The sequence below is a fragment of the Microcoleus sp. AT9b-C3 genome (assembly GCF_036705485.1).
GTDB lineage: Bacteria > Cyanobacteriota > Cyanobacteriia > Cyanobacteriales > Microcoleaceae > Microcoleus.
Genome location: NZ_JAUBUR010000005.1, coordinates 147365 through 191990 on the forward strand (window position 1 = coordinate 147365; position 44626 = coordinate 191990).

Sequence of the window (44626 nt, forward strand, 5' to 3'; positions counted from 1 at the left end):
TCGCAATCGAATTAACCCCATCTTCCCGCTGACAAATCAGTTTATTGTTCCAAAATTTCAACTAAATCTTCGATCGCAATATCGAACGCACGGGCCATCTTGTCCAATGCTGTGTAGTCTACAGTCGCCATGCCTGAAGAATTGGCATAGGTGGCGATCGTGGTATATGGAATACCCGTTCTGTTGGAGACTTCCCTGAGAGTCCAACCCTTCTCTTGAGTAAATTCTCGAACTCGCAGTCTAATTCGTCCCATATTCCCAGCAAAAAATCAGCCTACTCTTCCAAAATCTCCACTAAATCTTCGATCGCAATATCAAACACGCGAGCCATCTTATTCAAAGCTGTATAGTCTACAGTTGCGAGTTTGGGAGAATGGGCATAACTTCTAACCGTACTGTAAGGAATTCCCGATCGCTCAGAAACTTTTTTAATGTCCAACCCTTGTCTTCGGCTAGTTCTCGAACCCGCAATCGAATTAGACCCATCTTCCGGCTGACAAATTAGTTTACCGTTCCAAAACCTCAACCAAATCTTCCACCATCACATCGAAGACTTCAGCAAGTTTCTGCAAAGCCGTATAGTCCACCGTTGCCATTTTGGGAGCTTGGGCGTATTTTTTAACCGTGCTGTAGGGAATTCCCGTTCTGTCAGAGACTTCTTTCAGCGTCCAACCCTTTTCCTCAGCTAGTTCTCGAACTCGCAACCGAATTAATCCCATCTTCCCACTGATAAATCAGTTTACTGTTCCAGAATTTCCACTAAATCCTCGATCGCAATCTCAAAAGCACGAGCCATCTTGTCCAAAGCCGTGTAGTCAACAGTTGCCATACCTGGAGAACTGGCATAGGTGGCGATCGTAGTGTATGGAATACCCGTTCTGTTGGAGACTTCCCTGAGAGTCCAACCCTTCTCTTGAGCAAGTTCTCGAACTCGCAGTCTAATTCGTCCCATTCCGCCCTTGACAATTACGACTACTCGTAATTTAATGAATATACAGTTAACAGCGATCGCCCTCCGACCTGAGAAATCTAGAGCGATCGCCTTTCATTCACCACCCACAAAAGTGGGAAGGATTTTCCTATGATACCAAAACAACCGACATATCGCGATCGACTTCAACCTTGGTGCATAATTCGCCACCTCCCCAACTGTCAGCGGTTAACAGTCGCCCGTTTCAGCCGCCGCCCCGATGCCGAATCTTACCTCAAAGCACTGCCCCGCTTAATGCCCGCAGTCCCGCATACAATTGTTTTCGTAAATGCGCTGTCTGTCTTAGATGAAAACAGCGTTCCAATTCAAACACAATTGTCGATCGAAGTGTAACCGTTAACAAGTGCGATCGCCCTTCCACAAATAGGAATTATTCTATTTCACAGGAAGTGCGATCGACCTTAATTTTCCCAAAACAACATTGCTAAACTGTAAATAGACTTAAGTCAAGGAGTCAAATCAATGCCATCTCCCTTTCCCGGTATGGACCCGTATTTAGAGCATCCTGAACTCTGGCCTGCCCTACACCACTGGCTAATTATTGAAATTGCCAGATTATTATCTCCGCAACTACGTCCTAAGTATTTAGTGTCTGTTGAAGTGAGAATGTATGAAACCTCTGACGACAATTTATCAATTGGCATTCCTGATGTAAACGTAATTCAGCCAAGAACCACAACCGAATTAATCACATCAAACGTAGCCGTTGCAGCGCCACCAACACAACCCTTGACAGTAAATATTCCCATGCCCTACCAGGTTCGGGAAGGCTATTTAGAAATTAGAGAAAGAGGAAACCAAGAATTAATCACCCTGATTGAAATCCTCTCACCTAGCAATAAGCGCACAGGAAAAGGACGACAAATGTACGAAGAAAAGCGAGAAGAAATTTTATCCAGTCGCACTCATTTAATTGAAATAGATTTATTGCGGCGCGGTCAAAAAATGCCAGTTATTGGCAATGACATTGAAAGCCACTATAGCGTTTTGGTATGTCGGGGAAATCGCCGTCCCAGAGCAGATTTGTATGCTTTTAACCTGCAAAACCCGCTGCCTGCCTTTCCTTTGCCACTGCGAGCGGGCGATACCGAACCTATAATCAATTTGCAGGAATTATTCACTCAAATTTACGACATAGCAAGTTACGACCTGAAGATAGATTATCGCAACTGGGAAGTCATACCACCGCTGTCAGAAGCCGATACAATTTGGGCAGATGCTTGGTTGCGCGATCGAGGATTGCGAGATTGATTTGGCGTGCAGCCATTCTCTTCGTCTGCGGAGGCAGACTTCGTTTTTGTAGAAGCGATTTCAATCGCCGAATGACTTAATTCAAGCATTGCTTGAGGGCTAAACATCTTGGCTTTGCATCAACCGCTGCTTCAAACGCGCCGGATCTCCCCGATCGACAACTTGGCCCTTTTCCAACAAAAAAGCCCCATCACAATAATTCAACTCATCCAAACGGTGAGTCACCCACAAAGCCGTAATCCCGCGATTTTTCACCAACCGCTGCACCGCCGCCACCAAATCCAACTGAGAATCAGGATCTAACAAAGCCGTCGGTTCATCCAACAGCAGAATTTCGCAGTGACGGGCGATCGCCCCAGCCAGGGCAATTCGCTGCTTCTGCCCCCCACTCAAAGCATAAATCGGCCGCCGCTGCAAATCCAGCAAATTCACAGCCTCCAAAGCCTCCGCCACCCTCTCCCGCACCTGAACGTTAGAAAGCTTTTCCTCCACCAAACCAAAAGCCACATCCGCACCCACCGTCGGCATCACCAACTGGTGATCCGGGTTTTGGAACACAAAACCCACCCGCCCGCCGAGGTCAATTTCCCCCGACTGGGGGTGCAGCAGCCCAGCCATCAGCCTCAACAGCGTAGACTTGCCGCTGCCGTTAGTGCCCAAAAGCATCCAAAACTCGCCCTTCGGTACATCCAGAGAGCAACCTTGCAACACTCGATCGCCCGACGGCCAGCAAAAACCCAAATCCCGCACAGCAACGGCTGACTGGCTCATATCGGCACCAACACCCCCAGCCCTCATTCTGCTGTCATCGAGACAAAACCAGGGGATCTGCCTGTAGATGACGCCCCCGATTTCTGAGAAACCACCACCCCAGAAATCTCGCTGCTGAGTACAGCCACCTTTTTCTCAGGATTTTTCTCGCAGGTGAGTTCCAAAATTTGCGGTTGGGAGTTGCGAATCGCCGCCAGTACCTGCTGGTAAACAGTCTCAGCGTCCTCCTCCAACTTCCGCTGCACCGACAGCGAGACGGGCGTATTTTTCACAATGATGTCAATGCTGAACATATAGTCTTAAAAACCTAAGTTTGGAGCTCTATCCTCAGTATATATATAGGACTTACCCACGGAAACCCAGTTTCTTAGAAAAATAAGAGGTTGAGGCCGATATATCTACCAAGCCACCGGGCTTCTGACGCAAAGCGCAGAGACTCCTATATAGTAGAAGTTCCCAAATGCAGGGCAAAGACTTCGGGGACTTCAAGGGCTTCGGGGACTTCGCACAAGTCAAAAGTCAAAAGTCGGAAGTTTTTTAATAAAAACTTGCTCTTGTAAAGAATTACCTCTATAATCGTCAATACGGTAAAGAAAAGTAAACTCTGTTCATAATCCAACTTGTTTTCTGCTAAGCAGAGGCAACGGTTAGAGACTAATGACTAGAGACAGATCCGTTGTAATTATATCCATTTGGAGATTTGCGTAAATGACAATCGCAGTCGGACGCGCCCAGACCGAAAGAGGCATATTTGATGTCCTCGACGACTGGCTCAAACGCGATCGCTTCGTCTTCGTAGGCTGGTCTGGCATCCTGCTATTCCCCTGCGCCTACCTAGCCATCGGTGGCTGGTTAACAGGCACCACCTTCGTCACATCCTGGTACACCCACGGTTTGGCAAGCTCCTACCTCGAAGGAGCCAACTTCCTCACCGTAGCAGTCTCCACCCCAGCCAACAGCCTCGGACACTCCCTACTGTTCCTGTGGGGCCCCGAAGCACAGTGGGACTTCACCCGCTGGTTCCAACTCGGTGGGCTGTGGACATTCGTAGCCCTCCACGGTGCCTTCGCACTGATCGGCTTTTGCCTGCGTCAGATTGAAATCGCCCGTTTGGTAGGCATCCGTCCCTACAACGCCCTAGCATTCACCGGCCCCATCGCCGTGTTTGTGTCGGTGTTCCTGCTTTACCCCTTGGGTCAATCAGGCTGGTTCTTCGCCCCCAGTTTCGGCGTCGCAGCAATTTTCCGCTTTTTGTTATTCCTGCAAGGCTTCCACAACTGGACGCTCAACCCGTTCCACATGATGGGCGTTGCAGGCATCTTGGGCGGCGCGCTGTTGTGCGCCATCCACGGTGCAACCGTAGAAAACACCTTGTTTGAAGACGGCGAAGGCTCAAACACCTTCCGCGCCTTCAACCCAACTCAGTCAGAAGAAACCTACTCGATGGTGACAGCCAACCGTTTTTGGTCGCAAATCTTCGGAATTGCCTTCTCCAACAAACGCTGGTTGCACTTCTTCATGCTGTTCGTACCTGTCACAGGCTTGTGGATGAGCTCCATTGGCATCGTCGGTTTAGCATTAAACCTGCGCGCCTATGACTTCGTATCACAAGAATTACGTGCTGCTGAAGATCCTGAGTTTGAAACGTTCTACACTAAGAACATTCTGCTTAACGAAGGCATTCGTGCTTGGATGGCTCCTACTGACCAACCTCACGAAAACTTCATCTTCCCTGAAGAAGTTCTGCCTCGCGGTAACGCTCTGTAATCATTGCGAAATATCAAAATTTCCAACATTTTAAAAGGGTAAGATAAAGCAGTTTAGGCTTTACCCTTAATGCTTAAAAAGCTCCCGCCACCAGGCAGGAGCTTTTTGTTTCCAGGAGTCGATCGAATTAGCGCCCTAAAAAAAGTTGATTTTTTACAAAAACCAACTCTACCTGTAGCTAGAACAACTTGTGTCTTTATATCTCGTGAACTCTCCTATCGGGCAAGAAATCGAGTGGCCTTTCCCAGCGGCCAGAGTTGCAATGAACCTGATAACCGCACAGCCCGGAGTTTGAAGAAAATAGAGACAAATGGCTAAAACTACAATCGCCCGCTTGCTGTAGAGATCGATCAAAGAGCTTGCAGCAGCAGTAATTTCCCCCACTCTTGCAAAAATCTCAATTTGCATCCCCCCACTTCTAATTCTTTGTGTTATTCTAATAATTGTGACTACTGGAATGATACTCAGAACGCAAGTTCTTCTGGTAACGCTGGCAATGGCTAGCGCACAAATCATCACCTTAAATCTTGTATTTAGGTGATGTGCGTTCAAATATAAAGCCATTTAGCTAAACCTGGAGGTGATGCCCATGATAGAAAGTAGTAAACGCATGGGTCATCAGATTGGAAACTACCGGCTGTGCGCCGGGGCCGCTCACTAGCAGTCAGCCGTCGTCTCCAACGGGAAACGACTTCCACGGGGAACCAGGCTGAGCTAGGGATTCTCCCGGCAGTCAGGTTCTAATCTGAAGACCCGCTAGACCGCTCTCACCTAAAATAGTGTTAAATCTTGAGTATTAAAACTTGAGACTAAACACTATTGGTGAGAGCGGATAGTTTTTGGTAAGGGTTTCTACACGTGGGCAGTTAATCTGCCATTGCTAATCCCAAAGAAAAAAAATTATGGCTGAGCTAATTAACAATACTGAAATTCAAGAGCGCGCCAGTCAATTGTCAGGTTGGACAATTGAAGGTAAACAACTGCGCTCTACCCGTTTATTTAAAGATTTTATCGAAGCGATCGCCTTTGTGAATAAGTTGGTCGCCCCCTCAGAAGCAGCAGCACATCACCCCGATATAGAAATTTCCTACAACAAAGTTACACTTAACTTGACAACTCACGATGCCGGAGGCTTAACTGAGAAAGACTTTGCGCTCGCCCAAGAGATTTCAAGGCTAGATTAAAAGACTTCCCGTTGCAACCAGAGCCACTGCATCTAGCGACAGTCCCCGATCGCGGAAAGCTGGCAAATAAAAAATCGACTCGGGGTTAGAACCAGGTGTCAAAAGTCGAGATGTCAAAAGTCCAATGTATAAAAGGCTATTCCCCATCATCCGACCATGATCGTATTTGAAAAGCCAGAGTTCAAGAACGAGTCTGCTGCCGAAAAAACCGATCTCATAGAAAAGCTTTTAGATATTGGCGCGGCTCTGTCGAGCGCCCAAGATTTGGGCGACTTGTTAAACTTAATTTTATCCAAAAGTAGGGAAATTACATACAGCGATGCTGGCAGCGTTTACTTAGTAGATCACAGCGACGAAAAATCTAAGCTGCTTTTCAAGGTAGCCCAAAACGCTTCTAAACCGAGACTGTCGTTTAAAGAGTTTGCCCTGCCACTGACAGACAAAAGCTTGGCGGGATACGTGGCAATTACAGGTCAAAGTTTGAACCTGTCTGATGCCTACGACTTACCCGTCGGCGTACCCTATCGGCTAGATACCAGTTTTGACAGGGATATTGATTACCGCACTTGCTCGGTAATGGTACTGCCGATGCAAAACCGACAGGGAGAGACAATAGGTGTACTGCAACTGATCAACCGCAAAACAAAGGCAGATACGGTGCTGACAGCAGACAATGCCTGGGAATCGACGCAGCAGTATTCGGAGTGGGAAGAAAGGATAGTTCGATCGCTCGCCTCTCAAGCAGCAATCTCGATCGAGCGAAATCAACTCCAAGACAGCATAGAACACTTGTTCGAGGGCTTCGTCAAAGCCTCGGTGCAAGTCATAGAAGCCAGAGACCCCTGTACCTACGGCCATTCAGAACGAGTAGCAGCCCTGACAGTACGCCTTTCAGAAGAAGTAAACACCGTCAGCAGCGGAGGACTGCGCTCTATTTACTTTAACAACCGCCAAATTCAAGAACTTCGCTACGCCGCCCTGCTGCACGATTTTGGCAAAATTGGAGTGCCCGAAGCAGTTTTGACCAAACAGAAAAAGCTCTACCCCGCACAGCTAGAAATCATTCGCCACCGCTTTGGCTTAGCTCAGCGGACGATGGAAATGGAATGCGTCCAGTCTAAATATAAATACTTGCTGGAGCATTCAGCCTACCGAAAACACCCTAGCCAGGAGCCAGAGTGCGCTCAATGCCGGGAAATCGAACAGCTAGACACTAAGCTAGCAGAGGCGAAAACCAGATTAGCAGAATACTGGGAAGTGCTGCTAGAGGCAAACGAGCCTCACATTTTGGCAGCCGAACCCCTAGCTCAACTGCGAGAGATTTCTCGACAAACTTACAGAGATATAGATGGGGCAAAGAAACCTTTGCTGAACCCAGACGAGATCTTGCAATTGATGGTATCGAGGGGCAACCTGACGCCGGAAGAACGATCGGCAATAGAATTTCACGTAACTCACACTTACGAGTTTCTGAAACAAATTCCTTGGACAAAGGATTTGAAAAATGTTCCAGACATTGCCTACGGGCATCACGAAAAACTCGACGGCACAGGCTATCCGCGAGGTTTAAACAAGTCAGAAATTCCAATTCAAGCACAATTGATGACGATCGCCGATATTTACGACGCCCTGACAGCAGGCGATCGCCCCTATAAGCGAGCTCTGCGAACAGAGGCAGCGATGAAAATTTTGCGGCAAGAAGCAGCTCACAATAAAATCAACGCCGATTTGTTAGAACTGTTCGATCACCGCCAAGTCTTTAGCGTTCTCGGACACAGCTTGGATGTTAAAGTCGAATCAGCCTAGACGAGTCGGGCGTGCTGTGCTAAAAAGTAAATAGGCAATCGGGTGCTGTCTAGTGTCAGCAGTCAAATCAATCCACAGCCCAAGCCGGGTATGGTTTTGACGCCGTTGAGTAAAGGTTTAAAAACAGGCTTTATGCAGCCGTCAGTCACATCTATATACTCGGTCAGCCCAAAAGAATCCAAAGAAAAAGTGAATTTTAGGTCTCTTTTTAGAGTATGCTAGTTGAGCAACGACTGACCACATAGAAGACTAGAAAAGTTTCTCTGTAATCGGTGTGAGGATGAGAGTGAATATGTCGAAATTTTTGTGGAGTTACTTACTAATCAGCCCAGCAGTCTTAGGAGCTACCCTAGTAGTTTCTTCGAGCGCGATGGCAGCAGACGCTCAGCAAGCTGCTGATGCGGTCAATCCCGCTGTCGCAAAAGCTGAAACCGCTGAAACCTCCGAAGCGAAACTAAATGCTTTAGCTGCTGTTTCCGAAACAACTGCCGCCTCCGAGCCAGTAGAAGAAATTTCCCAAGTCGCTGGCAGCGAAACCCAGGCAGCGGTGGCAGATTTGGCCACGGCTGCAACTGAAAGTGCGATCGTCGGAGCCAACACAGCCCCTGCTGAGGCAGAGCCCCAAGCGGCATCACAACCTACAAGTGAATCTTTAGCCGCAGTTGAGCCAACAGTCGCTCAACCAGTAGAAAATTCTGCCCCTGCAGCCCAAGTAGAAATTCCAGCCCCGGCAGCTACCGCTCTCCCAGAGCAAATCGGTGCAGTTCAATTAGAAACTCCAGCCCCGGCAGTGGCAGAGTCGGCAGAACAAAGTTTGCCACAACCGGCTGAATCTTTAGCCCAAACTGCCGCACCACAAGAGCAAAACCCAGCCGCCACATTAGAACAGCTCAACGAGTACAGCAGCGAAGGTGCTGCCAGTGGCGAAACTCAAGGTCAAGTGACCTCAGTATCTCAACTTTCCGACGTGCGGCCCACAGACTGGGCATTCCAAGCACTGCAATCCCTAGTCGAGCGCTACGGCTGTATTGCTGGTTATCCCGACGGCACCTTCCGCGGCAACCGGGCAATGACTCGCTACGAATTCGCAGCCGGTTTAAATGCTTGCTTAGACAAGGTGAGCGAGCTAATTAGAGGCGGCACGGGCAACTTCGCTACGAGAGATGACTTGGCAGCCCTCCAACGGCTCCAAGAAGAATTTGCAGCGGAACTGGCAACCCTGCGCGGTCGCGTCGATGCTCTGGAAGCTCGGACATCCGAACTCGAAGCCAACCAATTCTCCACCACTACCAAGCTGACTGGGGAAGCAATTTTTGCCCTCAGCGATGACTTTGGTGGTAACGTTGGCTTGTTTGGCACAGACGAAAGAAGAATTGGCAGCGACAACAACGAAGCTGTCTTCCAACAGCGGGTGCGTCTGAATTTAAACACTAGCTTCACCGGCAGAGACTTGCTGCTGACCAGGCTTCAAGTCGGCAACGGTGGCAACTTCAACCTTGGGGCTACAAGCGAAGGCACTCAAACTTGGAACGTAGTCGGCAGAACCGACAACGTTGTTGCCCTCGACACCTTGCTATATAAGTTCCCCGTCGGTCAGCGACTGAACGTTACCCTTGCAGCAAACAATGTTGTGTGGGACGACATTATGCCGACTGTCAACCCTTACTTTGAAGACTTTGACGGTGGCAACGGATCACTGAGTGCCTTTGGACAGCGCAACCCCATCTACCGCTTGGGCGGTGGCGCAGGTATTGGCTTTGACTATGCCTTCGGCGGCAGGGGCTTGCTGGGCGGCGTGTTCGGCCCAACTTCTTTGTCCTTTGGCTATTTGGCGTCAAATGCAGCCAGTCCGGCTAGGGGTGCAGGCTTGACGAACGGCGACTACACGGCGATGGGTCAGTTGACTTTTACCCCCGGACGCAACTTGCAAGTTGCTTTCAACTACAACCACGGTTACTTTAACAGAGGTAACTTTGGGTTTGACAACGGTTTCGGGGCCAGCGTCCCCGGCGGTTTCACGGGTACCGGCGTGGCTAATTCTCTCAACGGTTTGAACGAAGGCTTTGATGGCTTCCGCGCTCGCAAAGTTGTCAGCAACTCCTACGGTGCTCAGGCTTCGTTGCGGCTGAGCCCGAGATTTATCCTTGGTGGCTGGGCAGGTTTAACCAATGCCCGCATTCTAGGCATCGGCGATGCGAGAATTTGGAACTACGCTGTCACCTTGGCTTTGCCTGATTTAGGGAAAGAAGGCAACTTGCTAGGGTTCGTGGTAGGTCGTGAGCCTTACTTGGATAAACTTGAAGCTGCAAGCAGTTTGCGGAGCTTCCGCAACGATGATTCCTATCACGTCGAAGGGTTCTACAAGTTTCAGCTCTCGGACAACATTTCTGTAACTCCGGGCGTGATTTGGGTAACTAATCCCAATCAAAATGACCAGAACGACGACATCATTATTGGTACTCTCAGAACTACTTTCACGTTCTAAGAGTGGGTTAGAGGAGGCAGGGGGGTCATATCCTCTCTGCTGGCAACTCTAAAGGCCAAGTTTAGCCCTGTCTGCTGCAGGGCTTTTTTGTTGGCCGGATGAATAGGGCGCCGACAATCTATTAAAAATTTAAAATTATCAGTCATAGACGCAGAAACCAGGTTTCTTGAGGTAATGCGGTCGTGGAAGGGGAGGAAGTCGAAACGAGAAACTGGGTTTCACAGAAGCGAGACTGCGGTGCTTCCCAACGATCAAGTGATGAAAGTCGATTAAGTTCAGTGGAAAACCGGGGTATAATAAAAGGTAAAGTTAGGAGTTAGAATTTGGAACTCAACATTGAGGAGAATTTTAACATCTGACTTCGGAGTTGATAATTCTGGTATTGGAAGCAATTATGGTAGAACTCTCCTGTAAAAGCGAATACGCAATCTTAGCTTTGCTGGAGCTTGCCGATTGCTACGAAGAAGGCGAGCCTCTGCAAATTCGCCAGATAGCGGCTCAGCAAAATATTCCCGATCGATATTTAGAGCAGTTGTTGGCTACCATGAGACGCTGCGGGCTGATTCGCAGCCAGCGAGGAGCTAAGGGAGGTTATATCTTGGCGAGGGAACCCTGGAAAATTACACTCCTAGAAATTATCAACTGTCTCGAAGGCTCAGAGTTCGATCGCTCTGAAAAAGACTCGCCTGCTCAAACTGTAGAAAGTGCGGTGATTTGGGAAGTTTGGCAAGAAGCTCGATCGATTGCCAACTCAGTTTTGCAAAAATATACGCTACAGGATCTGTGCGAAAAGCGCAATGGCAGACGGCAGCTCGATATCATGTATTACATCTAGTTAAAATATTGCCAACTAGGAATTAACATTTACTTTCAACCACAAACTGACAAAGATTATGCGTATTGCTGGCGACATTACAGAATTAGTAGGGCGGACGCCCTTGGTGCAACTCAACCGCATTCCCCAAGCTGAAGGCTGCGTGGCTCGGATTGTGGTAAAACTCGAAGGCATGAATCCGGCAGCATCGGTGAAAGATCGCATCGGTGTCAATATGGTCAATCAAGCAGAGGCCGAAGGGCTGATTAGTCCAGGCAAAACGGTTTTAGTTGAACCGACTTCTGGCAATACTGGAATTGCTCTGGCAATGGTGGCGGCGGCTAAGGGCTACCAGTTGATTTTGACGATGCCGGATACGATGAGCACGGAACGCCGATCGATGCTGCGAGCTTACGGAGCCCAACTAGAACTTACTCCGGGAATTGAGGGCATGAGCGGCTGCATCCGCCGCGCTCAAGAGATTGTGGACAAAACTCCCAATGCGTATATGTTGCAGCAGTTTCGGAATCCAGCGAACCCGCAGGTTCACCGTTCCACAACGGCTGAGGAAATTTGGGAAGATACAGACGGCGAGGTGGATTTCCTGATTTCGGGAGTCGGCACTGGCGGTACGATTACGGGTGTGGCAGAGGTGATTAAGTCCAGGAAACCCGAGTTTAAGGCGATCGCCGTTGAGCCGGCCAATAGTCAGATACTGTCGGGCGGAAAGCCTGGGCCTCACAAAATTCAAGGTATCGGTGCTGGTTTTGTGCCACCCGTGCTGAATGTGGATTCGATCGACGAAATTATAGTTGTTACGGATGACGAGGCGATCGCTTACAGCCGTCGCTTGGCCAGAGAAGAAGGACTTTTGTCCGGTATTTCCAGCGGTGCGGCACTATGTGCGGCTGTGAAAGTCGGCAAGCGCCCCGAAAATGCAGGGAAATTGATTGTGATGATTCAGCCTAGCTTCGGCGAACGCTATCTGAGCACTCCCTTGTTCCAAGATCCAGAACTCAATATGGCGATGACCCTCAACTAGGCTAGCCTCCGGCTCAAGTAGCAGAAACTGATAGCAGGGCGTACATTGTACGCCCTGCTTGGCTTTTGAGTTTAAAGAATTGGCATAGGTTGTAACTCCCTCGATCGCGATCGATGCTGAATTTGTCAAGGGGGTTGTTTTTGAAGTGCTTTGGGCGTGTTAACGAAGCGGGCGCTGAGCGGTCTTGTGGCGAAGGAAGAGAAAAGACAAGAAGCAGCTAAATGTTGGCGGGAGGAGCACTATAGGAGTCCTCAATGTCGATCGGCTTACCACTTCCAAAGCCTCAATGTTTTTCTAAAATAGATTTATGATAAGTTGAAAACTGAGGTTTTTTACTTACAATTTTTGACATTTATATCATATAAATACTTAAAAACTTAGCAAAAAATGATATTTTTGTCAAGCACTTTGTCACAGATTATCCAGATTTCAAGGAAATAACAGCGTGTCTTCCGTTATCAATCACTACAAAACCCTAAAAATTAGCCCAACCGCAACCCAAGCCGAGATTAAACAAGCATACCGCCGTTTAGTCAAATTATTTCACCCAGACAGCCAGAGCGACACAGCGGGTCACGAAGAGATTGTCCGCCTCAATGCAGCCTATGAAATATTAGGAGACGCCCAGCACAGACAATCTTACGATCGCCAACTTTCCCAGGAAACTCAACAGCAATCACCCAGCACACCAAACGTCAGCCGCCAGCAAAAACAAACAGCAAGGGAGGCGGATGAACTAATGGAACAGTGGCTAATTAAAGTATACAAACCAGTCAATAGAATGCTCAACAGCATCTTGAAGCCACTTAAAAAAGAAATAGACGAATTGTCAGCAGATCCGTTTGATGACGAACTGATAGAAAAGTTTCAACTTTATATCGAAACCAGCCGCGAGTTTCTCAAAAAAGCTCATAACTTTCTTACATCAATGCCCAATCCATCTAATGTAGCCGGAGTTGCCGCCCATCTCTACTACTGTATCAATCAAGTCGGAGACGGCATAGAAGAATTGTATTTATTTACCCTCAATTATGACGATCGCCACTTGCACACTGGTCAAGAACTGTTTAGAATTGCCGCTAGACTGCGGCGGGAAGCGCAGGATGAATTAAAAATTAAAAGTTAGCGGATAAGTTGTTTGTTGTTTGTTATTTGTTACATTCCTGAACGCACAGAGACTATCTGTAGGGTGCGCACTGCGCACCTTACCGCCACCGCGTCGGGAAGCACGCGTAGAATTAAAAATTAAATAAAAAAGCCGATTTTCTCCTCTTCCTTCTTCCTTCTTCCTTCCCGTATCAAATCCCAAAAAGAACTTGAATTCGCTTGCGAATTTTAATAAAAGGAGTTTGTCCCAGAGAGTCGCCATCTAACAACCCCAAATCTCTCAAAGCTTGCTGGCGTTCCGACAATTTTTGAGCAATCTGATCGGCTAAATTCGGTTGTTCTCTTAAAAGTTTTTGTAAATCGTGGCGTTCCACTACAAACAAAATTGCATCTTCGCTAGTTTTAACAGTCGCCGTTCTCGGAGTACCCAATAGCAAAGATATTTCCCCAAAAAACTCGCCCTCGTGAAGCGTAGCAATATACTGATCGGCTTTTTGAGAAAGAACTTCTACAGTACCTGAAAGAATAATATAAAAAGAGTCGCCAGGGTCATTTTCTTTACATACCACCTGTCCCGCTGGAAACAGTTGTCGGTAGCCGTATTCAATTAGCTGTCGCAGTTCTAAATCCGTACACTGTTCAAAATAAGTTACTCGCCGCAACAAATCTCGCAGCGTCCAATTATTGGGGGATTTAGGCGCTGGATTTTTAGGTTCCGAAACGGTGGAATTAGATTTTAACTCTGCTGAATGTTTGGCATTCTGCGGAAAAACTTTCCCGTTGGAATTATCGTCTTTGTTATTGGGAAAAAGTTGAGTTAACTCTTGCGGATTTCGCAGCCACAAATCGCGTTGGGGAAAGGGAATTTCGATATTTCGGTGGCGCAATTCGTAATCTATTAAAAAATTTACCGCGCTTTTAATAGCATCGCTTTCCTGTGGCTGGTCAATCCAAACTAAAAGTTCAAAATTTAAAGCATTATCTCCAAAACCGTGAAACCATACTTTAGGAGAAGGATGGGACAGAACATTCGATTCCATCCGCGCCGCAATTAACAGCGCTTCCGTAACTATTACGGGGTCTGATCCGTAAGCAACACCGACGGGGATGTGGATGCGGCATCTGGGGTCTTTGTAACTCCAGTTAATAATGTTAGTTTCGACAAACTTAATATTTGGTATAATTACAAATAGACCGTCAATTGTTTTAATAATTGTAGAGCGGATAGAAATTGTTTCTACTGTTCCTAATAAATTGTCTATTTCAATAAAGTCTCCGACTCTAATTTGGTGCTCAAATAGCAGGGTGAGACCGCTGATAAAGTTGCTGGCGAGATTTTGCAAGCCGAAGCCGAAACCAATGCCGACAACGCCAGCTAAGACCGCGAGAGAAGTGAGGTTGATGCCGGAACCTTGCAGGACGAATATACAGCCAAGCGTTGCTAAAATATAGCTAATGATGGTGGAAATTGCTTCTCGACTGCCGCGATTCAATCCCATCCTAACTAGCAGGCTGCGCTTGATTCCTTCACTGATAATCTTAGCTATAATGAAGGCAAATATAGCTAAGATTATCAGTTTGACGATCGCACTAATGGACAGATGAGTGTCCCCGATATAGAATAGCGGGGTTGTCATCGCACCCGAAAAATGTTCAAAAAAGCGATCGGCTCCTGCAGTAATCGAATTCATTAATATTTGGTAATGGGTAATGGGTGATTAGTTTTGAGCGCAACTGAACTGCCAACGGCTAACTATTGCAGAGCTTAGGCGAAAAACTCGAACTGTGGAGTGTCCTGTGTGGCAAAAAAGTCGCTTCCCTTGGGAATAGCTCAGCTTCACCCACTCTCTCAAAGACTCGTAACTGATGGGTTAGCAACTGATGGCGAAAAAGTATTTTGTAGCGGTATTTTCTGCCAGATATCTGTGTTGTGGCGTAAAATGGGCCCGGCGGCGCGATCGATCGGCGACTTGTGGCCAATATTTGGAAAATTTGTAGAAATTCATTTGCAGCACCCTCAAATAATCGAAAAATTCCAGCAAAAATTAGTTTATCCTTAAGAAGCGAGTCCTTTACAGAACTTAACAAGCTTACCCTACTTGACTTTTATGCAGTGCATCATCAATCGTCGGGCACAGTTTTCGGCGAGTCACCGGTACTGGCTGCCGGAGTTAAGCGAAGCCGAGAACTTTGAGCGGTTTGGCCCAACTGCCCGCGCACCGGGACACGGACACAATTACGTCCTTTACGTTTCCATGATAGGCGAACTCGACGAGTACGGCATGGTGCTCAACCTGTCTGATGTCAAGCACGTCATCAAGCGGGAAGTTATCAAGGATCTCGATTTTTCCTACCTTAACGAAGCGTGGCCGGAATTTGAGCAGACTCTGCCAACTACGGAAAACATAGCACGGCAAATTTGGCTGCGGCTAGCCCCTCATTTGCCTGTGAGCAAAATTCAATTATTTGAACATCCCGAACTTTGGGCTGAATATTTAGGAAACGGAATGGAAGCTTATCTAACTTTGTCCACTCATTTTAGCGCCGCCCATCGGTTGGCTCGTCCCGATTTGAGCTTTGAAGAAAACTCGGAGATTTACGGCAAATGTGCTCGTCCCAACGGTCACGGTCACAACTATCATTTAGAGGTGACTGTTAAAGGGGAAATTGATGCGCGGACTGGCATGATTGCTGATTTGGGAGCTTTGCAAAAAGCCGTTGACGATTATGTTGTTGAACCTTTCGATCACACTTTTTTAAATAAGGATATTGCTTATTTTGAGAACGTTGTGCCGACTGCGGAGAATATTGCTGTTCGGATCGGGCAATTATTGCGATCGCCCGTTCGGGAATTGGGCGCAGAGTTGCACAAGATTAAGCTGATTGAAAGTCCGAATAATAGCTGTGAAATTTTTGGCGCTGATTTAGAGGAAGTGGCGGTTGAACATCAGCAGCCGGAAGCGGTTTTAGCTGGGGTTTAGAGTTAAAAATCGGGTCGGTTGGAGGGGGTTCACCCGGAGAGTTGGCTAATCGTGCAGATTGGTGAACCCCGCCCTACCAGCCTCATGATAATTCCGAGAGTTATCCAACCGCATCAGGCGCGAGAATATATTCTTGCACCAAAGTTCCCCAGCCAGAATTACTGGCAGTTTTCCTGAAAAGTTAGACTCCGCGCGTATTTTGGAGATAGTAAGTCAGCATTCCTCATGTCAGCTATTCTAACTGCTGAGACGATGAGGTCGATCGCCCGATCGCTGACAACCAAGCACTAATTTCTCCTAAATGAGTTGACGTTTATGCGCGTCTCAAATGTAGCTCTCCTGACTCTGGCTGCCCTCGCATCCCACAATTTAACTGCTAATACTAGCGCCAATCCTGCTGCACATCCTATTTCTCCTGAGACACCGCAGGCTAGCAACTTTGTTGATGCGGTAAATAATACTGAATCGCGTCGGCCTGAGTCAATTAGCGAGCCTGAGACGATCGCCCACGAACAATTTTCCCCAAATACTACCGTATCGCGTCGGGCTGAGTCAATTAGTGAGCCTGAGACGATCGCCCACGAACAATTTTTCCCAAATACTACCCTATCCCGTCGGGCTGAGTCAATTAGCGAGCCTGAGACGATCGCCTACGAACAATTTTCCCCGCGAATTGCTGTAAAATCGCCGACAGGTTTGCTGGTAGCGGCCGCTCAACCCGATGTATCTACTGCAAAAACCAAGGCGAATACTCCTGCTGCATCCGGCGATGAACTAACAAAATCTTTACAAGAAACCTGGCTGGCTAAATTAATCGAAACCGGGGTTGAAACCAATCCTCAAGTTCGCGAGGCTTTCGCTTTTATCTCCCCGTCTAGTGGCAGTTCTGAATCTGGATACGGTTTTAATAGTACCATAACTCTGCTCAATATTTTACTAATTCTTGGTACCGTATTTCCACCAGTGACAATTGCCTTTTTTTGGATGATGCGACGGCTGATCATCAAACACTTGGTTGCTGATGCCAATAAACGATTGCAAGGCATTGGTGTACTGGAATCAGAACTCATAAATTCTAGCCAACTGACTCAAAAGTTGAGGAATGAATTAGAAGCGCAAATGAGTGCCGCTAAACAATCTATTGATTTTTTAACTAGAGAAACGGAACTTTCCAAATCTTCCGTCGAGCAAATTGAGACTCTCAAATCGCAATTTATCATGCACCTGCAAGTTTTGCGGACAGAAGTTGACGAGAAAAAATCTCAAATTGTTCAAGAAATTTCCCAAGTTCCCGCAGTTGTTGCCAAAGAAGCTCTCAAAGTCGCACCTCAACCGCCCTTAAACAATTCCCAAAATTCGCCCACGGTACCTGCTAGCAACGAAAATTTGATTGCTGACGATTATATCAAGCAAGCTGAAGGGCTTTATTTTGAAGGCAATTATGATGAAGCATTAGTGTGTTTGGAAAAAGCTGTTTTAGCGAATAAATTTTTGAATGAGGCTTGGTATTGGCGCGGAAATGTGTTAGTAAGATTGCAGCGCCTGGAAGAAGCACTCGCCTGTTACGACCAAGCAATATTAATTAAACCGGATAACTACGAAGCATGGTATAATAAAGCGCATTTGCTGGGAAAATTGCACAGGTACGAAGAGGCGATCGCCTGTTACGAGCGAGCAAGTTCGAGCGAATCTCGAAAATACGGTTGTTGGCACAGTATAGCGGCTTTGTTGGGTCAATTGCAGCATTACGAAGAAGCGATCGCCAGTTACGATCGCGCCCTCGCTATCAAAGCAACCGACAGCGAAATTTGGCACAACCGAGGTGCGATGCTGGCCAAAGTACAGCAGTACGCAGCAGCAGTTGATTCTTACGATCGCGCTCTTGAACTCAATTCCAAGAGATATGAAACTTGGTACAATCGAGGCAATATGCTGTGGAGACTGCTCCGCTACAGTGATGCTATTGATTCTTACGATCGGGCGATCGGCATCCGGCCCGACAAATACGAAGTTTGGTACAATAGAGCCGCTGTGCTCGGAAAAATGCAGCGATATCAAGAATCAATCGAATCCTACGACAAAGCAATAGCCCTTAAACCGCAGGATTTTGAAGTGTGGCACAACAGAGGCGCAGCTTTCGACAAACTGTCGCAGCACGAAGCAGCAATTGCCTCTTACGAATCAGCAATTACCCTTAATTCCGAGTGTTACGAAGCTTGGTTTGGTAAAGGCGAATCTTTGGCAAAATTGCAGCGCCATGAAGAAGCGATCGCAGCATATGAGAAAGTGATTGCTATTAAGCCAGACTCCTACGATGCTTGGCGTCATCTGGGGATAGTCTTGTCTGAATTAAAGCGGTATGAGGAAGCAATGGCAGCTTACGATCGAGCTATTGCCATCAAACCAGAAAATGCCGAAGCTTGGCGCGATAGAGGCGCAATTGTATCAGAATTAAAACAGGATACAGACAAAATTGACTCTGCCGAAAAAGAGACTTAAACTCAGTCAAAATCCGGTTCTTCAAAATTCATAAGTGTCAGGGAATCGGGAGGCAAGCTCTAGTTTTAAGTTGGCAATGGATGAGAATATGTTGCCTGTATATCGAGCTAAACTTTTGCAACCACACTCAAATTCAACTGTATTAATAATTGGCGATGAACCATCCCTACAGTTATTGAGAGTATTTAAACCGACTTGATAGCGGGCATTTAAATGCTTTTTCTCTACGGTTTGTCATCTAAATTTTTCCTCTTTTTTCCGCTCCGTTTGGGGCGGTTTTTTTTATGGTAAATTTAGGTAAGCTGCAAACGAGGAGAATAGTTATATGTCTGTTCAGCTTCAAAAACGGTTATTTACAGTAAAAGAATATCATTTGATGACTGAGGCTGGTATTCTCTCCGAGGGCGATCGGGTAGAACTCATAGAAGGAGAGATTGTTAAAATGGCTGCAATTGGTACTCGTCATGCAAGTTCTGTTAAGCGTCTCACCAGGCGCTTCAGCCTCATTCCAGAAGAGCGTGCCACTCTGGGCGTCCAAGACCCTATCCAGTTGACTGAGCGGACTGAACCTCAACCGGATGTTGTATTGCTGCAACCTCGCGCCGACTACTACGCCACAGCCCATCCAGTACCGTCTGAAGTTTTGCTGTTAGTTGAGGTTTCAGATAGTACGGTTGATTATGACAGAGATGTGAAAGTATCCATTTACGCGCGATCGCTAATTCAAGAAGTTTGGCTGGTAGATTTAGTTGAAAATTGTTTGGAAGTCTACCCTCATCCCGGCCCCAACGGTTATAGTTTAATGCTCAAGTTTTGGCGCGGTCAACAAGTTGCGCCGCTGGCTTTTCCCGATTTAGAAGTGAGCGTTGATTTCATATTGGGTTAGGGCGAGTGCGCCACTCGTAAACCTACTGCTATCTTAACTTACAATATATTTAACAGCCCTAATCAGCGCAAGTTCTATTAGGTGGGTAATCAAGTGCTGTATTGCACTTATATAGAATTTGTGGCTAATTGATAGCGAGAGGTTAGAGCTGAAACACAGGAATCTCTAATCATAATTAACGCTACTTTTATGCAATACTTACTATTCTACATTTTCTAAATAATAGGACGCAATTTCTAACCTCTTCCTAACATTATCTTGGCTAGTAAGATTGCGTACTTTTTGAGCTACTCCAATAAAATTATCATCTTCTGTTAGTGATTTATAGCGTTCCCCCAGTTGTTCAAGATTATTAATTTTGCCTTGTTCTAACCTGCGGGTCGTAACTACCATTACGGCTTCAAAGTAAGTAGGAATCAATAATTTTTGAGGCTTGAAAGCTTTATTGCCAAGACATTTATGGAGCAATTCAATCGTTGGGATAAATGCCTTTATTATTTGTTCTTTTGATTGGCGGGTCAGGTGTCTGTTTTGCCTCATGTATAGATTGAGAAATTCTTTTAGAGAAGGCTTATAATCATTTCCCCCGAAGTAAAAAGCCAGGAATCGTAAAATAAGTTCTTGATCTTTCCCGTTTTTGTCTGGGGGACCAAATATCTCACGCCACGCTATATTTTTATTTAGTTCCCTTAGCAAATTATTGAGTTCGCCGTGATAGATGCAAGCACGAATTTCCTGCGGTTTAAGGATAGTACCTCCGGTATTCAGCCTTTCAAAGATATAGTAAATACTACTCTCGTCGTTTGCATAAAGTGGATCGACAACTGTAGCCGATACAACCGAGTCATCTAACTGGCGTCGGTATGCGTCTTTCAGTGATTTATATGTCTCCTTCTCAAATTCTGTATGAACCCCTTTCAGAGCAAACGAGTGCTTACTGTTGAGAAACTTGCCTTGATAGAAATATAAAAGGCTACGTAATCTTTGCTGACCATCAATCACCAGCAGTTTTTTTGTTTCTCGCTCTTTTGCTAGAAATATGCCGGGAACTGGCAGACCAAGCAAGAGTGATTCTATAAAACGCGATGCTTGTTTTGGTTTCCAGACATAAGCACGCTGGAAGTCGGGAATAAATACGTCTTCGCTTTCCAGGCGTCTAACTAGACCCGCTACATCAAAATCAATTCGAGAAACTGCTATGGAGAATCTGGAGGGAATAATGTCCTCCTCATCTTCCCCGCTATCATCTTCCCCGCTATCCTGAATATCGTTTTCCTGTTCCTCGTCCGCTAGATGGTTGGGAGGAGATGGCTCGCTGTTTGACTCAAATGTACTCATCTTGTAGCCTCCTTTGTGCCTGAGTTATTAGATATTATATAGCGATCGCTCCCCTCATCTATCTCTCAATATTAAGATTTCCTTAGTTGCTGCCGTGGCGCACAGAAATCGGTGATACAATCAACAGCTTAGCTAGGGGTGCCCGAATATCCGGGCTGAGAAAACACCCTTAGAACCTGAGTCTGGGTAATACCAGCGGAGGGAAGCTGTTTATCAAGGAAATTAAATATGCGTACCGAATGGATCGCGAAGCGTCAGGGGCAAAGCAATGTATCTCAAATGCACTACGCCCGTCAAGGTGTAATTACTGAGGAAATGCACTTTGTTGCGAAGCGAGAAAATCTCCCGCCAGAACTTATCCGCGCCGAAGTAGCGCGGGGACGGATGATTATTCCGGCTAATATCAATCACACGAATTTAGAACCGATGGCGATCGGCATTGCGTCTAAATGCAAAGTCAATGCTAATATCGGTGCATCTCCCAACTCTTCCAATATGGAAGAAGAAGTTGACAAGCTTAAACTAGCAGTGAAATACGGCGCTGATACCGTGATGGACTTGTCCACCGGCGGCGGCAATTTAGATGAAATTCGCACTACAATTATCAAAGCTTCACCGGTCCCGATCGGTACTGTACCAATTTACCAAGCACTAGAAAGCGTTCACGGTAATATGGAAAGTCTGACGGCGAATGACTTTCTTCACATCATTGACAAACACGCTCAACAAGGTGTTGATTACCAAACTATTCACGCCGGAATTTTGATCGAGCATTTGCCGTTGGTGAGAAATCGGATTACGGGGATTGTCTCTCGCGGCGGCGGCATTTTGGCGCGGTGGATGCTGCATCACCACAAACAAAATCCTCTCTACACTCACTTTAACGACATCATTGAAATCTTCAAAAAATACGATGTTTCGTTTAGTTTGGGAGATTCTCTGCGCCCCGGTTGCACTCACGATGCGTCGGATGAAGCTCAATTAGCTGAACTCAAAACTTTGGGACAATTAACTCGCAAAGCTTGGGAACATGACGTGCAGGTAATGGTGGAAGGCCCCGGCCACGTGCCGATGGATCAAATTGAGTTTAATGTCAAGAAACAAATGGAGGAATGTTCCGAAGCACCCTTCTATGTTTTGGGTCCCTTGGTGACAGATATTGCGCCTGGGTACGACCACATTACCTCAGCAATTGGGGCCGCGATGGCTGGTTGGTACGGTACTGCAATGCTGTGCTACGTGACGCCGAAGGAACACTTAGGATTGCCGAATGCTGAGGATGTCCGAAACGGGCTGATTGCTTACAAAATTGCGGCTCACGCTGCAGATATTGCGCGGCGGCGTCCGGGTGCGCGCGATCGCGATGACGAACTCTCGAAAGCGCGTTACAATTTCGATTGGAACCGTCAATTTGAGTTGTCATTAGATCCAGAACGAGCAAAGGAATATCACGACGAAACTTTGCCGGCGGATATCTACAAAACTGCTGAATTCTGTTCAATGTGCGGGCCTAAGTTCTGTCCGATGCAGACTAAAGTTGATGCCGATGCTTTGACGGAATTAGAGAAGTTTTTGGCTAAGGAACCTGTAGCCCAAAGCTAATTGGATTAATTCGTAGGGTGCTGATGGCGCACCTTACTTAATCCTAAAGCTGTTTCGTTTCTGGTGGAGCGGGCATCTTGCCCGCCCAAAACTAGGGTGCTGATGGCGCACCTTACTTAAGGTGATATTAAAAGGAGTTTCCGAAAATGAGAATTGCGATGTTCCCTTGCAGGTACTTTTTTGTTACCAAAGAATCGAGAATTTTATCCAGATTGAGATGAGCAAAAAAAGTAGCTATTTGCTCTTTAGTTAATAGCTTATCATCTGGGTCATGCCCAAATTATTTATTTCGCCTTTTCAATATAAAACTCTTCATCAACTCAATTTCGTCTAAACTGCACTCGCCTCGCAAACCCAGTTCCCAAGAAGGAAGAGAATTACCACCGCGATAGCAAATTAGTCGCCTACCCGGTACTGGTAAACTAACTGAGCGTCAGGATTGATTTCGCTGCTTAAGAGGCATTCCGTTTCCAGATTCAAGGAACAGCGGCGGATTCAAACCATCCTCTCATGCCACCTATTCCTGAGAATAAGTCAATAAAACGGATTTTTTTCATTGCCATTAAGCCGGCGGTAAAAGCTTATAGTTGGTACTATTTGTCAGTCGAGGCATAGCCTCTAGATATTCATTACCAGGCTCTGCTTGGTAACTAGAAATTTTCAAGTCGTAGGGTGCGTTAACGCAGTGTAACGCACCGCCAGCCTCATGCACCATTTGAGCTAATTGACACTCCCCTGCCTGAAGGCGAGGGGATTCTTGGTTCTGCGACCTACCTTACAACTATCTATCCTTGCGGCAGTGTTTAAACCAGGTATCCGTTCAAAAGAACCAAATATCGAGCTTAATTTAGATAGCCTCAGAGGGTTTGTCTCCCCAAGCTTTCGAGAATTGCTTCTCTTGTTTCTGTGTGCCCCACAGTACATTTTAGAAATAAAAAGTTTAGTCTCTGATTTGGGCTTACATTAGTTAGCCCAGCTATGTTTTTCGTGGTTTTCGCCACCCACTAACCATTATTGTTTTCCGACCAGTCGTTTGAGCGTGGTGTCTCATGTGTATCGGCGGTTATTCTACCTGTAGTATAGTTATTGTACTCTACAATGAACACAATGCAAGAAAGTTCAAGAAAACAATTAACAAAAGTTGATAATTAATTAAAGCCGTCCTAGAAGGACGGGGCTTTAGACCCAATTTCTTGGTAAAAGATTTACCTGGATATGTTAGCTCGCGCTGTTTCTTGGCACTTTGAAAGAATGCGCCGATCGTTTGAGCTAATTGTGCGAATAGGATGGAGATTGGTTAGCTGAGTATTGATTTCAACTCTTTGAATTTTTCCGGCTGAGATTGCCTTCCCGGAAAGTGTATTTCCCTGAATTTTACCAGTGAAGCACGCAAAGTCGGATCGCGGCGCGTAGATTGCACCAACCACCCGATTGTCCTGGCGTTGAAACACAATGTAGTTTTGAAGAACTTGGTTGGGCTGTGGCGAATCTCCGTACAGGTAAATACCATCTGGCAAAGCAGCAACATTAGTCTTAGATGGATTTTGTTGTGCTTGAAGCGGTTGTTGCTGAATCCCAACACCAATTAGTGTCAGAGGACAAATAAAGGCTGTTGCCAGTAGTTTCCATTTCCTTTTAATAGATGCAGGTAAAATCATTACTGCTTCTCCTTGCGCGTCATCTAACATCTTAAAACAGTCTTCTCTAGTTAATGTCTCACTCAGGTTATAATTTCCCTCTGCTAAAATCAGCCGATTGGTAGAGATTCTGAACCTGAAAGCTTGCGCTTGTTTAGCACCGAAAACTTTATTTTCCCTTGTGATCCAAGTACCAGAGCTGATTTTGATTTAATTAGAGCGAGCAGAGTTTAGCGTTCCACCCCATAAAACACCGATCTAAGGTTGATGCCGATGCTTTGACCAAGAATTTCAAAGGTGGTACCCGGCACGTGATTTATCCGTGGAATCAATCCAAAATCTAAAATCTAAAATCTAAAATCTAAAATCTTCAAGCCCCCGCATTTATCCGTGGAATCAATCCAAAATCTAAAATCTAAAATCTAAAATTTAAAATCGATTGACGGAATTAGAGAAGTTTTTGGCTAACGAACCTGTAGTGTAAAGCTAGTTGCTAGGGTGGGCGGAAACACTCCGCCCACCCTTCCCAATTCACCAGGCGCTAACTTTTTGTTTGGTAGAGGACAAAACATTCTGGAGTACTTCTTGAGCAACAGTTTTAACTACATTGATACTGACACTATTACCCAGTTGATAGTAAGCTTTATCATCATTTGGATGCAGTACAAAAATATCGGAAAAACCTTGTAAACGCGCCGCCTCGCGGGGAGTAATGCGGCGGAGTCTGCGGTTATGATAAACACCTAATTTATTCGCATCGCTGGCAACAAGTGTTACAGAAATCTTCTGCGGATCGAGAATTTTATAGACTTCAAAGGAAAAGTTACCCGATACAGGTTTATACAAATCGTTGTTCCGCTGTAGGTACTTCTTGGCAACCAGTAAATCCAGAATTTCATCGAGATTGGGATGAGAAAAAAAAGTAGCGATTTGCTCTTTAGTTAATAGCTTACCATCTTGTTTATGGCCGAATTCCTTATTGCGTCTTTTCAATATAAAACGATTCATCAACTCAATTTCCTCTAAACTGCACTCGCCTCGCAAACCGAGTTCCCAAGAATGAATCGAATTGCCGCCGCGATAGTCAATTAGCCGCATTCCGTGCAAGCGATTTAAATCATTGTTAACAATTTGTTTCAATGCCTTGACAAATTCTGGCGAACAATCATATTTTTGCCCTGGATTGTCTTCCAAAATATCTGCAACTGTGACAGGTTTACTTAACGGGGAAAATAACGATAGCTGTTGATGGTTACAGGAATGTGAATCTTTTGGACCTAAGTCGGAAACTAACGCAAATTGGGGCGAAGCATTTAAAATTCCTACTAGGTAAACTCGGACGCGGTTCTGAGGTAAGCTAAAGTTAGAGCTGTTGAGCAAAAAATAATCGAAGCTGTAACCTCGGCTTTTGATTTCGCCCTTAATAGTTTCGAGAGTTCTGCCGCCGTCGTGGCTGACAAGTCCCCGCACGTTCTCGAAAATAAATGCTTGAGGCTTAAAGGTATCTATTAACCTTGCCATCTCAAAAAATAGTGTGCCTCTGGTGTCTCCAAAGCCTGCTTTTTTGCCAGCATAGGAGAAAGACTGACAAGGAAATCCCGCTAGTAAAATTTCATGTTCAGGGAGTTTGTCAATTAATCGGATGTCGCCTAAAGGTGTGTCGGCAAAGTTTTTCTGGTAAACTAACTGAGCGTCGGGATTGATTTCGCTGCTCAAGACGCATTCTGTGTCTTGGTTTAAGGCGCGAGCGGCTGACTCAAAAGCTAATCTCATGCCACCTATTCCTGAGAATAAGTCAACAAAACGTATTTTTTTCATAGCCTTAAACTGGCTGGTTAAGATTGATATCTTGCACCATTGTTAACATGAGCCAGAGCGAAAATATCTGCGTATCAGGTAGAAGCTGGTAACGAGGGGAATCGCACAAACTGCTATTTCTGGCTACTAAGCTGTTACGCATCTTGCATTGTATTTGTGGGCGGGCGGGACGCCCACCCCACAAGAATTTGCTCGAATTTGATTGTCAAATTTAGATGCGCCTCAGCTTAATCCATTCTTTAAGATCCTGAATGGTAAAAATGGCTTGAAAATCCAATCCCGCCTCGTGATATAATTCGCCTCCACCTTGCTCTCTGTCAATCAGCGACAAAATACGATCGACTTTATAACCCGCACCCCGCAACCGTTCCACCGCCTGCATCGCCGACTTACCTGTCGTCACCACATCCTCCAAAACCGCCACATTCGTCCCCTCTGGCAACAGCGGCCCCTCAATGTACGCCATTGTCCCGTGTCCCTTCGTCTCCTTTCGGACAATTAGCGCCGGAATTGATCGACCTTCCAAAGCCGAAACCACACTCACCGCAGTTACAATCGGGTCAGCACCCAAAGTCAAACCGCCCACAGCTTGCACATCCGGCGACAGCATCGACAACAGCAAACGTCCCGTTGCCAAAGCACCTTCAGCGTGCAGCGTCACCGGTTTACAGTTAATGTAATAAGAACTTTTCTGCCCCGAAGACAGCAGAAAATCGCCTTCACGATAAGCAAACTCGCACAACAAATCTAGAAGTCGATCGCGCAACACCTTTAAATCCCCAGCATTCATAACTCACACCGTGTAAAAAACACAAATAATCCGTCGATAATCAGTTTATATTGGAATCGGAATTAATTAAGGAGGCCCAAATATATGAGTCAAAAGTTAAAAAGCCTGAGCGGCGCGTTGATTCTCGCTGTCGCCTCTGCCGCACTGGCATCCGTCAAACCAGCTCAAGCACAAACAGAGCGATTTCACCCGATTGCCGACGACTTCAACCGACAATTCTTTGAAGCTTCAGGAGACTTTTACCAAAACGTCAGCTTGCAAGGTTACTTTGGCGACTATTTAGGCATCGGTTCCCCCAGCGGCGTCGTTGCCTTTCCCGAAAAAGAAATCGAGAGGGATGCCAGCCGCGTCAACGGCCTCTACCGACGAGTAATGCAGCGACAAGTTTCCAGCGACCCGATTCTCCGCGTCCCAGATGCAGTTAATCCCTTCGATGCCTCAGTCATGGCACTGCCTGCAGCTTGCCAGCTAGGACCTCAACCAAGCGGCTGTTTCCCTACTCCCGCCGGACTCCAAGATCAGTTTACACTTCCAACACAGCAGCAAGATTCACCAACTGATCCAGGGCCTGTTAGAGGACTTTATCAAGTATCGCCCGCTGGTGGCAAAAATTAGTCGATCGACAGTTGCGAGTTTTGAGGCGAGGCGGGTTTACTCAATCTTGGATTTATTTGTATGATAGAGAAAGCCTCAACCCGCCCCAAAAACTCATGTTTTGGCAATCCTTTCGGTAAACGCGCCACTGACTTTTTTTAACTATGGCGGTTATTTTACAGGACTAAATATTATCCAATATTTATCAAACAATGCTGCCGTCAGGCATGATTGTTCCTTTCAAAATAGCTTCGCCCAGATTAGCTCCCGCCAAGTTCGCTCCCCTGAGATTTGCCCCGGTCAAATTCGCCCCTCTCAAATCAGCTTTGCCCAGGTTTGCCCACCGGAAATCGGCCGCGCTCAACTGTGCAAAACAGAGATTTGCCCGGAAAAGATATGCTCCAGTGAAGTGAGATTCCCCGAGGTTAGCTTTAGAGAAATTAGCTCCATAGCAATGCGCTTCAATCAATTCAGCTTGAGTGAGATTTGCTTGACTGAGATTAGCACAGTTGAGGTTCGCGCCCATCGCATTAACTCGAAACATCACCGCACCGATTAAATTCGCATCACCGAAATCGGTTTGTTGGAGATTAGCAGCGGTGAGGTCAGCCCCAATTAAATTAGCACTGCTCAAATCAGCTCCCCTCATGTCTGCCGCTTGGAGGTTAGTGCCAGTTAAATTAGCTTTAATTAAAGTAGTTTCGAGCAATTGTGCTCCGGCAAGATTTGCTAAACTAAGATTAGATTCAGCGAGGTTGGCCGAAATTAACTTAGCCTTAAACAAATCTGTTTTAAAAAGGTTCGAGCGCCAAAGATGCGCGCCTCTGAGATTTGCTTCGGCGAGGTTAGCTTCGCCCAGATCAGGTTCTATATTTGGGTTGAGACTTCTCCATTCAATCCAACTAACTGCACCTTTTTTTAACAGCGCTAAATGCTGTATATTTGCCATAACTGCATCTCCTTTAACGGCTATTCCTTGCGACCAACAATTGCTGGATTTTCTCGACCCGTCACGTTTTCCACCGCCGCAATTGCTGCCTGGGAACCTGCTATAATATCTCGTTCTGCGCCGCCGAGGTAAAGCCGTCCGAAACTGCCTACAGCCTGAACCTCTAAGATGTTAATAGACGCGCCTTTTTCTGCTTCATTGGCCGCCAGCGCTGCATAGGCCGCCGGTTCTACTTCTAAGACGTAAAGCGTTTGGCCCGCCAGCAGCAACTGTCCGCGGCGGGTGCGGTTGATTAATTGTGTTTGGTGGGGGTCAATGTTGCGAATAATTTGACTGGAAATCACTCGCGGTTTGATACCTTCTTCTCTGCGGAGTCCGATGAATTCTAGAATTGCTTTGCCTGCTGCCCGCGTTTCCCCCTGCTGACTCGAGTGTACTTCCAGAAGGCCGTACAAGCGTTCTACTATCTGCACTCCGGGGCGCACGGAGGCAGATTTGAGGGCGACATCGGTAATTCGGTTAATTTCGATACCGGGCGAGATTTCTATCCACAGCGACGCATCCCCCGGCAGTGGCAAGAATCCGGCGGCGACTGTGCCGATGTATGCTGCGTGCTGTGGCTGCAAGTTGTCTAGAAATACGTAGCTGCGTAACTCTATTCCCAAAAGTTTTGATCTCCGTCGATCGAGTTCCAACACTTGTCTGTGCAATATCTGAGTTTACCTTTTTTTGTAAACAACACCTTGTCTGTTGTCGAGAGTGCCTCGTGCCTGACAACCGAGTGAGGTTCAGATCCGCGTTTTCTAGTGCCGGAGTGCCTCCGCGAGCAATTTTTAATTTTGTGCGGCTGCTAAAAACTTTGATATCAATCTCTAGTTATACGTGGAACATAACAATCTTTACTGCTAGAGGTGGATTTAACTTTAAAAGCCAATCGATATAGTTTTGATAGTTAAAGATTTTAGCCAACAGAGAGCATTTGAATTATGAAACGTTCTGATTTATCCAAAGCAATCGGTGCAGGTATTATAGCTGCTGGTTTAGCCCTAGCACCAGCTCATCTGCCTGCTTCAGCTCAGACAGATACAACGGGCGGTACTAACAACACTACAACCACCACCACTCCTCGCTCCGATGTCTACAATGCTGAGACCGATCGCGATTTTGATTGGGGATGGTTGGGATTGCTAGGCTTGTCTGGTTTGTTGGGCTTGATTCCCCGCAAACGCGAAGAAAATGTCCGCTATACAACTACAACGAGTGATCGCGAGCCCGCTGTGCGTAGTGACTACCGCTAAGAATTGAGTCTTAGTGCTGTGGGCATTATCCAGGGACAGGATGTTTTAACCTGTCCGACGAGCGCGAATAATCATAAAAAAAACCTCCATCTGTGGGGGTTTTTTATTGGAGATGATGCGCGCTCGAACGATGATTAAATTGGTTACATCTGAACCTATTGCACCATTTTTATGAACAGCCTTTCCGCCCTGTTCCACAAAAAGTGAATTTTCTTGTGGGCCTTTGCTCTTAGCCAGTAAATAAAATCATTATTGAGAATGGTGCAATATTTCAGATATAACCGGACTTGAGATTATTAAATTCTTCCTTTCTTCTTCCTTTATTCTTTCCGGTTCTTAACGTCTTCGCGGTTCATTAAATAAAGACTTTTCAGACCCAAAAAAACCTTAAAAAATATTTTAGCCAGAACGATCGAGTACCTCGCAAATCCCCTGCACCAACTTATCCGGGTCTAAAGGCTTAGCCATGTGGCGTTGGAACCCCGCAGCCAGCGCCTGCTGATAGTCAATTTCTCCAGCATAAGCCGTGAGGGCGATCGCCGGAACCAGTCCCCCTTGCTCTGGTGCCAGAGCCCGAACCTCCCGCATCAACATATAACCGTCAGTATCGGGCATTCCAATATCGCTCAACAGCAAATCCGGCACAGACTCGGTTAAAACCGCCAAGGCATCGGCGGCGTTAGAAACTGCTGTAACGCTTGCCCCACAATCCTCAAGCAGAAAAACCACCAAATCGCGCGCATCGGCATCATCATCCACCACTAACACCCTGATACCGCTCAAATTGAAGGATTGTTCGGGCGGCGCTGTTCCTGCAGGACTTCTGTGAGGTTGCACGGGCATCAGAGGTATCGTGACGGTCAAGGTTGCGCCTTGTCCTTCGCCGGGACTTTCGGATTTCACCGTGCCACCGTGGAGTTCGACGAGATGGCGGACGATCGCCAATCCTAAACCCAATCCGCCAAACTTGCGCGTCATCGTGCTGTCAGCTTGCCGGAAGTAGTCGAAGACATAGGGCAGAAAATCAGGTTCGATACCTTTTCCAGTATCAGTTACAGTAATTTGGGCCCTCGTGTCCACCCGATCGAGAACGACTTCGATTTTGCCGGACGGCGGGGTGAACTTGACGGCATTTGACAGCAAATTCCAGACTACCTGCTGAAGTCTGCCCGCATCGCCCAAAACCGGGCCGAGATTCGGTGCAAATTGAGTGCTGATTTGAATCGACTTGACTTGGGCCGCCAGACGCACCGTTTCAATTGCAGCGCCGATGACCCCGGCTAAATCCACAGGTGCAATATTCAAGCTGACCTTACCTTGCAGAATCCCCGACACATCGAGCAAATCTTCGATAAGCTGGGTTTGCAGTTTGGCATTGCGCTCGATCGTCTCTAAGGCATAACGTTGCTTTTCCGGTGTCAGAACGTTCGATTGAAGCAGCTTCGTCCAGCCCACAATCGGGTTTAAGGGAGTCCGCAATTCGTGGGACAAAACAGCCAAAAATTCGTCTTTGACGCGGTTAGCCTGTTCTGCTTGTTCCCGCGCCTCCTTTTCGCGGGCTAGAAGGCGTTCCCGTTCCGCTTCTGCAACTTTGCGATCGGTAATGTCAGTGTTGGTGCCGCACCAGCGCAGCAGCTTGTTTTGCTCGTCGCGAATCGGCACAGCGCGGGAGAGAAACCAGCGGTACGATCCGTCTTTGCCGCGCAAGGGGAAAGTATCTTCCCAGAGTTTTCCTGTTTCAATGCAGCGCCTAAATTTTTCGACCACGCGATCGACGTGTTCCGGGTGGTGCACCTTTTGCCAGCCCCAGCCCTGCATTTCCTCTAGGGTGGTGCCCGTGTAGTCAAACCAGCGCTGGTTGTACCAGAAAATCCCCCCAGCAGCATCTGTCATCCAGGCCAATTGAGCGATGTTGTCAGCTAGAGCGCGGAACCGAGCCTCGCTTTCGTGCAGCTCATGCACGGCTCGTGCGTGCAGGATCACCGTCCAGAGGCGAGCCACCACTTCTTGCATCAGCCAAACTTCATCGGGCTGCCAGTGCCGAACCACCCTTGATGTCACCACCAAAACAGCCACCCAGCGCCCTTCCTGAAGGCAGGGAACATCGACTAAAGCGCGAATGCTAGCGGCACCGTAGTTATCGACCAAATGCGCTGTATGCGGGTGATTAGCGATATCTGAGATGGCAAGTGTTTGACCTGCCATAGAGAGAGCTTTCAGTTCTGGGGTCTTAAAGTCGGAGAGTTGATAGATACCGGCGGCGCTGGCAAGGTCGGACTGGTGCCAGTCTTGCTGGACAATTGCCCGATCGGCTTCTACATCGATTTCGTGCCATATGCAGCGATCGACCTTTAAATATTCTCCTAGACTTTTCATCGCTTCCCACAACATTTCTGCGGGGTTGAAGCGCTGTCGCAAGCGGACTTCGAGTTCAGAGAGAAACTGCTCGTTGAGTTGGGCTTGTTTGCGATCGTGAATATCGGTGTTTGTGCCGATCCACTCGACTATTTCGCCCCCTGCGCCGCGAATTGGGATGGCGCGGGACAAATGCCAGCGTTCCATTTGGTCGGAGGCCCGCTGCAGGCGCAGCTCAACTTGATAAACTTCTCCGGTGATTAGACATTCTTCCCAGCGGGCCCAAGATTCTGCCAAATCCGAGGGCGGCACCAGGGATTCCCAATTGCTTTGAGCGGCTTCCTCGTAAGACATCCCCAGATATTCCGACCATTTTTGTTGATTGGTAAAGCGAATTTCCCCGGCGGAGCTTACGTTCCAAATCAGGTGGGGCAGCGACTCAGCCAGAAAACGGAAGCGGCGGTCGCTTTCTGCTAAGCTTTCTTCGGCTCGTTTGCGATCGTCAATATCAATGCCGATCCCGGCCCATTGCACCACCTGTCCCCCCCTGTCTTTGACGGGAACAAGTCGCGCTAGATGCCAGCGGTAAGTTCCATCAAACCTACGCACCCGACACTCAAATTCGTAGGCTTCCCCTGCTTCAATCGCCTTGGTGCGCGTAGCGACAACTGTTGGCAGATCGTCAGGATGAAATAATTGCAGCACCGGTGCAGCCAGCGGCAATTCTGCTGGCCTGATGCCCGTGTAGGTTTTCCAGTGTTGGTTGCAAAACTCTAACCTGCCGTCGGCAGTGTTGATCCACATTAATTCCGGGACGCCATCGGCGAGGGTGCGGTAGAGATTTTCGCTGTGCCGCAGTGCTTCTTCTATTTGCCGGCGCTCGGTTTTGTCCTGCATGATTTTCAGCAAACCTTGCACCTCGCCGGCTGCGTCGCGCAGGGGCATCACCAGCCCGCTGCCCCAAAAGCGGCTGCCGTCTTTGCGGACGTGCCAGCGCTCGTTTTCTGCCTTTCCCTGAGTCAGGGCGATGTGTCTTTCTGCTTCCGGCTTTCCGGCAGCAGAGTCTTCTGGGGTGAAGATGATTCGTCCGTGCTGCCCGACGATTTCAGCTTCGGTATAGCCCAGCAATCTCTGGGCGCCTGCGTTCCAACTGGTAACCTGTCCGTCGGTGTCGGTGGTGAAGATGGCGTAGTCTTTGGCGCTGTCGAGAATCAACTGCAGGTGGGTTTCACGATCGCGCAGTGCTGCTTCTGCTTGTTTGCGTTTGGTAATGTCGGTTGTGAAGCCGACAACTTTGGTCACTTCACCTTGCTGGTTGCGGATCGAACAGGCGCGTTCCCAAACATCGATCCAGCGCCCGTCTTCGTGCCGGATTCGGTACTCGCTTTCGTAGCGCTCAACACTCAAGAGTTCTGCCGTCTCGGCTTGGATGCGCGCCAAATCGACGGGATGGATGCGTTCTCTCCACCACTCTGGTGTTGTCTGTGCATCCTCTGAGCGGACACCGACGATCGAGTACAGCCCCTCGGAACGGTAAACTGAGTTTGCTGCCAAATCCCACTCAAACACAATGCCGTCGATCGCCCTTGTTGCTAATTGAAAGCGGTTGTAGCTTTCTTGCAAGGCGAGTTCGGCCATTTTGCGAGCGGTAATTTCCTGTACCACGATATGAATCCCGACAATCTGTCCGCCCCTGTCTCTGAGCGGCCACCAATTCTGGAGCCAAGTGCGAACAACAGTGGGTTGATCCCTAGTTTTACCCGTGAGTTCAAAATTCCGGATCGGTTCTCCGGTGTCTAGAAGGTGGCCCAAGAAAGGTTCCGCTGTGTCTGCCCAGTCGGGGACAATTTCGCGCAGGGTGCGGCCGATGTGCTTTTCTACTGCCAAGCCGTTCATTTGGGCAAACCGCTGGTTGATCCGCACGAACCGCAAATCTGTGTCTAAAACGGCCAAACCGACGGGAGTTGTTTGGTAGAGCGACTCTATCTCTAGAAGTTGACGGCGCACGGTTTGCTCGCTCTGGTGCAGGGCGAGTTCGGCGTTTTTGCGATCGGTAGCATCAAATAATACTCCGATAAACCGCACTGCTTCGCCTGCAGCGTCGTAGAGATAGCGCCCGAACGCGCTCAACCAGCGGATTTCTCGTGTGTCTGCCCGGATGATGCGGTATTCGGGGGAGTAGAGCGATCTCGTTTGCCGAGCTGTTTTGGCTGCTTGCATGACTTGCTTTAAGTCGTCTGGATGCACACACTTTTGCCACACATCCGCGCTTGCTTCGCCGCCCGGTACCGGTTCGCAGCCCAAAATGCTGAAATGGGTCGCCGACCAAATTACTCGATGTGTTCGCACGTCAAAATCCCAGGTTGCCATGCCTGAGCCTTCGATGGCGACGCTCAAACGTTCTTCGCTTTGTTTCAAGGCAATTTCAGTTTGTTTGCGATCGCTGATATCTGTGAGGGAGCCCACGGCGCGCACGGGATTGCCTGATTCGTCCCAAATTGCTCGCCCTCTGGCTAAAACCCATTTGTAGCGACCGTCGGAACAGCGAACGCGGTACTCGCAGCAGTAATGTGAGGTTTCTCTATGCAAGTGCTGCTGCCAATTGCTTTGCATTATCTCTAAATCATCGGGATGAATGTAGCTCAAAAATTGGCTGAAGTCCTTGACTTCTTCGGGCCCGCGTTCCAAAATCTCTAAACAGCGATCGCTCAGGATCTGGAAATTGGTTTGGAGGTTCTGATCCCAAATGCCGTCGTTGTTGCCCTGCAAGGCTAGCTGCCAGCGTTCTTCGCTTTCTCGCAAAGCTTGTTTGGTTTGATTGGCGCGATCGATTTGTACGGCTGCAACTGCAAAGTCTGCTAGGGAGATGGCGATCCGCAAGTCTTCGGCATCGAACTGGCCCGAATCGTGAGATACAATCCATATTGCCCCCAGCAGTTGATTTTCTGATTGCAGCGGCACAACTAACGCTTCGGCGATCGGCAATTCTAGCTGCTGTAAGTCGGTAAAATATTGTTCGGGAGCGAAGTAAAGCTGGGGAGTTTGGCGATCGAGACTTGCTCCCGACAAACACAGTTTACGGGGTGTATTTCTGTGTTCTGCTGCTTCCCACGCGCCCGCCAATGCTTCCCACCGAAAGATTTGTTCGGAACGGGAATTTTCTTCTAGCAAACAGACTCCGACACTTCCTGCGTCACATAAATCTTTAGCGATAGCAACCAGTGTTTTGAGCAGCCTGTGGGGTGAGGTTGCCAATTGTCTAGCTAGCGTTTGCAGCGCTCGGTTTTCTGCTTTTTGATCGTGCGATCGAGGGATGCGGCGCGACAGTTCCTCGGCGATCGGAATGTCGGTTAAATTAGTTTCTGAGGTTTGCCAAGCTTCCATCAATTAGTCGTCTCTAGGTCTTTCGGTCTGAGCTGGCGAGCGTATATCAGCGCCCTCTTAAAGCATCTGCTATAAATTATAGCATTTACCTAGAGACAGAATTAGTTATCTATCTTGGTAATTGCTTTTTAGTTTTCAGGCTAGTTGATCGCCTTGGTTGCTTTTACTCTTGTTGCCACCTTATGCACAATTTTATTCCCGAATCGCGATTTTTTCCATATCTAACTTGGACAGAAATTCAGTCTATGCTGGATAAGGAAAATACTGTGATTATTCAGCCGCTAGGTGCGATCGAACAACACGGCCCCCATTTGCCTTTAATTGTAGATACGGCAATTAGCGCGGCAGTGACAGGCAAAGCGCTGGCAAAGTTAGAGACAAATATTCCCGCTTATGCTTTGCCGCCTTTGTACTATGGCAAGTCGAACGAACACTGCCATTTTCCCGGTACAATTATGCTCAGTGCTCAGACACTTTTAGCAGTAATCAGTGAAATTGCTGACAGTATTTATCAGGCTGGATTTCGTAAATTAGTGTTAATGAATGGTCACGGCGGACAGCCGCAGGTGATGGAAATTGCGGCGCGCGATATTCATCAAAAATATCAAGATTTTTCGGTTTTTCCGCTGTTTGTGTGGCGGGTTCCAAATGTGGCTGCTGAATTATTAACTGCGAAGGAGTTGGAGTTTGGGATTCACGCTGGTGATGCAGAAACGAGTTTGATGTTGTCAATTTTGCCGGAGCGGGTGAAAATGGAACTTGCTGTTACTGAATATCCGAAAAATTTGCCGATCGATAGTTTGCTGAGTATGGAAGGAAATTTGCCTTTTGCTTGGCTGACGCGAGAGTTAACAGAAAGCGGTGTGTTGGGCGATGCGACGGCGGCAACGAAAGAAAAGGGCTCTCGTATTCTCGAATCTCTCTCTGACGGCTGGGCACAAGTTATCAAAGATGTTTACAAATTTCGACAGCCGGGAAGTCATTCGATTTTAGATTTTAGATTTTAGATTTTAGATTTGGGATTTGGGAATGACTGATTCTGTGTGAGTGTGGAATTTGTCTACCGTTGCATTCTTTTTGAAGGGTGTAATTAAAAATTAAGAAGTAAAAATTCAAATTTGTTGGAATCCGTGTCAAAATGAGTCTAAGAAATTTTTTGAGTTGGAAAACAGACGATGAGTGTAAATTCTAAATTGCAGCGCGCATTTGAGCAAGGTCGCGCCCTGAAAATTATCAGCGGTTTAAATAATTTTGATGCCGCAAACGTTGCGGCTGTCGTCAAAGCAGCCGATCTCGGCGGTGCTTCCTTTGTCGATATTGCTGCCGATCGAGATTTGGTATTGATGGCAAAACAGTTGACAAATTTGCCAATTTGTGTATCTGCTGTGGAACCGGAAAAGTTTGTGCCTGCGGTAGAAGCTGGCGCTGATTTGATTGAAATTGGCAACTTTGATGCTTTCTACGCAGTAGGCCGCCGCTTTGAAGCTGAGGAAGTTTTGCAGTTGACTCGCGAAACTCGATCGCTATTTCCGAACATCACTCTTTCTGTGACAGTTCCCCACATTTTGGCACTCGACAAACAAGTGCAATTAGCAATTGAATTAGTCAAAGCTGGCGCTAACATCATCCAAACCGAAGGTGGTACTAGCGCTCAACCAATTCACGCAGGCACCTTGGGATTAATTGAAAAAGCAGCGCCTACTTTGGCCGCAGCCTTTGAAATTTCCCGCGCCGTATCCGTCCCCGTACTCTGCGCTTCTGGTATCTCCAGCGTCACCGCACCCCTCGCTATTGGAGCCGGTGCTGCGGGTGTTGGTGTCGGTTCTGCTGTCAGCCAACTTAATAGCGAAGTGGCGATGATTGCGGCTGTTCGCAGTTTGGTTGAAGCTTTGGCTTTGGTTTCGCGATCGCACTTGCCAGCTTCCATTTAATTAAGAAGGAAGTTCGGCAACGGATTCGGTAACGGATGTTAGGGAGAAGAGAGAAGGAAGTTCGGCAACGGATTATGTAACGGATGTTAGGAAGAAGGAAGAAGGAAGAAGGAAGAAGGAAGAAGGAAGAAGGAAGATTTTTCCCATCCCCCACTCTCCCACTTTCCCCTTCTCCTACTCTCCCCTTCTCCCCTTCTCCCACTCTTCCCCTCTTCCCCTCCCCCACTTGTCCACTTTTCCTTAATAATTGAGAAACCACACGGCATAATCATCTAATAACTGATTGTTGCGGGAGATTACATCAACTGATTCTAACTCGAATAAAGGCAACATAAACTTTTGGCGATCGCCGACGCGCTGCACTTGCACAAATATGCCTTCTTCCTGAATCACAAAATCATCTAACCGATTAATGGTGAATCTATCAGTATAAGACGGTTGAGTTTTTTTGAGCTTTGCATATTCTTTTTTACTGCCATAACCCATTGTATATTCTTCTTCCCATTCAAACTCTTCTATGCCAGTAACGTGACAGGGAAGTTGAATATTTTGCTTAATGTACTCTAGATATTTGACTGAGTTTTTGAGAGTACAATCAATATTTTTAGAAACCAAAATTTTGCTGATTTTAGTTTCAAATTGCTTGGTATTAAATGGGAGATTTTTGTCGATATGCGCTAACATTTCTGGATCGAACCCCGATCTCAATTCGGTTACTTCTGCCAGCAGGCGCTGGAAGTCGTCTAGCGGTTTCGGTCTTCTGCCTGCTACAATGGTTTCATCAAGCTGAACTGGAGGAAGTTCGGATTGTGAAGGAAGGGATTTGCTGTGATCGGGGCGATCGTCCAATTTAGATTTGTTAACTTTAGATTTGTTAACTTTAGGCTGGTTAAGTTTAGGCTTGTTAAATTTAGGCATCGCTCGGTCTCGCTGGATCGGTTTATCAATAAAGTATATCTTGGCAGAAGTACATTCGTGTCTAATAGGAGGAAGGTGTAATGCAACTACTGAAATCGCCTGATGAATCGCCAGTCTATCAAGGACAATTTGGCGAGTTTACAATTACTCAAAACGATCGCACGGGAGTGTTGATTTACCGCGCTGGATTGGGGGTGGCGGCGCTGTGTTTTGCGATCGGCACTACTCTGGTGTTGCAACAAGGTGACAACCCGATCGCAATCCAAGCTGTAACGCCTGTTTTTGCTTGTTTCTGGATAGCTTTAGGCGTCAGCTTGGCAACTATTCACATTTACATGATTGCGCTACACCGAACACTACAGGCGTTTTGGGCGATCGGCGGCGCGGCAGCATTGTTTGTAGCGTTACAAAGCAGCCAACCTCTAGCTTTAGCAGTGTACGAACATCCCGCCACGTTGTGGGGAATTGGCTTTACTTTTGCAGCCTTAAATGGTATTTATTTTAAGGAAGCATTCTGCTTTAATCGCCTAGAAACTAAGTTTTTGACTCCCGGAGTTCCTCTTCTAATTTTAGGACATATTTTCGGCTTTTTGTCAGCGGAAAATGAACAGTTTTTGCTGGCTATTTGGGCGGCTTTGTTTATCATCTTTGCTGTACGCAAGTTTTTTCAACCAATGCCGCAGGATATTGGGGATAAAAGCGTTTTTGAGTATCTGAAACACAAATAATTTGGGAAGAGGGCATGGGCATTAGGAATAGGACACTTTTACTGATCCCTTTCCCTTTCATCCGTTACATCCCGTACATTGCTCGTTGCCGAACTTCCTTATGCTCTAAAATGAGAATTCGTTTAATCCGTCGTCGAGAACTCTGGGCAATTACTAGGGAAGGTTGGGTAATTGCAAGCGCGGGGTTGATAGTTTTAATGCTCTTAATTATCACAAATATCCATCCGTTTTTGGCGGTAAATGCGCCGATTAAAGCAGATATATTGGTTGTAGAAGGTTGGTTGCCGGATTATGCGATCGAAAGTGCGATCGCCGAATTCAAAAAAGGCAAATACAGCCAATTAATTACCACAGGGCTTCCTTTAAGTAAAGGCTACTATCTCGCTGAATATAAAAATTATGCCGCACTAACTGCCGCGACTTTTATTGCGCTAGGATTTGATAAAAACCAAGTAATAGCAGTACCAGCCGCGAGTGTTGTGAAACACCGCACTGCTGCTTCTGCGATCGCACTTCGAGATTGGTTTTCTACTTCAGATTTAAAAGTTAACTCAATTAATCTTTATTCCTTTGGCCCTCATGCCCGCCGAAGTTGGATTGTATTTAAAGAAGTGCTGAATCCTGAGATTCAAGTCGGCATTATAGCGGCGGAACCGCAAGATTACAATTCCCAAGAATGGTGGAAATCTAGCGAAGGTTTTCGGACAGTAATAGGAGAAATTATTGCTTATATTTATGCCCGTTTTGTAGATTGGAAAACCTAGCCAGTAATTGTCAACATCTATCTTAATTCCCTTCGCGTTCTTAGCGCCTTCCCGGTTCGTCAAAAAATATTTATATAGCACTTGTAAATCTGTGAAAAGACTGGACAAGGCAGTGCCGTTTCCTACCATAATTCAACCAAAAATGATAAAATCATTCTCAGATAAGTTGAGGGCAACTCGTTGTTAGAAGAACGCGCATACTGGTTAGCATGGTCACAAATTAACGGTATCGGGCCGATTTTGTTGCAAAGATTGCACCAAAATTTCAATAGTTTGGCAGAAGCTTGGACGGCAAAACCAGTAGATTTAATGCGAATCGAAGGGTTTGGCAAGCAGATAATTGAAACCATTGTGCAAGAACGCACTAAACTCAATCCCGAAGAATTTATCGAAAAACATCTTATAAAAAATCCCTGTTTTTGGACGCCTGCTGATCCAGATTATCCTCGCTTATTATTGGAAATTCCCAATCCGCCACCAGTGTTGTATTATCGTGGTTTAGTTGATGTAAAAGAGAATCAAGGAATTACGCCGACGGTGGCAATGGTTGGCACTCGCAGCCCTTCGGAATACGGCAGAAGGTGGACTCGCAAAATTAGTACGGCTTTGGCTAGAAGCGGTTTTACTGTGGTTTCGGGATTGGCTGCGGGCATTGATACAGAGGCTCATACAGGCTGTTTGGAGGCGGGAGGAAGGACTTTTGCAGTGGTGGGGACGGGAGTAGATATTGTATATCCTAAACAAAATGAGAGGTTGTGCGATCGCATTTTGCAGCAGGGATTGGTAATTAGTGAATATCCGGCGGGTACTCAACCGAATAAAACTAATTTTCCGCGCCGAAATCGCATAATTGCTGGCTTAAGTCGCGCTACAATCGTGATAGAAGCTCCGCATAAATCGGGTGCTTTAATTACTGCTTATCAAGCTAATGATTTTTGCCGAGATGTGTATGTTTTGACGGGCAGATTGGATGATGAGCGTTCTTTTGGTTGTTTGGAGTTGCTGAGTAAAGGTGCTCATCCGATTCTGCCGAATAGCGATCGACTGTTAAGCGAAGACAGGTTGTTGGAAATGCTCGGAGCTATGCCAAAATTGGATAATGCCGAGCAGTTGTCGCTATTTCCTCCAAATCCGACGGTTGAGAAGCAAGGGCCGCCGTTGGAGCCGGAATTGGCTAAGGTGTTAAGTGCGATCGTCTCTGGGCCGATTTCTTTTGATACAATTGTGGAAGCAGCGGGATTGGAAGCGGGAAGAGTTTCGAGTATACTTTTGCAGTTGGAATTGTTGGGATTAGTTTCGCAGTTACCAGGAATGCGATATCAGCGATGCTGATGTGAAAAATTAGGTTAAATAGGGTTTTATCCCATTGATTATTCGGCGGTTGAAACTGCGTCTACACAGACTAAATCCGCGCAGCCGGATTGAAGATTATTCGGCGGTTTCAACCGCCGAGTGAATATGGCCAGGGGATAAGGGATTGCTCCCCCGGCACATTCAATCTCAAAGCAATCCGAAATTAACGACACTAATATTGCTAGCCGAAACACCACTGAGAGAAGCTAAAATCTCCCCTGTTTGAGCCAACCGGATTAATGTCGCACCACTATCTTGACTAATCGCCAATTGCGAGAAACTCAACCCGTTACCCAATACTAACAAGTCTTTACCGACTTCAAAATCAGTAATCGTATCAGTACCGGAATTGGTAGAGAGTAAGAACTTATCTACTCCCATTCCTCCTATCAAACTATCAATCCCCAAACCGCCATTGAGTAAATCATCGCCCTTACCTCCGTAAAGAATATCATTACCATCATCGCCATTCACAATGTCAGCACCGCGGTTGCCAAATAAGACATCATCACCGCTACTTCCCAGGATTGTATCGCTACCTTTGCCACCGAAAAGTGTGTCATTTCCCAGATTTCCATCGAGGGAATCATTGCCCCTCATCCCCATAAACACATTATTTCCGCTGTCGCCCGTCAGGATATCGTCGCCATTTGTACCGAGAATCGCATTGGGAGAATTGCTGCCCAAATCAGCATCACCGCTGACAACAGGAGTGGCAATCCCAGCCGGCAATACTACAGCTTCAATTCTGCTATCTAAAGCAGTACCAGTATTGTCGGCAACTACCTGGGAAACAGGTTTATTTCCTGAACCAACTGCTTTGAAGTCTTGAGTGGTGGGGCCCAATGCTACTTGTTGGAGGCGGGCAAGTGATTCAGGAATTGATGTTGCTGTTGGGTTGGAGACAGCGCTATCAATGCGTTGATTGGCTGTTGCCATTACTGTCGCTGCTTGCGATGTAATTTGGCTGACTTGTTGACTGTTGAAGCTGGGGTCTATTTGCTGGATTTTAGTGGCAGCTTGCTGAATGATTGGTTCTAAGGCTGCGGCATTGCTGAGGTTTAATACTGTACCTGATTCAATTTGATTGGTAATTGAACTGACAACAGCTTTGACGATATCGGTATTGACTGCACTGGATGCACCGTCAATCAAAGCGCTAGTTTGAGTGATGAAGTTTTGGACTTTCACCATTGCGACTAAAGTTTCGACGCCGCCCGGTTGGTTGTTATTGGTAGCGAGGATCGGATCTAAGCTAGTCAGGTCAACATCAGCCGGGAGTCCAAGGGCGGCTTTGACTAAAGATTGTGCTTCTTCTTGTGCAATTCCTTTGTCGGTTAAGTCGGCGACTAAGCTGGTTAGGAGGGTAACGACACTCGCATCTGGTGGTGCGGTGAGTGGTGTTTCTAGGGGTAAGCCGGTGGCGGTGTCAGTGCCTCCTGTGACTACTAGATTGCCTTCTGATGGGTCGATTTCTCCGTTTTTGTTGGTGTCGAAAATGTCGAAGGGGATATCGAGATTAAACTCACCGCTGCTGTTAGTGGTGGTGGATGGTTCGCCAGCATCGAGGATGCCGTTTTTGTTGGCATCTAAGAACACAGTAGCACCGGAGATATAACCGTCAATTGCGATGCCAGAAAGGCTGTTGGCGCGGTACAGGTGGAAGAAGTCGGTAGCAGTGGCACCGGCATTGTCCGTTGCTGTCACCTTAATTGGCACATAGAATGATGAGGGAACATTGCCAGCATTCAAATCCACGCTAAAGGTCAGGGTATTCGGGTCGAAGGTTAGCCAATCGGGTGGAATGAAAGTGCCGGTATTGGGGTCGAAGGTCAGCCAATCGAGAGGGTTGGAGCCGAAGAGTCCGTTGGGTTCCGGCTCTGGAATTATTGAGTAGGAGTAAGTGAGGCTGTCACCTGGATCGGGATCGGTAAACGTGTTGGGAGCAAGAGTTACATTTAAGTCGCCGCGGGGATTGGGACCACGTTGATTCGAGAGGGGATTAGTCACCACCGGCGGGTTGTTGTTGAGTGTAGATTCAGCATCGATAATTTTCACACTGGCAGTGTTTTGGGTGCCAATAATGGAATTATCCCGATTGGTGATCCGAAACGCAATTTCTTCTGTTCCCTCAAGTTGACTATCCGGAAAAACGTCAATTGTGAAAGTTTTGGTATTTTCGCCTGGGTTAAATGTGAGTTCAGGAGAGAAATTGGGGGTATTCCAATCTGTTCCGAAAGTCGCTGAACCAGTAGGAGGTTCTAGGTACACCCTGGAAAAGTTGTTTAGATTCCCAGTGCGAGTGAGGGTAATTTGTTTCTGAACGATTCCTGTGCGACTTTCATTGACTTGGTAAGTAGCTTGGGAAAAATTAATTGTAGGAGGCCCCTCAGCATCGAAAATTTGCACGGTAGCAGTATTTTGGAGGCCAATAATGGCATTATCCCGATTGGTGATCCGAAACGCAATTTCTTCTGTTCCCTCAAATTGACCATCGGGGAAGATGTCAATTGTGAAAGTTTTGCTATTTTCGCCTGGGTTAAAGGTGAGTTCAGGAAAGAAATTGGGGGGAACGTTCCAATCAGCTCCGAAACTCGCTGAACCAGTAGGAGGTTCTAGGTACACCCTGGAAAAGTTGCTTAGATTCCCAGTGCGAGTGAGGGTAATTTGTTTCTGAACGATTCCTGTGCTACTTTCATTGACTTGGTAAGTAGCTGGGGAAAAATTAATTGTAGGAGGCCCCTGAGCATCCAAAATTTGCAAAGTGGCAGTGTTTTGGGTGCCGATATTGATATTAACCCCCCCATTGGCGATCCGAAACGCAATTTCTTCTGTTCCCTCAAATTGACCGTCCGGTAAGATGTCAATTGTCAAAGTTTTGCTATTTTCGCCTGGGTTAAAGGTGAGTTGAGGAGAGAAATTGGGCGGAACGTTCCAATCTATTCCCAAAGTAGCTGAACCAGTAGGACGTTCTAGCCACACCGTGGAAAAGTTGCTTAGATTTCCAGTGCGAGTGAGGGTAATTTGTTTCTGAACGATTCCTGTGCTACTTTCATTGACTTGGTAAGTAGCTGGGGAAAAACTTACCGTGGGAGGAAGATCAAAAGGTTGTTCGTTAGATGGCGGTATGGTGTTACCCCTGTTAACAACAGTGGCATCCGGTGCATTGAGGCCGTTGTAGTTACTATCCGCACTCACAGCAGGGGCAGTCACAATCTGATAAGTCTTATCGAGGTCAAATACTCGATCGTTAACACCCGTTACCGTAACAGTCTGCCACTGATTCCAATTAGCAGAATTGAAGGTAACAGTTTGCGGGGAATTTACTCCCTCTGCCTCATTGCTGCTACGCAAATCAATTCTCACATCAGCAGTAGGTTGGCTGTTTAGTCTGATGGTGAATTGGTCTGTGCCACCAGTTTCTGTAGTTACTAATCCCGATGCCGGACTAATAACAATGCCAGGACTTCCAACTATCGGCGTCGGCGTCGGTGTTGGAGTGCCAGTTGTCGGCGTCGGTGTTGGAGTGCCAGTTGTCGGCGTCGGTGTTGGAGTGCCAGTTGTTGGCGTCGGAGTCGGCGTC

Annotated in this window: 37 protein-coding genes, 2 pseudogenes and 1 riboswitch (1 of these 40 only partly in view); of the genes and pseudogenes, 21 read left to right on the forward strand and 18 right to left on the reverse strand. The window is 47.0% G+C overall.

Going from position 1 to position 44626, the window contains the following annotated elements:
• From QUB77_RS06955 to QUB77_RS06975, 5 genes and pseudogenes are all read right to left on the reverse strand, one after another.
• Positions 1-21 (reverse strand): annotated as a pseudogene (locus QUB77_RS06955) (helix-turn-helix domain-containing protein); it reaches 192 nt to the left of the window's first position.
• A 20-nt stretch (positions 22-41) separates the two neighbouring features.
• A complete protein-coding gene (locus QUB77_RS06960; RefSeq protein ID WP_333174590.1) occupies positions 42-254 on the reverse strand; it encodes a helix-turn-helix transcriptional regulator in 213 nt (70 codons plus the stop codon).
• Between the two features lie 20 nt (positions 255-274).
• Positions 275-486 (reverse strand): annotated as a pseudogene (locus QUB77_RS06965) (helix-turn-helix domain-containing protein).
• Between the two features lie 20 nt (positions 487-506).
• Positions 507-719, reverse strand: coding sequence for a helix-turn-helix domain-containing protein (locus tag QUB77_RS06970; protein WP_194063647.1), 213 nt, complete (start codon positions 717-719; stop codon positions 507-509).
• A gap of 20 nt (positions 720-739) precedes the next feature.
• The gene (locus QUB77_RS06975; RefSeq protein ID WP_333174585.1) at positions 740-952 is read right to left on the reverse strand and encodes a helix-turn-helix transcriptional regulator; all 213 of its coding nucleotides are present in this window, start codon (positions 950-952) and stop codon (positions 740-742) included.
• Between the two features lie 129 nt (positions 953-1081).
• On the opposite strand from QUB77_RS06975, the gene QUB77_RS06980 reads away from it, so the two are divergent.
• Both QUB77_RS06980 and QUB77_RS06985 read left to right on the forward strand, forming a co-directional pair.
• Positions 1082-1324 carry a hypothetical protein gene (locus QUB77_RS06980; RefSeq protein WP_333174582.1) on the forward strand — a complete coding sequence of 81 codons (243 nt, stop codon included), beginning with the start codon at positions 1082-1084 and terminating at the stop codon, positions 1322-1324.
• A 129-nt stretch (positions 1325-1453) separates the two neighbouring features.
• Complete coding sequence (locus QUB77_RS06985) at positions 1454-2242, forward strand: DUF4058 family protein (RefSeq protein WP_333174580.1); 789 nt, start codon at positions 1454-1456, stop codon at positions 2240-2242.
• Positions 2243-2341: 99 nt separating this feature from the next.
• Here the strand turns inward: QUB77_RS06985 and QUB77_RS06990 are convergent, their stop codons facing one another.
• The 3 genes from QUB77_RS06990 to QUB77_RS07000 all read right to left on the reverse strand — a co-directional run bounded on the left by QUB77_RS06990 (position 2342) and on the right by QUB77_RS07000 (position 3632).
• Positions 2342-3013 (reverse strand): energy-coupling factor ABC transporter ATP-binding protein, encoded by a 672-nt coding sequence (locus tag QUB77_RS06990; RefSeq protein WP_281363590.1) that lies wholly within the window; start codon positions 3011-3013, stop codon positions 2342-2344.
• Positions 3014-3036: 23 nt separating this feature from the next.
• Complete coding sequence (locus tag QUB77_RS06995; RefSeq protein ID WP_190663726.1) at positions 3037-3306, reverse strand: hypothetical protein; 270 nt, start codon at positions 3304-3306, stop codon at positions 3037-3039.
• A 146-nt stretch (positions 3307-3452) separates the two neighbouring features.
• A complete protein-coding gene (locus QUB77_RS07000) occupies positions 3453-3632 on the reverse strand; it encodes a hypothetical protein (RefSeq protein ID WP_333040787.1) in 180 nt (59 codons plus the stop codon).
• An 89-nt stretch (positions 3633-3721) separates the two neighbouring features.
• On the opposite strand from QUB77_RS07000, the gene psbD reads away from it, so the two are divergent.
• The 7 genes from psbD (at position 3722) to QUB77_RS07035 (ending at position 13237) form a co-directional block, all read left to right on the forward strand.
• Positions 3722-4780, forward strand: coding sequence for a photosystem II D2 protein (photosystem q(a) protein) (psbD, locus tag QUB77_RS07005; protein ID WP_333055206.1), 1059 nt, complete (start codon positions 3722-3724; stop codon positions 4778-4780).
• A 902-nt stretch (positions 4781-5682) separates the two neighbouring features.
• Entirely contained in the window at positions 5683-5964 is a 282-nt protein-coding gene (locus QUB77_RS07010; RefSeq protein WP_333322874.1) for a 4a-hydroxytetrahydrobiopterin dehydratase, read from the forward strand.
• Positions 5965-6120: 156 nt separating this feature from the next.
• Positions 6121-7770, forward strand: coding sequence for an HD domain-containing phosphohydrolase (locus QUB77_RS07015; protein WP_333322876.1), 1650 nt, complete (start codon positions 6121-6123; stop codon positions 7768-7770).
• Positions 7771-8062: 292 nt separating this feature from the next.
• Positions 8063-10255: an iron uptake porin gene (locus QUB77_RS07020; protein ID WP_333322878.1), complete on the forward strand. Its 2193-nt coding sequence runs from the start codon at positions 8063-8065 to the stop codon at positions 10253-10255.
• A gap of 394 nt (positions 10256-10649) precedes the next feature.
• On the forward strand, positions 10650-11090 hold the full coding sequence (locus QUB77_RS07025) for an Rrf2 family transcriptional regulator (RefSeq protein ID WP_242716025.1): 441 nt from the start codon (positions 10650-10652) through the stop codon (positions 11088-11090).
• Between the two features lie 58 nt (positions 11091-11148).
• On the forward strand, positions 11149-12111 hold the full coding sequence (gene cysK, locus QUB77_RS07030) for a cysteine synthase A (RefSeq protein WP_333322880.1): 963 nt from the start codon (positions 11149-11151) through the stop codon (positions 12109-12111).
• A 445-nt stretch (positions 12112-12556) separates the two neighbouring features.
• Entirely contained in the window at positions 12557-13237 is a 681-nt protein-coding gene (locus QUB77_RS07035) for a J domain-containing protein (RefSeq protein ID WP_333172390.1), read from the forward strand.
• A gap of 172 nt (positions 13238-13409) precedes the next feature.
• Here QUB77_RS07035 and QUB77_RS07040 read toward each other — a convergent pair whose 3' ends face one another.
• Positions 13410-14909, reverse strand: a complete 1500-nt coding sequence (locus tag QUB77_RS07040) for a cyclic nucleotide-binding domain-containing protein (RefSeq protein WP_333172388.1) — start codon at positions 14907-14909, stop codon at positions 13410-13412.
• A gap of 108 nt (positions 14910-15017) precedes the next feature.
• On the opposite strand from QUB77_RS07040, the gene QUB77_RS07045 reads away from it, so the two are divergent.
• From QUB77_RS07045 to QUB77_RS07060, 4 genes are all read left to right on the forward strand, one after another.
• Positions 15018-15278, forward strand: a complete 261-nt coding sequence (locus QUB77_RS07045) for a hypothetical protein (protein WP_333172386.1) — start codon at positions 15018-15020, stop codon at positions 15276-15278.
• A 48-nt stretch (positions 15279-15326) separates the two neighbouring features.
• Positions 15327-16199 (forward strand): 6-carboxytetrahydropterin synthase, encoded by an 873-nt coding sequence (locus QUB77_RS07050; RefSeq protein ID WP_333040804.1) that lies wholly within the window; start codon positions 15327-15329, stop codon positions 16197-16199.
• 315 nt (positions 16200-16514) lie between these two features.
• A complete protein-coding gene (locus QUB77_RS07055) occupies positions 16515-18698 on the forward strand; it encodes a tetratricopeptide repeat protein (protein WP_333172384.1) in 2184 nt (727 codons plus the stop codon).
• 325 nt (positions 18699-19023) lie between these two features.
• Positions 19024-19584 (forward strand): Uma2 family endonuclease, encoded by a 561-nt coding sequence (locus QUB77_RS07060; protein WP_333172382.1) that lies wholly within the window; start codon positions 19024-19026, stop codon positions 19582-19584.
• Positions 19585-19785: 201 nt separating this feature from the next.
• On the opposite strand, the gene QUB77_RS07065 is transcribed toward QUB77_RS07060, so the two are convergent.
• The gene (locus QUB77_RS07065) at positions 19786-20922 is read right to left on the reverse strand and encodes a DUF262 domain-containing protein (protein WP_333172380.1); all 1137 of its coding nucleotides are present in this window, start codon (positions 20920-20922) and stop codon (positions 19786-19788) included.
• 124 nt (positions 20923-21046) lie between these two features.
• Positions 21047-21143, forward strand: a riboswitch (TPP riboswitch).
• A gap of 7 nt (positions 21144-21150) precedes the next feature.
• Here QUB77_RS07065 and thiC point away from each other — a divergent pair.
• A complete protein-coding gene (thiC, locus tag QUB77_RS07070; RefSeq protein WP_333172378.1) occupies positions 21151-22524 on the forward strand; it encodes a phosphomethylpyrimidine synthase ThiC in 1374 nt (457 codons plus the stop codon).
• A gap of 1205 nt (positions 22525-23729) precedes the next feature.
• Here the strand turns inward: thiC and QUB77_RS07075 are convergent.
• The 3 genes from QUB77_RS07075 to pyrE all read right to left on the reverse strand — a co-directional run bounded on the left by QUB77_RS07075 (position 23730) and on the right by pyrE (position 26769).
• Entirely contained in the window at positions 23730-24212 is a 483-nt protein-coding gene (locus QUB77_RS07075; RefSeq protein WP_333172377.1) for a hypothetical protein, read from the reverse strand.
• Between the two features lie 480 nt (positions 24213-24692).
• Positions 24693-25979 carry a DNA (cytosine-5-)-methyltransferase gene (dcm, locus tag QUB77_RS07080; RefSeq protein ID WP_333172375.1) on the reverse strand — a complete coding sequence of 429 codons (1287 nt, stop codon included), beginning with the start codon at positions 25977-25979 and terminating at the stop codon, positions 24693-24695.
• A 211-nt stretch (positions 25980-26190) separates the two neighbouring features.
• Complete coding sequence (gene pyrE / locus QUB77_RS07085) at positions 26191-26769, reverse strand: orotate phosphoribosyltransferase (protein ID WP_333172373.1); 579 nt, start codon at positions 26767-26769, stop codon at positions 26191-26193.
• Between the two features lie 84 nt (positions 26770-26853).
• Between pyrE and QUB77_RS07090 the strand changes: the two genes are divergently transcribed.
• Positions 26854-27384 carry a hypothetical protein gene (locus QUB77_RS07090; protein ID WP_333172371.1) on the forward strand — a complete coding sequence of 177 codons (531 nt, stop codon included), beginning with the start codon at positions 26854-26856 and terminating at the stop codon, positions 27382-27384.
• Positions 27385-27568: 184 nt separating this feature from the next.
• Here the strand turns inward: QUB77_RS07090 and QUB77_RS07095 are convergent, their stop codons facing one another.
• Together QUB77_RS07095 and QUB77_RS07100 are read right to left on the reverse strand one after the other, a co-directional pair.
• Positions 27569-28312 carry a pentapeptide repeat-containing protein gene (locus QUB77_RS07095; protein ID WP_333172369.1) on the reverse strand — a complete coding sequence of 248 codons (744 nt, stop codon included), beginning with the start codon at positions 28310-28312 and terminating at the stop codon, positions 27569-27571.
• Between the two features lie 20 nt (positions 28313-28332).
• Positions 28333-28977: a hypothetical protein gene (locus QUB77_RS07100; RefSeq protein WP_190661578.1), complete on the reverse strand. Its 645-nt coding sequence runs from the start codon at positions 28975-28977 to the stop codon at positions 28333-28335.
• A gap of 321 nt (positions 28978-29298) precedes the next feature.
• Between QUB77_RS07100 and QUB77_RS07105 the strand changes: the two genes are divergently transcribed.
• A complete protein-coding gene (locus tag QUB77_RS07105; RefSeq protein ID WP_333042574.1) occupies positions 29299-29610 on the forward strand; it encodes a WGxxGxxG family protein in 312 nt (103 codons plus the stop codon).
• Between the two features lie 399 nt (positions 29611-30009).
• Here QUB77_RS07105 and QUB77_RS07110 read toward each other — a convergent pair whose 3' ends face one another.
• Positions 30010-35349, reverse strand: a complete 5340-nt coding sequence (locus QUB77_RS07110; protein WP_333172367.1) for a PAS domain S-box protein — start codon at positions 35347-35349, stop codon at positions 30010-30012.
• 182 nt (positions 35350-35531) lie between these two features.
• Here QUB77_RS07110 and QUB77_RS07115 point away from each other — a divergent pair, with 182 nt between their 5' ends.
• Positions 35532-36356, forward strand: coding sequence for a creatininase family protein (locus QUB77_RS07115; protein ID WP_333172365.1), 825 nt, complete (start codon positions 35532-35534; stop codon positions 36354-36356).
• A 168-nt stretch (positions 36357-36524) separates the two neighbouring features.
• Positions 36525-37280, forward strand: a complete 756-nt coding sequence (locus QUB77_RS07120; RefSeq protein WP_333149087.1) for a DUF561 domain-containing protein — start codon at positions 36525-36527, stop codon at positions 37278-37280.
• A gap of 240 nt (positions 37281-37520) precedes the next feature.
• Here the strand turns inward: QUB77_RS07120 and QUB77_RS07125 are convergent, their stop codons facing one another.
• A complete protein-coding gene (locus tag QUB77_RS07125) occupies positions 37521-38198 on the reverse strand; it encodes a calcium-binding protein (protein WP_333172363.1) in 678 nt (225 codons plus the stop codon).
• 80 nt (positions 38199-38278) lie between these two features.
• Here QUB77_RS07125 and QUB77_RS07130 point away from each other — a divergent pair, with 80 nt between their 5' ends.
• The 3 genes from QUB77_RS07130 to dprA all read left to right on the forward strand — a co-directional run bounded on the left by QUB77_RS07130 (position 38279) and on the right by dprA (position 41022).
• On the forward strand, positions 38279-38926 hold the full coding sequence (locus tag QUB77_RS07130; RefSeq protein WP_333172361.1) for a DUF2301 domain-containing membrane protein: 648 nt from the start codon (positions 38279-38281) through the stop codon (positions 38924-38926).
• A gap of 110 nt (positions 38927-39036) precedes the next feature.
• Positions 39037-39690: a YdcF family protein gene (locus QUB77_RS07135; RefSeq protein WP_333172359.1), complete on the forward strand. Its 654-nt coding sequence runs from the start codon at positions 39037-39039 to the stop codon at positions 39688-39690.
• 180 nt (positions 39691-39870) lie between these two features.
• Positions 39871-41022, forward strand: a complete 1152-nt coding sequence (gene dprA, locus QUB77_RS07140) for a DNA-processing protein DprA (protein WP_333172357.1) — start codon at positions 39871-39873, stop codon at positions 41020-41022.
• Positions 41023-41190: 168 nt separating this feature from the next.
• Here dprA and QUB77_RS07145 read toward each other — a convergent pair.
• Positions 41191-44626, reverse strand: a 3436-nt coding sequence (locus QUB77_RS07145; protein ID WP_333322882.1) for a Calx-beta domain-containing protein, incomplete at its 5' end; no start/stop codon positions are given.

Coding starts and splice junctions, on each gene's coding strand:
- QUB77_RS06970 (WP_194063647.1), bottom strand. CDS start 719: ATGGGATTAATTCGGTTGCGAGTTCGAGAACTAGCTGAGGAAAAGGGT.
- QUB77_RS07060 (WP_333172382.1), top strand. CDS start 19,024: ATGTCTGTTCAGCTTCAAAAACGGTTATTTACAGTAAAAGAATATCAT.
- dcm (WP_333172375.1), bottom strand. CDS start 25,979: ATGAAAAAAATACGTTTTGTTGACTTATTCTCAGGAATAGGTGGCATG.
- QUB77_RS07015 (WP_333322876.1), top strand. CDS start 6,121: ATGATCGTATTTGAAAAGCCAGAGTTCAAGAACGAGTCTGCTGCCGAA.
- QUB77_RS07055 (WP_333172384.1), top strand. CDS start 16,515: ATGCGCGTCTCAAATGTAGCTCTCCTGACTCTGGCTGCCCTCGCATCC.
- QUB77_RS07090 (WP_333172371.1), top strand. CDS start 26,854: ATGAGTCAAAAGTTAAAAAGCCTGAGCGGCGCGTTGATTCTCGCTGTC.
- QUB77_RS06980 (WP_333174582.1), top strand. CDS start 1,082: ATGATACCAAAACAACCGACATATCGCGATCGACTTCAACCTTGGTGC.
- QUB77_RS07020 (WP_333322878.1), top strand. CDS start 8,063: ATGTCGAAATTTTTGTGGAGTTACTTACTAATCAGCCCAGCAGTCTTA.
- thiC (WP_333172378.1), top strand. CDS start 21,151: ATGCGTACCGAATGGATCGCGAAGCGTCAGGGGCAAAGCAATGTATCT.
- cysK (WP_333322880.1), top strand. CDS start 11,149: ATGCGTATTGCTGGCGACATTACAGAATTAGTAGGGCGGACGCCCTTG.
- QUB77_RS07025 (WP_242716025.1), top strand. CDS start 10,650: ATGGTAGAACTCTCCTGTAAAAGCGAATACGCAATCTTAGCTTTGCTG.
- QUB77_RS06990 (WP_281363590.1), bottom strand. CDS start 3,013: ATGAGCCAGTCAGCCGTTGCTGTGCGGGATTTGGGTTTTTGCTGGCCG.
- QUB77_RS07105 (WP_333042574.1), top strand. CDS start 29,299: ATGAAACGTTCTGATTTATCCAAAGCAATCGGTGCAGGTATTATAGCT.
- psbD (WP_333055206.1), top strand. CDS start 3,722: ATGACAATCGCAGTCGGACGCGCCCAGACCGAAAGAGGCATATTTGAT.
- QUB77_RS07115 (WP_333172365.1), top strand. CDS start 35,532: ATGCACAATTTTATTCCCGAATCGCGATTTTTTCCATATCTAACTTGG.
- pyrE (WP_333172373.1), bottom strand. CDS start 26,769: ATGAATGCTGGGGATTTAAAGGTGTTGCGCGATCGACTTCTAGATTTG.
- QUB77_RS07065 (WP_333172380.1), bottom strand. CDS start 20,922: ATGAGTACATTTGAGTCAAACAGCGAGCCATCTCCTCCCAACCATCTA.
- QUB77_RS07095 (WP_333172369.1), bottom strand. CDS start 28,312: ATGGCAAATATACAGCATTTAGCGCTGTTAAAAAAAGGTGCAGTTAGT.
- QUB77_RS07010 (WP_333322874.1), top strand. CDS start 5,683: ATGGCTGAGCTAATTAACAATACTGAAATTCAAGAGCGCGCCAGTCAA.
- QUB77_RS07110 (WP_333172367.1), bottom strand. CDS start 35,349: ATGGAAGCTTGGCAAACCTCAGAAACTAATTTAACCGACATTCCGATC.
- QUB77_RS07135 (WP_333172359.1), top strand. CDS start 39,037: ATGAGAATTCGTTTAATCCGTCGTCGAGAACTCTGGGCAATTACTAGG.
- QUB77_RS07125 (WP_333172363.1), bottom strand. CDS start 38,198: ATGCCTAAATTTAACAAGCCTAAACTTAACCAGCCTAAAGTTAACAAA.
- QUB77_RS06985 (WP_333174580.1), top strand. CDS start 1,454: ATGCCATCTCCCTTTCCCGGTATGGACCCGTATTTAGAGCATCCTGAA.
- QUB77_RS06995 (WP_190663726.1), bottom strand. CDS start 3,306: ATGTTCAGCATTGACATCATTGTGAAAAATACGCCCGTCTCGCTGTCG.
- QUB77_RS07120 (WP_333149087.1), top strand. CDS start 36,525: ATGAGTGTAAATTCTAAATTGCAGCGCGCATTTGAGCAAGGTCGCGCC.
- QUB77_RS07040 (WP_333172388.1), bottom strand. CDS start 14,909: ATGAATTCGATTACTGCAGGAGCCGATCGCTTTTTTGAACATTTTTCG.
- QUB77_RS07130 (WP_333172361.1), top strand. CDS start 38,279: ATGCAACTACTGAAATCGCCTGATGAATCGCCAGTCTATCAAGGACAA.
- QUB77_RS06960 (WP_333174590.1), bottom strand. CDS start 254: ATGGGACGAATTAGACTGCGAGTTCGAGAATTTACTCAAGAGAAGGGT.
- QUB77_RS06975 (WP_333174585.1), bottom strand. CDS start 952: ATGGGACGAATTAGACTGCGAGTTCGAGAACTTGCTCAAGAGAAGGGT.
- QUB77_RS07075 (WP_333172377.1), bottom strand. CDS start 24,212: ATGTTAGATGACGCGCAAGGAGAAGCAGTAATGATTTTACCTGCATCT.
- QUB77_RS07050 (WP_333040804.1), top strand. CDS start 15,327: ATGCAGTGCATCATCAATCGTCGGGCACAGTTTTCGGCGAGTCACCGG.